Annotated in this window: 46 protein-coding genes (2 of these 46 only partly in view); 11 read left to right on the plus strand and 35 right to left on the minus strand. The window is 74.4% G+C overall.

What is annotated here, in order from left to right:
* Positions 1-387 carry the 3' portion of a GNAT family N-acetyltransferase gene (locus ACI78Q_RS13150; RefSeq protein ID WP_456923834.1) on the plus strand. Its footprint begins 165 nt before the window's first position, so only the last 387 of its 552 coding nucleotides appear in the window; its start codon lies off the left edge, out of view; the stop codon is at positions 385-387.
* 42 nt (positions 388-429) lie between these two features.
* Here the strand turns inward: ACI78Q_RS13150 and hpf are convergent, their stop codons facing one another.
* The 19 genes from hpf to ACI78Q_RS13245 form a co-directional block, all read right to left on the minus strand.
* On the minus strand, positions 430-1,107 hold the full coding sequence (gene hpf, locus ACI78Q_RS13155; protein WP_456923835.1) for a ribosome hibernation-promoting factor, HPF/YfiA family: 678 nt from the start codon (positions 1,105-1,107) through the stop codon (positions 430-432).
* Between the two features lie 38 nt (positions 1,108-1,145).
* On the minus strand, positions 1,146-1,925 hold the full coding sequence (locus tag ACI78Q_RS13160) for a ComF family protein (protein WP_456923836.1): 780 nt from the start codon (positions 1,923-1,925) through the stop codon (positions 1,146-1,148).
* An 81-nt stretch (positions 1,926-2,006) separates the two neighbouring features.
* Positions 2,007-3,725: an LpqB family beta-propeller domain-containing protein gene (locus ACI78Q_RS13165; RefSeq protein ID WP_456923837.1), complete on the minus strand. Its 1,719-nt coding sequence runs from the start codon at positions 3,723-3,725 to the stop codon at positions 2,007-2,009.
* Positions 3,722-5,467, minus strand: coding sequence for an MtrAB system histidine kinase MtrB (mtrB, locus tag ACI78Q_RS13170; protein WP_456923838.1), 1,746 nt, complete (start codon positions 5,465-5,467; stop codon positions 3,722-3,724). The genes ACI78Q_RS13165 and mtrB overlap by 4 nt, the downstream gene beginning before the upstream one ends.
* Positions 5,468-5,591: 124 nt before the next feature.
* Positions 5,592-6,308, minus strand: a complete 717-nt coding sequence (gene mtrA, locus ACI78Q_RS13175) for an MtrAB system response regulator MtrA (RefSeq protein WP_456851630.1) — start codon at positions 6,306-6,308, stop codon at positions 5,592-5,594.
* A 197-nt stretch (positions 6,309-6,505) separates the two neighbouring features.
* Positions 6,506-7,990: an adenosylhomocysteinase gene (ahcY, locus tag ACI78Q_RS13180; RefSeq protein ID WP_456923839.1), complete on the minus strand. Its 1,485-nt coding sequence runs from the start codon at positions 7,988-7,990 to the stop codon at positions 6,506-6,508.
* Between the two features lie 142 nt (positions 7,991-8,132).
* A complete protein-coding gene (locus tag ACI78Q_RS13185) occupies positions 8,133-9,020 on the minus strand; it encodes a GmrSD restriction endonuclease domain-containing protein (protein WP_456923840.1) in 888 nt (295 codons plus the stop codon).
* Positions 9,021-9,095: 75 nt separating this feature from the next.
* Positions 9,096-9,842 carry a class I SAM-dependent methyltransferase gene (locus ACI78Q_RS13190; RefSeq protein ID WP_456923841.1) on the minus strand — a complete coding sequence of 249 codons (747 nt, stop codon included), beginning with the start codon at positions 9,840-9,842 and terminating at the stop codon, positions 9,096-9,098.
* A gap of 170 nt (positions 9,843-10,012) precedes the next feature.
* Entirely contained in the window at positions 10,013-11,884 is a 1,872-nt protein-coding gene (locus tag ACI78Q_RS13195; RefSeq protein WP_456923842.1) for a glycosyltransferase, read from the minus strand.
* A gap of 153 nt (positions 11,885-12,037) precedes the next feature.
* On the minus strand, positions 12,038-14,287 hold the full coding sequence (locus ACI78Q_RS13200; RefSeq protein WP_456923843.1) for a hypothetical protein: 2,250 nt from the start codon (positions 14,285-14,287) through the stop codon (positions 12,038-12,040).
* Positions 14,284-14,706: a GtrA family protein gene (locus tag ACI78Q_RS13205; RefSeq protein WP_456923844.1), complete on the minus strand. Its 423-nt coding sequence runs from the start codon at positions 14,704-14,706 to the stop codon at positions 14,284-14,286. Before ACI78Q_RS13205 ends, ACI78Q_RS13200 begins: the two co-directional genes overlap by 4 nt.
* A complete protein-coding gene (locus tag ACI78Q_RS13210; protein WP_456923845.1) occupies positions 14,697-15,896 on the minus strand; it encodes a glycosyltransferase family 2 protein in 1,200 nt (399 codons plus the stop codon). Before ACI78Q_RS13210 ends, ACI78Q_RS13205 begins: the two co-directional genes overlap by 10 nt.
* A 71-nt stretch (positions 15,897-15,967) precedes the next feature.
* Entirely contained in the window at positions 15,968-17,143 is a 1,176-nt protein-coding gene (gene manA, locus ACI78Q_RS13215) for a mannose-6-phosphate isomerase, class I (RefSeq protein WP_456923846.1), read from the minus strand.
* A 189-nt stretch (positions 17,144-17,332) separates the two neighbouring features.
* Positions 17,333-19,075: a glycerol-3-phosphate dehydrogenase/oxidase gene (locus ACI78Q_RS13220; protein WP_456923847.1), complete on the minus strand. Its 1,743-nt coding sequence runs from the start codon at positions 19,073-19,075 to the stop codon at positions 17,333-17,335.
* A 63-nt stretch (positions 19,076-19,138) separates the two neighbouring features.
* On the minus strand, positions 19,139-20,077 hold the full coding sequence (locus ACI78Q_RS13225) for a DUF808 domain-containing protein (protein WP_456923848.1): 939 nt from the start codon (positions 20,075-20,077) through the stop codon (positions 19,139-19,141).
* Positions 20,078-20,183: 106 nt separating this feature from the next.
* Entirely contained in the window at positions 20,184-21,329 is a 1,146-nt protein-coding gene (locus ACI78Q_RS13230; RefSeq protein WP_456923849.1) for an SIS domain-containing protein, read from the minus strand.
* Positions 21,326-21,532: a Trm112 family protein gene (locus ACI78Q_RS13235; protein ID WP_456923850.1), complete on the minus strand. Its 207-nt coding sequence runs from the start codon at positions 21,530-21,532 to the stop codon at positions 21,326-21,328. Before ACI78Q_RS13235 ends, ACI78Q_RS13230 begins: the two co-directional genes overlap by 4 nt.
* A 55-nt stretch (positions 21,533-21,587) precedes the next feature.
* On the minus strand, positions 21,588-22,952 hold the full coding sequence (locus ACI78Q_RS13240; protein WP_456923851.1) for a phosphomannomutase/phosphoglucomutase: 1,365 nt from the start codon (positions 22,950-22,952) through the stop codon (positions 21,588-21,590).
* 80 nt (positions 22,953-23,032) lie between these two features.
* Positions 23,033-23,434, minus strand: coding sequence for a DUF3499 domain-containing protein (locus ACI78Q_RS13245; protein WP_280173874.1), 402 nt, complete (start codon positions 23,432-23,434; stop codon positions 23,033-23,035).
* Between the two features lie 145 nt (positions 23,435-23,579).
* Here ACI78Q_RS13245 and ACI78Q_RS13250 point away from each other — a divergent pair, with 145 nt between their 5' ends.
* Positions 23,580-24,035 carry a metallopeptidase family protein gene (locus ACI78Q_RS13250; protein WP_456923852.1) on the plus strand — a complete coding sequence of 152 codons (456 nt, stop codon included), beginning with the start codon at positions 23,580-23,582 and terminating at the stop codon, positions 24,033-24,035.
* 88 nt (positions 24,036-24,123) lie between these two features.
* Here the strand turns inward: ACI78Q_RS13250 and ACI78Q_RS13255 are convergent, their stop codons facing one another.
* Positions 24,124-25,005, minus strand: coding sequence for a phosphotransferase (locus ACI78Q_RS13255; protein WP_456923853.1), 882 nt, complete (start codon positions 25,003-25,005; stop codon positions 24,124-24,126).
* A gap of 80 nt (positions 25,006-25,085) precedes the next feature.
* On the opposite strand from ACI78Q_RS13255, the gene ACI78Q_RS13260 reads away from it, so the two are divergent.
* Positions 25,086-26,105: a hypothetical protein gene (locus tag ACI78Q_RS13260; RefSeq protein ID WP_456923854.1), complete on the plus strand. Its 1,020-nt coding sequence runs from the start codon at positions 25,086-25,088 to the stop codon at positions 26,103-26,105.
* On the opposite strand, the gene ACI78Q_RS13265 is transcribed toward ACI78Q_RS13260, so the two are convergent.
* Together ACI78Q_RS13265 and ACI78Q_RS13270 are read right to left on the minus strand one after the other, a co-directional pair.
* Positions 26,080-26,928 carry a hypothetical protein gene (locus ACI78Q_RS13265; RefSeq protein ID WP_456923855.1) on the minus strand — a complete coding sequence of 283 codons (849 nt, stop codon included), beginning with the start codon at positions 26,926-26,928 and terminating at the stop codon, positions 26,080-26,082. The two genes, ACI78Q_RS13260 and ACI78Q_RS13265, sit on opposite strands and share 26 nt — an antisense overlap.
* A gap of 99 nt (positions 26,929-27,027) precedes the next feature.
* A complete protein-coding gene (locus ACI78Q_RS13270; RefSeq protein ID WP_456923856.1) occupies positions 27,028-27,366 on the minus strand; it encodes a WhiB family transcriptional regulator in 339 nt (112 codons plus the stop codon).
* A 229-nt stretch (positions 27,367-27,595) separates the two neighbouring features.
* On the opposite strand from ACI78Q_RS13270, the gene cofD reads away from it, so the two are divergent.
* From cofD to rfbA, 3 genes are all read left to right on the plus strand, one after another.
* Positions 27,596-28,555, plus strand: coding sequence for a 2-phospho-L-lactate transferase (cofD, locus tag ACI78Q_RS13275; protein ID WP_456923857.1), 960 nt, complete (start codon positions 27,596-27,598; stop codon positions 28,553-28,555).
* Between the two features lie 73 nt (positions 28,556-28,628).
* A complete protein-coding gene (locus ACI78Q_RS13280) occupies positions 28,629-29,678 on the plus strand; it encodes a coenzyme F420-0:L-glutamate ligase (protein WP_456923858.1) in 1,050 nt (349 codons plus the stop codon).
* Positions 29,679-29,706: 28 nt separating this feature from the next.
* Positions 29,707-30,579, plus strand: a complete 873-nt coding sequence (rfbA, locus tag ACI78Q_RS13285) for a glucose-1-phosphate thymidylyltransferase RfbA (RefSeq protein ID WP_456923859.1) — start codon at positions 29,707-29,709, stop codon at positions 30,577-30,579.
* A gap of 70 nt (positions 30,580-30,649) precedes the next feature.
* On the opposite strand, the gene ACI78Q_RS13290 is transcribed toward rfbA, so the two are convergent.
* From ACI78Q_RS13290 to ACI78Q_RS13305, 4 genes are all read right to left on the minus strand, one after another.
* Positions 30,650-31,438, minus strand: coding sequence for a DNA-3-methyladenine glycosylase family protein (locus ACI78Q_RS13290; protein WP_456923860.1), 789 nt, complete (start codon positions 31,436-31,438; stop codon positions 30,650-30,652).
* Between the two features lie 193 nt (positions 31,439-31,631).
* Entirely contained in the window at positions 31,632-32,402 is a 771-nt protein-coding gene (locus ACI78Q_RS13295; protein WP_456923861.1) for an SDR family NAD(P)-dependent oxidoreductase, read from the minus strand.
* A gap of 44 nt (positions 32,403-32,446) precedes the next feature.
* Positions 32,447-33,544 (minus strand): mannose-1-phosphate guanylyltransferase, encoded by a 1,098-nt coding sequence (locus ACI78Q_RS13300; protein ID WP_456923862.1) that lies wholly within the window; start codon positions 33,542-33,544, stop codon positions 32,447-32,449.
* Between the two features lie 2 nt (positions 33,545-33,546).
* Entirely contained in the window at positions 33,547-34,500 is a 954-nt protein-coding gene (locus ACI78Q_RS13305) for a glycosyltransferase family 2 protein (protein WP_456923863.1), read from the minus strand.
* A 172-nt stretch (positions 34,501-34,672) separates the two neighbouring features.
* Between ACI78Q_RS13305 and glf the strand changes: the two genes are divergently transcribed.
* From glf to ACI78Q_RS13320, 3 genes are read left to right on the plus strand one after another with little or no spacing between them, the layout of a single operon-like run.
* Positions 34,673-35,860 carry a UDP-galactopyranose mutase gene (glf, locus tag ACI78Q_RS13310; RefSeq protein ID WP_456923864.1) on the plus strand — a complete coding sequence of 396 codons (1,188 nt, stop codon included), beginning with the start codon at positions 34,673-34,675 and terminating at the stop codon, positions 35,858-35,860.
* A gap of 57 nt (positions 35,861-35,917) precedes the next feature.
* The gene (locus ACI78Q_RS13315; protein ID WP_456923865.1) at positions 35,918-37,540 is read left to right on the plus strand and encodes a glycosyltransferase; all 1,623 of its coding nucleotides are present in this window, start codon (positions 35,918-35,920) and stop codon (positions 37,538-37,540) included.
* A complete protein-coding gene (locus ACI78Q_RS13320; protein ID WP_456923866.1) occupies positions 37,537-38,442 on the plus strand; it encodes a glycosyltransferase family 2 protein in 906 nt (301 codons plus the stop codon). The genes ACI78Q_RS13315 and ACI78Q_RS13320 overlap by 4 nt, the downstream gene beginning before the upstream one ends.
* 84 nt (positions 38,443-38,526) lie before the next feature.
* On the opposite strand, the gene glfT1 is transcribed toward ACI78Q_RS13320, so the two are convergent.
* The 8 genes from glfT1 to rfbB form a co-directional block, all read right to left on the minus strand.
* Positions 38,527-39,447: a galactofuranosyltransferase GlfT1 gene (gene glfT1, locus ACI78Q_RS13325; protein WP_456923867.1), complete on the minus strand. Its 921-nt coding sequence runs from the start codon at positions 39,445-39,447 to the stop codon at positions 38,527-38,529.
* Positions 39,444-40,214: a galactan export ABC transporter ATP-binding subunit Wzt/RfbE gene (gene wzt, locus ACI78Q_RS13330; RefSeq protein ID WP_456923868.1), complete on the minus strand. Its 771-nt coding sequence runs from the start codon at positions 40,212-40,214 to the stop codon at positions 39,444-39,446. The genes glfT1 and wzt overlap by 4 nt, the downstream gene beginning before the upstream one ends.
* 38 nt (positions 40,215-40,252) lie before the next feature.
* Entirely contained in the window at positions 40,253-41,056 is an 804-nt protein-coding gene (gene wzm / locus ACI78Q_RS13335) for a galactan export ABC transporter permease subunit Wzm/RfbD (protein WP_456923869.1), read from the minus strand.
* A gap of 176 nt (positions 41,057-41,232) precedes the next feature.
* Positions 41,233-44,301 carry a hypothetical protein gene (locus tag ACI78Q_RS13340; protein WP_456923870.1) on the minus strand — a complete coding sequence of 1,023 codons (3,069 nt, stop codon included), beginning with the start codon at positions 44,299-44,301 and terminating at the stop codon, positions 41,233-41,235.
* Positions 44,298-44,831: a hypothetical protein gene (locus tag ACI78Q_RS13345; protein WP_456923871.1), complete on the minus strand. Its 534-nt coding sequence runs from the start codon at positions 44,829-44,831 to the stop codon at positions 44,298-44,300. The genes ACI78Q_RS13340 and ACI78Q_RS13345 overlap by 4 nt, the downstream gene beginning before the upstream one ends.
* A 67-nt stretch (positions 44,832-44,898) precedes the next feature.
* Positions 44,899-48,321 carry an N-acetylmuramoyl-L-alanine amidase gene (locus tag ACI78Q_RS13350; protein ID WP_456923872.1) on the minus strand — a complete coding sequence of 1,141 codons (3,423 nt, stop codon included), beginning with the start codon at positions 48,319-48,321 and terminating at the stop codon, positions 44,899-44,901.
* A 179-nt stretch (positions 48,322-48,500) separates the two neighbouring features.
* A complete protein-coding gene (gene rfbD / locus ACI78Q_RS13355) occupies positions 48,501-49,400 on the minus strand; it encodes a dTDP-4-dehydrorhamnose reductase (RefSeq protein ID WP_456923873.1) in 900 nt (299 codons plus the stop codon).
* On the minus strand, positions 49,397-50,392 hold the full coding sequence (rfbB, locus tag ACI78Q_RS13360) for a dTDP-glucose 4,6-dehydratase (protein ID WP_456923874.1): 996 nt from the start codon (positions 50,390-50,392) through the stop codon (positions 49,397-49,399). Before rfbB ends, rfbD begins: the two co-directional genes overlap by 4 nt.
* Before the next feature lie 325 nt (positions 50,393-50,717).
* Here rfbB and ACI78Q_RS13365 point away from each other — a divergent pair, with 325 nt between their 5' ends.
* Positions 50,718-52,289 (plus strand): LCP family protein, encoded by a 1,572-nt coding sequence (locus ACI78Q_RS13365; protein WP_456923875.1) that lies wholly within the window; start codon positions 50,718-50,720, stop codon positions 52,287-52,289.
* A 414-nt stretch (positions 52,290-52,703) separates the two neighbouring features.
* Here ACI78Q_RS13365 and ACI78Q_RS13370 read toward each other — a convergent pair whose 3' ends face one another.
* Entirely contained in the window at positions 52,704-54,998 is a 2,295-nt protein-coding gene (locus ACI78Q_RS13370) for a hypothetical protein (protein ID WP_456923876.1), read from the minus strand.
* A gap of 532 nt (positions 54,999-55,530) precedes the next feature.
* Here ACI78Q_RS13370 and ACI78Q_RS13375 point away from each other — a divergent pair.
* On the plus strand, positions 55,531-57,671 hold the 5' portion of the coding sequence (locus ACI78Q_RS13375) for an acyltransferase family protein (protein ID WP_456923877.1). It continues 76 nt past the right edge of the window; the window shows 2,141 of its 2,217 coding nt (coding positions 1-2,141); its start codon is at positions 55,531-55,533; the stop codon falls past the right edge of the window.

Genomic DNA, 57,671 nt, shown 5'->3' on the forward strand with positions numbered 1-57,671 from the left:
GCCCGTGCCTGGGTGGCCGACGTGGCGCCACGGGAGCGGGCGGAGGGCCGCGGCCTGCCGGTGGCGGTCGAGGCCGACGGGGAGTTCGTGGGGTCGGGCGGCGTGCACCTGCGCGAGGGCCGGTTCGGGCCGGAGGTCGGCTACTGGATCGCGCCGTGGGCCCGTGGCCGCGGGTACGCCGCGGAGACGGCGCACGCGCTGGCGGAGTGGGCGCTGGGGCTGGGGGCACCCCGGGTGCACCTGGTCGCCGACGTGGACAACACCGCGTCGCAGATCGTCGCCGAGCGGGCCGGCTTCACCCGTGAGGGGCTGGTGCGCTCGTGCCTGGACCGGCGGGACGGCACCCGCGCGGACGCGGTGCTGTTCGGCCGGGTCGCCGGGGACTGAGACGGCGGGCGGGGCGCCTCCCGCGCTCCGCCCGCCGCGCGATCAGAGAGGGGCCGCCGCGGGCTGGGCGGGCTGCTGCTCGAGCTTGCCGTCGAGCGGGGCGTCGACGAGCCGGATGAGGCCGTAGTCGTAGGCGTGCCGCCGGTAGACCACCGTCGGCTGGCCGGTGTCGGCGCACTGGAACAGGAAGAAGTCGTGGCCGACCAGTTCCATCTCGTGGAGGGCCTGGTCGACGGTCATCGGGGTGGCGGGGTGGTGCTTCTCCCGGACGATCCGCCCGGGCAGGTGCTCGTCGAGGTCCGTGACGTGCGGCCCCTCGGCGGCGAGCTGACGTTCGCGGTCCAGTGCCTCGAGGACGCCGGGGTCGGCTCCACCGCCGACGCGGACGGTGGCGGGGGTGCGCCGACCGTGGTGCACGCGGCGGCGGTCGGCCGCCTTGCGCAACCGGTGCTCGAGCTTTCCGGCCGCCAGGTCGAGGCCGGAGTAGAAGTCCGGGGCGCTGGCCTCGGCTCGGATGACGGGGCCCTTGCCCCGGAGGGTGATCTCCACGCGCTGGCACTGCGAGGACTGGCGCGGGTTCTTCTCGTGGAAGAGCTCCACGTCGACGCGGAGGATCTTCAACTTGCCGTCGAAACGTTCGAGCTGGCCGACCTTGTCCTCGACGTGCTGTCGGTAGTGCTCGGGGACTTCGACGTTGCGGCCACGGACCACGATCTCCATGAGACCTCCCGGTAGGACGGGCTGTGATCGGTTCCACGCTAGTCGCCGTTCCCGGGTCCCGACAGTCGACCTTGACGGCCGCTTCGGCCGGGTCCGGGACCCCCCACCGGAGCCCCCGCGGAGGCCCGCCGGGGGGTGGCGGCGACCACCGCGGCGAGCACCGGCGGGCCCGGTTCCGGTACCACGGAGGCCAGCTGGGCGGCGGCCTCGGTGAGGGTCGCGCCGCTGGTCACGACGTCGTCGACCACCACGAGGGCCACGCCCGGTGGACGCGGTGGCGGCTCGCCGCGCAGGGCGAAGGTGCCGGCCAGGTTGGCCCGCCGCTGCGCCGCCGACAGCCCGGCGGAGTCACGGGCCCGCCCGGAGCGTCGCAGCAGCCGGACCTCCGCCGCCGGCAGCCCCGCGGCCCGCAGTTCGGCGACGGCGCGGCCGGTCAGCTCCCGCACGTGGTCGCGGCCGCGGGTGCGCAGCGCGGCCCGCCCGCTCGGCACCGGGACCAGCCACACCGGCCCGGGCACGGTCGGCAGCCCGGCGAGCACCCCGGCGACGGCGAGCGCCAGGGCCGCTCCCAGTGGACGGGCCAGCTCGGCGCGGCCACGCTCCTTGAACGCGTTGACCGCCGGGCGCACGGGGCCGGCGTAGGCGCCCGCGGCCACCGTGGGCGGGAACCCGGCCGGGAAGCGCCGCGGCTGGGCCAGGCGCGGCACGGTGAGCAGCGCCGCGCAGCGCCGGCACAGCACCGCGCCGGGCAGCTCGCACCCGGCGCACAGCCGCGGCAGGAGCAGGTCGGTCAGCGCCGCGAGCAGGCCGCCGTCCACTCCCCCAGCGTCGCCGTCGGGACGCCGTCGGCCCAGGGGCGGCCGGCATCTGTGGACACCGGCCGGCAGGTGGACACCGGCTCACACCGGGTAGAAGGGCTCCTCCCCCGGCAGCGGCTGCTCGCCGCGGACCAGCGTCACCCAGGTGCCGCCGGCCACCTGCCACTGCCAGATGGTGCCGCCGGCGCTCACCAGCGGCGGCCGGCCGGGGGCGGCCGCCACCCGGGTGGGCTGGCTGGGCAGCCCGGCCGTCGGCACGGCGGTCAGGCCCCAGCCGTCCACCCCGACCGTGTAGGGGACGACGCGGTCCTCACCGGCGTCCCCGGCCAGCACCAGAAGGCTGCCCGCCGTCCGCCAGGCCACGTCGGCGACCGAGGACAGCGTCGGCGCCACCTCCCGCAGGTCGCGCAGCGCGACGGGCCCCTCGTCGGAGCGCACCACGGTGCCGACGTAGAGAGCCTCGCGCTGCCCGTCGTCCACCACCACGGCGGCGCGGACGCCGTCGGGTGAGAGCTGCAGCTCCGAGGCGCGCCCGAGGCCGGGCAGCGTCGGCGCGCTGACCGACTGCGGGGTGCCGCCGGCCGGCACCCGGACGACCGCGCCGCCGTCCCGGATCAGCCAGAACTCCCCGCGCGTCGCGGCGACGGTCGGCTCGCTGAGGGTCGTGCCCGACAGCACCGCGGTCAGGTCACCGCCGTAGGCGCCGGCCAGCAGCGTCGCCTGGCCGTCGTCCCCGGTGGTGCCGACCATCGCCGTGGGCTCGCCGGTGCGCCGGTCGATCGAGACCGCGGCGCTGGTCAGCACGTAGGCGCCGGTGCCGGCCGGGCCGGGCGCCGCGGCGTTCTCGACCGTGCGCAGCGCCCCGGCCTGGACGTAGTGGCCGACCGCGCCGACCGGGACGGTGTCGGGGTCGAAGGCCGACCAGGTGTCGGTCGACTGCACCGGCGTGACGCCCTCGATGCGCAGCGGCTGACCGTCGACCAGGATGTCGACCGAGCTGACCGGCAACTGCTCGAGGGTCCACACCAGCTGGGCGGAGAGCTCGGCCAGCCGCGACGGCGGCGCGTCGCCCAGCCCGGTCAGGTCGACGGTGACCGACTCCGCCGAGACCGTCACCGTGCTGCGCAGCGAGACGCCGGCCAGCTCGTTGTGCACCCCCGCCGCCAGCGACGCGGACGGCCCGTCGAGCATCCGCTCGACGAGCACCGTCGGCTGCGCCTCCCCGCTGATCAGATACCGCGGGTCGGGCACCACCCGCTGCCCGGTGGGGTCGACGAAGTAGAGGTCCCGCCGCTCGTAGAGCCGCTCGAAGTCCGGTTCGAGGACCAGCAGCCCGTCCGGCGGGTTGGTGATCCGCGACTCCCCGTCGACCTCGGTGAGGGTGAACTCCCGGGTGTAGACCTCCTGCGCGCCCACGGTGAACACCCCGCGCTGGTCCACCGTGCCGACCAGCGTGGCGGTCACCACGACCGAGCCGGCGTCGGTGGTGACCGTCGCGTAGTCCTGGCCGAGGACGGTGATCCCGGCCTCGTCCGACCACGCGCCTGCCGCCTCCGGGGCCATGTGCTCCCGGGCCACGGGGTGGCCGCGGACCCGGCTGGCCCCGGCGTCGAGGAAGCCGCGCACGACCTCCTCCGGGGTCGCGCCCTGCTCCGGCGACAACGGCTCGATCCCGACGGCGCGGTCCTGCCGGGTGGGGGCCTGGGTGATCTGCACCGTCGGCGAGCTCGTCGGCACCGTCGAGCAGGCGGGCAGCAGCGCCGGTAGGAGAAGGGCCAGGACGGCGACGCGGCGCCTCACGATCGTGGTCCGGGACGGCGGGCGATCGCCGGGCGCAGCGGCAGCGGCGAGCTGGTGAGGTCCGCTCCGGCCGACAGCGGGAGCGTGAGGCGGAACTGCGCACCGACGCCGGGCTGGCCCCACACCTGCAGCCAGCCGCCGTGCAGGCGGGCGTCCTCCAGGCTGATCGACAGGCCCAGCCCGCTGCCGCCGACGGTGCGCACCCGCGACGGGTCGGCCCGCCAGAACCGGTCGAACACGTGCTGGGCCTCGGCCGAGGACAGGCCGACGCCGTGGTCGCGGACGGTCACCGCCGCCGCCGTCCGGTTGGCCGCCCAGGTGATCTCCACGGGGTGGCCGGCGCCGTGCTCGATGGCGTTGCCGACCAGGTTGCGCAGGATCCGCTCCACCCGCCGCGCGTCGACCTCGGCGATGACGTCGGAGCCGGGGCCGGTGACGGTCAGCTCGCAGCCGTGCCGCCGGGCCAGCGCCGACATGCCCCCCGCCACCCGGCCCACGAGGGCGCCGAGGTCGGTGGGCTCCCAGTCCAGGACGGCGGCCCCCGCGTCGTAGCGGCTGATCTCCAGCAGGTCGGTGAGCAGCGCCTCGAAGCGGTCCAGCTCGGTGTGCAGCAGCTCGGCGGAGCGGGCCACGTGCGCGGGGAAGTCGCCCCGGGACTCGTAGAGGATCTCGGCGGCCATCTGCACCGTGGTCAGCGGCGTCCGCAGCTCGTGGGAGACGTCGGAGGTGAACCGCTGCTGCAGCTGGGACAGCCCCTCCAGCTGCGTGATCTGGCGCTGGAGACTGTCGGCCATCGCGTTGAAGCTGGTGGCCAGCCGGGCGAGGTCGTCCTCTCCGCGCACGGTCATCCGCTCCTCCAGCTGCCCCTCGGCCAGCCGCTGGGCGATGCCGGCGGCGCGGCGGACCGGGTCCACGACCAGCCGGGTGACCAGCACCCCGATGCCGACGACGAAGAGCGTGAGCGCGATGCCGCTGATCACCACGGTGCTGCGGATCAGCGACAGGCTCTCCTCCTCCTGGTCGAGGGGGAAGGCGTAGTACAGCTCGATCCGCTCCGGCGCCGCGGCGTCGGTGGGCACGGGGGCGCCGATGAGCAGGGTCGGGCGGGGCTCGTCGGTCGCGTCCGGGATCATCGCGTACTGCGAGAACTGGCCGCCCGAGGCGACGTCGGCGCGCAGCTCGGCCGGGATCGCCGGGTAGACGAAGCGGCGGCTCGGGGCCGGCCGCTCGGTGTCGCCGCTCCGGTAGACCATGACGACGTCGAAGTCGCCGGCCGGGCCGCCGCGCTCCTTGAGCTGCTTGACGGTGCGGTCCAGGGTCGACCGGACGCTCGCGGCGTCGCCGGTCGCGATGCCGGCCACCTCGCTCTGCGCGTACAGCACCCCGGCCTGCGCCTGGTCCACCGCGGCCTGCCGTTTCACCGACAGCAGTTGGTCCCGGATCTGGGTGAACAGCACCATGCTCACGATCACGACGACGGTGCCGGCGACCACCATCGTGATGGCCCCGACCCGTACGTGCAGCGAGGAGCGCCACGCGTGCAGGGCGCGGGCGCCCGTCCGGCGCGCCAGCACCCGCGCCCGCACGACGCGGCGGCGCAGCCGGCGGCGGACCGACGCCAGGTCGGCCGGGCGCGCCTGCCGCGGCCCGGCCGGGGTCACCACCCCGGCGGAGGACGACGACGGCGCGTCGTCCTCCGCCGGCGCCGGGGTGGCCTCGGTCGCGGGCCGGGTCGTGCTCACGGTCCGGCGGGCCGGGTCACCGTCGCGATGCCCGCCGGCTCGATCACGGTGCCATGCGGTTCGCTCCCGCGGCCCGCTCCGCTCCTCGCTGGTTCCTCGCTGCGATGCTCACGGGCCTGTCCGCTCACGGCGGGCCGGCCTTGTAGCCCACGCCGCGCACGGTCAGCACGATCTCCGGCTTCTCCGGGTCGCGCTCGATCTTGGCCCGCAGCCGCTGCACGTGGACGTTCACCAGCCGGGTGTCGGCCGCGTGCCGGTAGCCCCACACCTGCTCGAGCAGCAGCTCGCGGGTGAACACCTGGCGCGGCTTGCGGGCCAGGGCCACCAGCAGGTCGAACTCCAGCGGGGTCAGCGCGATCGGGACGCCGTCCCGCGTGACCTGGTGGGCCGGGACGTCGATCTGGACGTCGCCGATGCTGAGGCTCTCCGCCTGGCCGGTCTCGCCGCGGCGCAGCTGGGCGCGCACCCGGGCGACCAGCTCGACGGGCTTGAACGGCTTGGTGACGTAGTCGTCGGCGCCGGCCTCGAGCCCCTGGACGACGTCGATCGTGTCGCCCTTCGCGGTGAGCATGACGATCGGCACCGTCGACTGTGTGCGGATGTCCTGGCAGATCTGCAGGCCGTTGCGGCCCGGCAGCATGAGGTCGAGCAGCACGATGTCGGGCCGGGTCTGCTGGAACACGCCCACCGCGCGGTTGCCGTCGGACACGAAGGCCGGTTCGTAGCCCTCGCGTCGCAGCACGATGCCGAGCATCTCGGCGAGAGCGGCGTCGTCGTCGACGACGAGGACACGGCCGCGGCTGGAGCCGTTCTGGGGAGCGGTGGGTGGCACGGCGCCCATTCTGCGCTGAAAGACGACGGAACGAGGGCACCCGCCCGGTCATCGACCGGACGGGTGCCCCACTGGTGTCACCCAGTCGCAGTAGTCCAGCTCCGGTGAGGTGCTGGAACGGCCCCTTCCAGAGCCTGGTGACGTCCTGGCACGGCCCCCTGCACGGCCCCGCCGCGAGCCGGCGAGGGGCGGGGGCAGGGGTCCTCTCAGTACCGGTAGTGGTCCGACTTGAAGGGGCCCTCCACCGACACGCCGATGTAGTCGGCCTGCACCTTGGTCAGCTCGGTCAGCTTCACCCCGAGCGCGTCGAGGTGCAGGCGCGCCACGTGCTCGTCGAGCTTCTTGGGCAGCACGGTCACGCCGGGCGCCTGGCCCTCGTAGGCGGCCCGGTTGGTCCACAGCTCGATCTGGGCCAGCACCTGGTTGGAGAAGGAGGCGCTCATGACGAAGCTGGGGTGGCCGGTGGCGTTCCCCAGGTTCAGCAGGCGCCCCTCGGAGAGCACGATGATCGTGTGGCCGTCGGCGAACCGCCACTCGTCGACCTGCGGCTTGATCGTCGTCCGGGTGATGCCGGGCGTGCGGGCCAGGCCGGCCATGTCGATCTCGTTGTCGAAGTGGCCGATGTTGCCGACGATCGCCTGGTGCTTGGTCTGCCCGAGCAGCTCGGCGGTGATGATGTCCTTGTTGCCGGTGGCGGTGATGATGATGTCGGCCTTGCCGATGACCTCCTCGAGGGTGGTCACCTCGTAGCCGTGCATCGCCGCCTGCAGCGCGCAGATCGGGTCGATCTCGGTGACGATCACCCGCGCGCCCTGGCCGCGCAGCGACTCCGCGCAGCCCTTGCCGACGTCCCCGTAGCCGCAGACGACGGCGACCTTGCCGCCGATCATCACGTCGGTGGCGCGATTGATGCCGTCGATCAGGGAGTGCCGGCAGCCGTAGAGGTTGTCGAACTTGCTCTTGGTGACCGAGTCGTTGACGTTGATCGCCGGGAACAGCAGCCGGCCGTCGCGGGCCAGCTCGTACAGGCGCATGACGCCGGTGGTGGTCTCCTCGGTGACGCCGGCGATGCCCTGGCCGATGCGGGTCCAGTACTGCCCGTCGGCGGCGAGGGTGCCGCGCAGGACGTCGAGGATGACGCCGTACTCCTCGGAGTCGGCCTCGGTCGTGTCCGGGACGGCCCCGTCGGCCTCGAAGCGGGTGCCCAGGTGCACGAGCAGGGTCGCGTCGCCGCCGTCGTCCAGGAGCATGTTCGGGCCGACGACGTCCCCGGCCTCGTTCCGGAACTCGAACAGCCGCTGCGTGCACCACCAGTACTCCTCCAGCGTCTCGCCCTTCCAGGCGAACACCGGGACGCCGGCAGGCTCCTCGGGGGTGCCGTCGCCGACGACGATCGCGGCGGCCGCGTGGTCCTGGGTGGAGAAGATGTTGCAGCTGACCCAGCGGACGTCCGCGCCCAGCGCGGTGAGCGTCTCGATGAGGACGGCGGTCTGCACGGTCATGTGCAGCGAGCCGGCGATGCGGGCGCCGGCCAGGGGCTGGGCCTCGCCGTACTCGGCGCGCAGCGCCATCAGGCCGGGCATCTCGTGCTCGGCGAGGGTGATCTCCTTGCGGCCGAAGCCGGCGAGGGAGAGGTCGGCGACCTTGAAGTCGCCGTCGTTCAGGACGCGGGTGCCGGTCGAGGCAGTCATGTCGCTCCAGGTTCCGGCCCGGCCACCCGGCCAGGCCATGCGTGTTCGCTGCGATCCCCGCGCACGGCGGGGAGAGCGAGCATGCCGAGGCTTCGGCGGGGCTCGTGCCGTCGTCCAGCGTACGCGGACGACGCCGCGGAGCTCACTCGCAGCCGACGCCGTCCCCGTCCCCGTCGAAGGCGTCCCGCCAGCCCGGCTCGCCCCGGCGGATGGGCGCGGCGCCGGCGGCCCGGACGGCGCCGCAGTCGGCGTAGCCGACCTCGGCCGGGGACGTCGCCGCCGGATCGCCACCGGGCAGTGGCTCCGCGGGGCAGTCCGACAGCACGGTGGCCGCGGCGTTGCGCTCGGCGCGGGTCACCCACAGCCCGTACCCGGACTTCACCGCGACCTGCCGGGCCACGTAGGCGCAGCGGTAGGACCGGTCGGGCGGCAGCCAGGTCGCGGCGTCGCCGTCCCCCTTCTGCATGTTCAGCGGGCCGTCGACGGCGAGCAGGTTCAGCGGGTCGTTGGCGAAGGCGGTGCGGCGGGCGGGATCCCAGCCCTGGGCGCCCTTCTGCCAGGCGTCGGACAGGGCGACGACGTGGTCGATCTGCACGTCGTCGCTGGTGTCCTGGCCGCGCCGGAACTCGATGGTGCGCCCGGAGTAGGGGTCGGCGAGGGTGCCGGTGAGGACGACGCAGTTGCGCGTCGTCTCGCCGGTCAGGTCGCGGGCCAGCACGTCGTTGCGGGTGTCGCAGCCGTTGCGGTCGACGTCGACCCAGCCGTCGCCGAAGCGGTCGCGCTCGTACCCGGTGCTCGGCGCGCGCCCCTTCACCGCCAGGTCCCCGAGGACCGCCAGCGCCGAGCCGGGCGGTGCGGTGTCGATCGCCTCCTGCGCGGCGGCGTCGGAGAGGACGCCGGTGGGCGGCCCGCTGGCGTCCTCGGCGAGCGGCTCGCAAGCGCTGAGGGCCCCGGCGAGCGCGAGCGCGGCCAGGGTCGACCGCACGCCGGCGCGGCGCCGGCGCGGGAGAGCGGTGGTGCGGGCGGTCACGGGCCTCCCCGGTGCGGAAGCGACGGGACGACGCTAGGCCGCCGTCCCGCCGCTCCCGGGGCGCCACGCCCCGGCTCACCCCGGCGTCGGCTGGCCCGGGTCGGTGATGCGGACGACGACCTGCTCGTTGTTGGACGTGTAGGCCACGTACTGGACCTGCGCGCCGGTGCGGTCCAGCCACTCCTCCCAGGCCCGGAACTCGTGCTGCTCCCAGCCGGGGAAGTTGAAGAACTCGTCGAAGACCAGCACCGATCCGGCGGCCAGCCGGGGCCCGACCTGGTCCAGCACCGTCACCGCCGAGGAGTAGAGGTCCCCGTCGACGTGCACGAAGTCGACCGTGCCGGGGTGGTCGGCCAGGAAGCCGGGGAGGGTGTCGTCGAACCAGCCCACCACCAGCTCGGCGCCGTCGACGTCCGGCAGCCCGCCCACGGCGAAGGCGCCCGCCCGGACGTGCGGCCGGTAGTCCTCGGGCAGGCCCTTGAAGGAGTCGAACCCGAAGACGTCGCGGCGCCCGCGTTCACGGGCGATGACCTCCAGGGACCGCCCCTCGAAGACGCCGAACTCCAGGGCCAGCCCGCCCCGCGGCGCGATCTGCACCCCGTACTCGAGGGTGCTCTCCCGGTCGTGGAAGGCGCGGGCCGTCGGCATCGCCCGCGCGGCGAACCGCGCCGAGCCCACGGCCGCGTCCCGCTCCCCCGCCGCCAGCAGGTCGCGGCGGGAGCGGAACTCCACCTCGTGGACCGCGCCGATCGCGCGGTCGACCTCGGCGGCGACGACGTCGCGGACCACCCGCGCCAGCCGCGCCTCGGCTGGTGCGACCACCGTCCGCACCAGCCACCGTCGGGCCGCCGCTGCGACCCTGCCCCGCCCCTGCCCTCGTCGTCCTCGCGCCATGCGACCGCCTCGTCCTCCCGGCGGCCGCCCCGGGCCGGCGCCGGACCTCCGGGGAACCTAGCGGTTCCCCGGCCCGCGCCGCCCCGGCTCGGTCGCGGCTACGGGCTGTCGAACAGCCGGCCCCACGTCGCGCGGGAGGTCAGCTCCGGGACGCCGGCCCGCCACCGGTCCCGGGCCTGGTCGCCCTCCCGGGACAGCCGCCACAGCACGGCCGCCCCGCGCCGGCTTAGGTCGCGCATCAGCTGCCGGTCGTAGCGGCGCACCCGGACGCCCTCCTGCGAGGGGTCGGTCACCACGGCGGTCTCGAACAGCGACACGTGCCACCAGTGGGCGTCGGCGTCGCTGATCGCGGCCTTGCCCTTCGCCTTGCCCAGCAGCTGCCAGAGGACGCGCTTGGCCAGCACGGACTTCGGCATCGACGGGGTCCCCCCGGCCACGGTGCGCTCGATCGCGTCGGCGTCCACGCCGGGCACTGCCGAGGCGGGGTGGTTCTTCGTCTCGGGGTGGGCCGACCACAGCGCGCGGATCTCGCGGGACACCCCCGCGCCGCCGTCGGCGAGCACCTCCGGGCCGCGCAGGAAGTCCTCGACCGCCTTGAGCATGAGCACCGCCAGGCCGTAGCGCATCGAGACCAGGTAGTTGGCCAGCTGGCGGGCCAGGTGCTCGACGATGCGCCCACGGTCGAACTCCCCGTGCAGGGCGCTGGTGATCAGCGAGTTGCGGAAGCTGAAGTACCGCGACCAGTCGTCCCAGTTCTTCCAGGCGAAGTCGGCGTGCCACACGCCGGCCCCCGGCAGCGTCACGGTCGGGAAGCCGGCGGCCCGGGCCCGCAGGCCGAACTCGATGTCGTCCCACTGGAAGAAGACCGGCAGCGGGTAACCGACCGCCGAGACCACCTCGGAGGGGATCAGGCAGGTCCACCAGGCGTTGTACGCCGCGTCGACCCGGACCTCCTGCTTCTCCTTGGTGACGTCGGCGTTGGTCAGCGCGTCGGGCACGGGCAGGCCCGCCCGCAGGATGTCCAGGTCGGCGGACTCGGCGCCGACGTGCAGCCGCTCGGGGTGGAACAGGTTGAGCATCTGGCCGCCGACGAGGATCGGCTTGGTGGCGGCGTCGGCGAGGCCGGTGAGGCGCACGGCGGTGTCCGGCTCCAGCCGGATGTCGTCGTCCATCAGCAGCAGGTTGACCCGGTCGACGGTCTCGTTGCGGACCGCCTCGTAGATGCCCCGGGTGAAGCCGCCCGCGCCGCCGAGGTTGGGCTGGCGCACGTAGCGCAGGACCGGCCCGAAGGCCTCCTGCAGCTGCGGGAACGCCGCCCGCGAGTCGACGGTGTCGGTGCCCTGGTCGATGACGTAGACCGCGCTCAGCCCCGAGGCGACCTCGACGTCCGAGGCGAGGGTCTGCAGGGTGGCGATGCAGTCGTCGGCCCGGTTGTAGGTGCAGATGACCACGGCCGTGGCACGGCGGCGCCGGACCGCGGGCACCGTCCAGCGCACCTGGGTGACGGTGAGCGGGGCGGCGGCGGTCTCGAACTCCAGCCACAGGGCGCCGCCGTCGACGAACCGGTCGATCGCCGCGGTGAGGCGCAGGTGCTCGGCGTCCGCGTCGCTCACCCGGGCGGTGGCCACCGTGCGCGCGACCCCCCGGCTGTCGGAGGCCATGACGCGGACCACCCCGGTGCCGCTGGCGACCAGGGTGACCCGGACCTGGTCGGCGGAGGTCCAGCGCTGCCAGTAGGAGGCGGGGAACCGGCCGAAGTAGGTGTTGGTCGAGACGACGGCGTGCGGGTCGAGGACGACGCGGTCACGCTCGCGCACCGCCGCACCCTCGGCCGCGATGCTGTAGAGGTCCGCGGGCGCCTCGGGGAAGAGCCCGGCGAAGAGGGTGCGCTGCACCAGCAGCCGTTCGCCCACCGGGGTCGCGGCGGGTGCACGCGTCTGGGGCGCGGTGGTCGGGGTCGAAAGGACCATGAGAAGCGGGTACTCCCGTCGAGCCGGTGATGAGCTGCGCCCGACCGTAACCGGGGTGGTCGGTACTCGGCCTGGGATCGGCCGTCTACCCAGGCAGTTCGCAGCGCGGCACGCTGCCGTGCCGGTCGGGTGTGGCGCTGCGTCTCCGATCGGTCACGCAGCGGTTCGACGGCGGCGACGCCGGCCCCACCACCAGGCGCCGGACTGCACGAGCACCACCAGGGCGGCGGCCGCGGCGGCGAGGGCGCCGGCGCGCAGCCCGGGTGCCCGGTACTCCAGCACGAGGGAGTGCTCCCCCGCCGGCACCTCGACCGCCAGCAGGCCGGCCGGGCCGTCGACCACCTCGACCGGTCGGCCGTCGACGGTCGCGGTGTACCCGGGCCAGGTCAGGCGCGCGAACAGCAGGCGGCCCGGCTCCGTGGCGCGGTAGCGGACCTCCTCGCGCCGGGCGGTGGCGGAGTCGGCGAGGACGGCGGTGCCGGGCGACGCCCAGGACACCCTGCCCTCGTCGTCCACGGGCCGGTCGCGCACCCAGACGACCCGCACCGGCGTCTCGAGGGCCACCCGCCAGCCCGGCGGCGGCTCGAGCGCGGCGACGTCCGGCCGCAGCGACCGCTGCACGACCAGGGTCGACACCTGCATCGCGTCGACCAGCGGGACGTCGTAGCCCGGGCCGGCCGGCTGCCAGACGCGGTCGAACGCCTCCGGGCAGGTCGCCCCGCGGTAGTCCATGCACAGCTCGGCGGTGAACTCGCGGAACCCGATGCCGCTGTAGCTGGTCACGGTCGACGCGCCGGTCGCCCGCGGCAGGTTGCCGAAGAGGATCTCGCCGTCGCGCATGTGCTCGGTGCCGACGCCGGCGAGGGCGGCCAGCTGCAGCACGGTGCCCTCGTAGGTCGACGTGCCCTCGGCCACCGACGGCAGGTCGTAGGCCGGCTGGGCCGGCGGCGGGGCGCCCTCCGGGCGGGCCGGGAACACGCTGGTCTGGAGGGTGAGGACGCACGCGGTGCCGGCGACCACCACCGCGCCGAGGGCCGGCAGGCCGCGACGGCGACCGGCCAGGACGGCCAGCGCGGTCAGCCCGGCGACGAGCAGCAGCCCCCCGAGGTGGACGCTGCCGAGGTCGGCCGGCTGCACCGCCCAGGCCAGGTAGTACCCGGCGGCGACGACGGCCGCGCTGACCACCGCCCGGGTGCGCACCGCGGTCGTGGCCAGGCCGGCGGAGAGGACGACGGCGAACAGCACCGCCACCGGCAGCCACAGGTACTCGACCAGGCGGACCGGCCACCGGAACAGCCAGAGGTTGGAGGGGCCCAGCGTGGCCAGCAGGTACCAGCCGCCCACGACGAACACGCTGACCAGCGAGCGCGCCCGGCGGCGCAGCCGGTCCCAGCGCAGCCACGGCAGCAGGGGCAGGACGAACCAGGCGAGGTAGGTGGAGGGCAGGCTCTCCAGCAGGGCGCCGTTCCAGTTGGTGATCGACGGCAGGTAGGTCGGCGAGCTGGCCGCCAGCAGGTCGCCGAGGTCGGGCACGAGGAACGTGTCGTTGACGACCTCGGCCAGCTGCTCCCGCGAGGACACCGCGTTGGCCCCCAGCAGCGGCAGGAAGACCAGGAGGGCGACCACCCCGACACAGGCGCCGAGCACGGCCAGGTGGACCAGCCGGGCCCACCGCCGGCGCAGCAGCAGCTCGACGCCGAGCGCCGCCACCACGACCGCCAGCCCGAGCGGCCCGTAGGGGTTGCCCGTGGTGACCGCCAGGAAGCCGAAGACGAAGGGGACCAGCGGGGTGAGCCGGCCGCGGGTGACCCGGTGCGCGGACCACCAGAAGTGCGTGACCCAGGTGAAGGCGAAGAGCCCGGCCGGCCAGCCGGACGCCTCGTACCAGAGGGTGAAGCCGGCCACCGGGAGTGCGGTCGCGACGACGGCGGCCGGCCAGCGGGCCGCACCGTAGCCGCGGGCCAGCAGGAACACGCCCATGGCCAGCAGCCCGAGGAACTCCACCATGACGACGAACGCGGCGAGCGACAGGTTGTCGAACGTGGAGACCAGCACGAAGTTCGCCAGGTTGACCGGGTTCCAGATGCCGGTCAGCGCCTCGGCGGCGTAGTTGCCGCCCACCCACCCGGCCGGGTCCATGGCCGGCCACTGCCCGGCGCGCAGCTGCCGGCCGAACAGGTGCCACAGCGGCGCGAACTGCTCGTGCTGGTCGCCCACGTAGTAGAAGAAGTCGCCCCGCCACTGGGGGATGACGCCCAGGGCCCACACCAGCGCCCCGATGCCGAGGGTGACCAGCCACTCGGGCAGCCGGCGGCGCCGCCGCGGCGCGGGGTGGTCGCCGGCGTCGGCGGCCACCTCGGGTGCCGCGGCGGGGGCGGGGTGCTCGTGGGTGCGCGCCGTCACCTGCGCACCTCTCGCGGCGCCGCGCCGACGGGCACCTCCGGCCGGCCGGACAGCACCCTGCGGGACAGCAGGTAGGTGACCGGGATCGCGGCGGCCGCGGCCACCAGGGGGGCGATGCGCTCGCCCATCCCGAACCACTCGACCAGGACCACGACGCCCACCGTCGTCATCACGTAGTTCGTCGCGTTGGTCAGCGGGAACAGCGCGAACTTCCGCCAGGTCGGCCGGGTGTGGAAGGTCCAGTAGCAGTTGAGGAAGAACGACACGACCATCGCCACCGCGATCGCGCACAGGTGCGCCGCCAGGTAGTGCACGACGGTGCGCAGCAGGAGGTAGCTGCCGTAGTAGACCCCGGTGTTGACGACGCCGACGACGGCGAACCGGGCGACGGGACGCAGCCGGGCCGGGATCACGGCCACGGTGCGGCGTCGCCCGGGACGGGGCTCGTCCCCGCGTCGCCGGCCGGACGCGACGCCGCGGCCCGCGTGCCGCTCCCCCGCGGGATCCGCCGCGTGACGTGCGCGGATCCGGTCTCCGCCGTCTGCGGGGCCTGCGCGCCGGGGGCTCGCACGGGGCCGGGGTGGACGGGGACGGCCTCGTTGACGCCGTCCGTGGCGACGTAGTTCCCGACCACGACCGTGCTGCGCGCCGGTGCCCGGGTCCGCCGCGGGGTGACCGTCGGCGCGTGGTCGTCGCTGGACTCGGCGACGAGGAAGTGCGGCCGCTGCTTGGACTCGTAGTAGATGCGGCCGACGTACTCCCCGATCACCCCGAGGAAGAGCAGTTGCAGCCCACCGAGGCCGATGACCGCGGCCACCAGGGTGATGTACCCGGGCACGGTGACGCCGTCGACGATGGCCGCGACCACGAGGAACGCGGTGTAGCCGAACGCCAGCGCGGTGACGACGAGACCCACGTAGATCGCCAGCCGCAGCGGGGCGTTGTTGAACGACATCACCCCGTCGATGCCGTAGTTGAGCAGCCGGCGCAGCGTCCAGCGGCTGGCGTCGCCGCCGTACCGGGACTCGTTGCGGTAGTCGATCGTGGCGGTCGGGAACCCGATCCAGGCGAACAGGCCCTTGGAGAAGCGGTTGTACTCGCCCAGTTGCAGCAGCGCGTCCACCGCGCGGCGGCTGAGCAGCCGGAAGTCCCCGACGCCGTCCTCGATGCGCACCTCGACGAGGGCGTTCACCAGCCGGTAGTACGTCCGCGAGAGCAGGGTGCGGCCGAGCGCGTCGCCGTCCCGGGTCCGGCGGGCCACCACCTGGTCGTGGCCCTGGTGGTGCAGCTCGAGCATGTCCACGATCAGTCGCGGGGGGTGCTGCAGGTCGGCGTCCATGATCACGACCGCGTCGCCGCGGGCGTAGGCCAGGCCGGCGAGCATCGCCGACTCCTTGCCGAAGTTCCGGCTCAGCGAGACGTACCGCACCCGGGGGTCCGCGACGCTGAGCTGCCGGAGCACCTCGACGGTGCGGTCCCGGCTGCCGTCGTCCACGAGCACGATCTCCAGCTCGACGCCGGTCGGCTGCACCGCCGCGCGGACCTGGTCCACCAGTTCCGGGAGCACGCGCTCCTCGTTGTGGCACGGCACGACGACGGACAGCAACATGCCCGCCATCCTCCCGGAACGGGAGCCGGTGCGCAGGCGACTGCTGCGCGGCGGTCTCCGGCGCCGCGGGGTCAGCGCAGCTGGGTGGTGGTGCGGTACAGGACGGCCGGCCCGCGGGCGGTGACCGGCTCACCGGCGGGGACGAACGCCGACTGCCCCTTACCCAGCACCAGCTCGCCGTCGGCCGCGGCCAGGACGGCGCGCCCGTCGGTGCACAGCAGCACCTGCGGCCCGCGGGTGGTGAGGACGCCGGCCTGCTCGTCGAGCTGGACGTGGGTGAGGTCGAAGTCCTGCACGGGCACCGGGTAGCGCAGTCCTCCCGGGCCGAGGACGGGGTGGATGACCGGCACGCGCCCGTCGCTGAAGTCGAGCACCTCGATGAGCGCCGCCAGGTCCACGTGCTTGGCGGTCAGGCCGCCGCGCAGGACGTTGTCGGAGCTGGCCATGACCTCCACGCCGGCCCCGCTGAGGTAGGCGTGCAGGTTGCCGGCAGGCAGGAAGACCGCCTCCCCCGGCGCCAGCTTGAGGTGGTTGCACATCAGCGAGATGACGACGCCCGGGTCACCCGGGTAGGTCTCGGCCAGCGTCGCTGCCCAGCGGTAGGTGTTGATGAACTCCGGGTCGTGCGCGGCCACGAAGCGGGCCGCGGCCTCGGCGACGGCCTGGACCAGCGAGGTCCGGCGCCGGCCGGACAGTGCCAGCAGCTGCGGGATGGCCGCGCGCAGCCCGCCGCGGGCCAGCGCGGCGATCGTCGGCTTGAGCTCCGGCAGCTGGAGCTTGGCCAGGCAGTGCAGCGACTCCTCGACCGGCCGGAAGCCGCACAGGGCCTCGAAGGTGGTCAGGGCCAGCAGCAGCTCGGGCTTGTGCCACGGGTCCTTGAACGTCCGCGTGGGGTCGTCGTGCGGCACCCCGGCGGCTTCCTCGGCGGCGAACCCCGCCGCGGCCTGCTCCATGGTGGGGTGCGCCTGCAGTGACAGCGGCGCGTCGGCGGCGAGCACCTTCATGAGGAAGGGCAGGCGCGGCCCGAACCGCTCGACCACCGGCGCACCGAGCAGCCGCTCCGGCTCCTCGGCGATGGCCCGGTCCAGCGGCCGGCCGTCGGCCAGCACGCTCGGCTGGTCGGGGTGCGCGCCCATCCAGAGCTCGGCGTGCGGCAGCTGCGCGGGGGTGGGCTCCCCGAGGAGCTCCGGGATGACGGTCCGGCTGCCCCAGGGGTAGAAGCGGACCGCACTGGTGAGCTGCCACATCACGGAGGAGGCTACTGGCGACTCGAGCACAGCAGGGATGTCGGAACGCCCACGTACCGGATGGAGTGCACCCCCATCAGCCTGCCCCATCGGGGTGAGTCGGTCGGCCGCCACCGGTCCGTCCCCCGCAGGCCCCGGTCCGCCCTCGCTCGGAGCGCTCCCTGCGGTGCCCCTCGGGGAACGGCTGTCTCAGACGGCGGACCGCACGTCCGGTGCGCCCAGCCGCGCGGCGTCCGCGGTGCGGTCGTCGGGCATCCGCTGCGACTCCCGCTCGGCCTCCACCCGCGCTGCGTAGTGCGCGACCTCGCGCGCTACGCGCTCGGCGTCCCACCCCAGCGGCCCGGCCATCAGCTCCGCCACCGCCGGCGCGGACTCGGTGCCGCGGTGCGGCGTGGTGATCGACACCCGCGTGCGCCGGGTGAGGACGTCGTCCAGGTGCAGCGCCCCCTCGGCGGTGACCGCGTGCACGACCTCGGCGGCCAGGTGCGCGGGCGCCCCGGGCAGTGGAAGGCCCAGCGCCGGGTCGGCGCGGACCAGGTCCAGCACCTCGGTCACCTGGTCGCCGTGGCGGTGCAGCAGCCGGTCGACGGCGTCCTCGGGCAGGCCGGAGGCGGCGGCCAGCTCGGCGGCGCGCTGCCGGACGGCGTCCCAGCCGTGCGCGCCCACCAGTGGCAGGTGCGCGGTCCGCGACGGGGGGACGCCGGGCAGCCCGGCGGTGGCGGCGTCGACGGCGTCGGCCGCCATCACCCGGTAGGTCGTGTACTTGCCACCGGCGACCAGCACCAGCCCGGGGACGGGGGTGACGACGGCGTGCTCGCGGGACAGCCGGCTGGTCTGGTCGGCCTCCCCCGCCAGGAGCGGCCGCAGCCCGGCGTAGACCCCGACGACCTGGTCGCCGGTGACCGGCTTGGCCAGCACCCGGTTGACCTGGTCGAGCAGGTAGGCGATGTCGGCGCTGCTGGCCGCCGGGTGGTCGCGGTCGAGCTTCCACGGGGTGTCGGTGGTGCCGATGATCCACTGCTCGCCCCACGGGATCACGAACAGCACGCTGGTCGGCGTCCGCAGGATCAGCCCGGTCCGCTCCCCGTCCGGGACGTCCCCGACGTCGATCGCCGACCGGGGCACGACCAGGTGCACGCCCTTGGAGGCGCGGACCCGCAGGCTGGGCGCGGTCGTGCCGAGCATCGCGCCGACGTCGTCGCTCCAGACGCCGGTGGCGGCCACGACGCTGCGCGCCCGCACCGGGAACGACGACCCGTCGGTCAGGTCGGACACCCGCACGCCGACCACCGGGGCACTGCTGCCCTCGCCGTCCCGCAGCAGCCCGGTCACGCGGGCACTGGAGAGCACGCGGGCGCCGTAGCCGGCCGCCGTCCGCACGACGGCGAGGGTGTGCCGGGCGTCGTCCACCTGGGCGTCCCAGTAGCGGATGGCGCCGACCACCGCGTCGGGGCGCAGCGCCGGGAAGGCGGCCAGGGTCGCCCGGCGGGACAGGTGCCGGTGGACCGGGACGACACGCTCGGCGTCCAGTGCGCTGCTGAGGACGTCGTACAGCGCCACGCCCGCCCCGTAGTAGGCGCGCTGCCAGGCCGGAGCGGTGAGCGGGAGCAGGAACGGCAGCGGCCGGACCAGGTGCGGGGCGATCGTCTGCACCAGGCGGGTGCGCTCGTGCAGCGCCTCGCGCACCAGCGGGAAGGCCAGCTGCTCGAGGTAGCGCAGGCCGCCGTGGACGAGCTTGCTGGAGCGGCTGGAGGTGCCCGCCGCCCAGTCCCGCGCCTCCAGCAGCCCGACCGACAGCCCCCGGCTGGCGGCGTCCAGGGCGGCGCCGGCCCCGGTCACGCCCCCACCGACGACGAGCACGTCCACCACCTCGTCGGCCAGCAGCGCCCGGTCGGCGCGCCGCCGCTCCGGCGAGAGGTGCGTGCGGCTCATGCCCCCACTCTGCTCCGGCTGCCACCCGGGCGGGGTGCGACCTGGATCACTCCCCTGGCGGGCTCAGTGGGCCGCCCCGGCCTTGCGCCGGTGGAACAGGCTCATGACCGCCACGATCAGACCACCGACGAGGAGGCCGAAGAGGGCGCTGGCGAGCGTGTTGACCAGCCAGCCGAGGACGCCCCCGACAGCGCCGGCGGCCTCGTGGACCGCCTCCTCCCAGTGGTGCACCGTCCCGTAGAGGAGGTGCAGCCCCAGCTCGTCGGTGCCGACCAGCAGGATGTGCCCGCCGACCCACAGCATCGCGGCCGTGCCGACCACGGTGATGACAGCGAGCAGCTTCGGCATCGCCTTCACCATGCCGTGGCCCAGCCGGGACACCGCCTTCGAGGAGCGCTGCGACAGGTTCAGGCCGACGTCGTCCATCTTCACGATGAGGCCGACGACGCCGTACACGAGGAGCGTGATGCCGATCGCGACGACCGCGAGGATGACCGCCCGGGCCCAGAAGCCCTCGTCGACCACCTCGTTCAGCGAGATCACCATGATCTCCGCGGACAGGATGAAGTCGGTCCGCACGGCCCCGGACACGATGGTGTCCTCGTCCGGCGGCCCCGCCTCCTCCGCACCGTGGGCGTCGCCGTGGCCGCGCAGCTTGTGCCAGACCTTCTCCGCGCCCTCGTAGGACAGGTAGGCGCCGCCGACCATGAGGATCGGCGTGAGCAGCCACGGGAGGAACTGGCTGAGCAGCAGCACCGCGGGCAGCAGGATGAGCAGCTTGTTGCGCAGCGACCCCATGGCGATGCGCTTGATGATCGGGATCTCGCGCTCGGCGGCCAGGCCGTGCACGTACTGGGGGGTGACCGCGGTGTCGTCGACCACGACGCCGGCGGCCTTCGCGCTGGCCTTGCCGGCAGCGGCACCGATGTCGTCGACGGATGCCGCGGCGGCGCGCGCCAGCGTCGCGACGTCGTCGAACAGGGCTACGAGTCCACCCGCCACGGGAGGTCCTTCCGGTCGGTCAGCACCGGCGTGCTGTCTCGGTCATGGGGATCTCACGCCCGGGTGGGGGCGCGCTCGTCGACGGGGACGCCGGGAACCGGGGAGTTCACGAGGCCGCTCCCCTCTCGGTGTCCAGTGCCAGCGCCAGGTAGACGGCGGTGAAGTCGGCCACGGCCAGCTGCCGCGCCAGCCGGGGTAGCCGGCCGTACCGCTCCGGTTCCCCGTGCTCGGCCAGTCCACTCACGGGCACGTTGGACGTCGCCGCGGTGCGCAGCGCCTCCTGCAGCGCCTCCCGCGCCGACCGGGGCTCACGCTCACCCGCGCCGTCGTGCTCCCCGGCGTCGGTGTCGCGGATGGTCAGCAGCCGCAGCCGGCGGCCGGTGTCCTCGGCGCGGTCGCGGAAGAAGTCGTCGGCGCCGGCCTCCGGTGCCAGCGGGCCGCGGAGCACCGAGCACGCGGCCACCCGCTGGTCGGGCATGCGGAAGGTGGTCGCCGGCAGGCCGGCGAGGGTGGCCAGCTGGTCGGCGATCCGGATGGCGGCGGTGCCGGCCAGCGGCCCCTCGGCGGCGATCACCGGGAGCGCGTCGAGCAGCTCCAGGGCCAGGGTCTTCGCCGGGTTGACGAAGGACTCCTGCGCCGGCCCGCACTCGCCGGCCACCTCGTCGAGGGTCGCCGCGATCGACTCGAGGTCGGCCAACCCGGGCGACAGCAGCTCCAGGTCGACCGCCAGCTTGAGCAGCGGCGTGAGCAGCGACCACAGCGTGGTGTGCCGCACCCGGGACCGCGGGAGCGGCACGTAGGGCGCGCGGGCGGTCGAGCAGGCCGCGCGCAGCGGGGCGTCGTCGGCGCCGATGCCCAGCAGGGTCACCCCGCGGCGCGCGGCCTCGTAGGCCGGGGTCACCGCGTACCGGCCGGCTCCGGTGCGGGTGGCGACGACGGCGATGTCGCTGGGGCCGGTCCACACCGGCAGGTCCGGCCCGGGGACGACGTCCACGGTGACCGGGCTGGCCGGACCGAGGAGTGCGCGCAGCACCGACGCGGCGACCGCGCCCTCGCGCCGGGCGACGATCACCAGGCCGCGGGGGCGCCCCCCGGCGGTGACCCGCTCCAGGCCGGCCTCCTCGGTCAGCCGGGCGGTCTCCCGGACCTGCGCCCCGGCCCCCGCCACGGCCGGCAGCAGGCCCCGCGGGTCGCGGGCGCGCAGCACGTCGAGGTCGTCGAAGACCTCCTCGGCGAGCTCCGGCGAGATCACGCCGGGCGCTCCCCGCGGTGCCGGGCCTCGTCGAGCAGCAGCACCGGGATGCCGTCGCGGACGGGGAAGGCCCGGTCGCACGTCGTGCACAGCAGCTCACCGGCCGCCTCGTCCACCGTCAGCGGGCTGTGGTGGGTGTCGGGGCAGGCGAGGATCTCCAGCAGGGCGGGGTCGAGACCCAGCGGGCCGGTCGGGGACGTCACGCCGGGCCCTCCGCGTCGACGTGGAGCGCCAGCGGAACGTCGTCGTGGGGTGTGGTCATGCGCGCACCATCTCCAGCACTCGATCTCGGAGCTCGGTCATCCGCGCCGCGTCGGGCGCCTCGACGTTGAGCCGCAGCAGGGGTTCGGTGTTGCTCGCCCGCAGGTTGAACCACGAGCCGTCGGCCAGGGTGACGGTCAGCCCGTCGAGGTCGTCGACGGTCGCGCCGTCCTCGCCCTCGAAGGCCTCGCGGACCGCCCTCGCGCTGCCCGCCGCGTCGGCGACGGTGGAGTTGACCTCGCCCGACGCGGCGTAGCGGCTGTAGCCCGCGGTCAGCTCCGACAGCGGCCGGCTCTGCTCCCCCAGCGCGGCCAGCACGTGCATGGCCGCGAGCATGCCCGTGTCGGCCCGCCAGAAATCACGGAAGTAGTAGTGCGCGGAGTGCTCGCCACCGAAGACGGCGTCCGTGCGGGCCATCTCGGCCTTGATGAACGAGTGCCCGACGCGGGTGCGCACCGGCTCGCCACCGTGCTCGCGCACGATCTCCGGCACCGCCCGCGAGGTGATCAGGTTGTGGATGATCGTCGTCCCGTGGCCCTTGGCCAGCTCGCGCACCGCGACCAGCGCCGTGATCGCCGAGGGGCTCACCGGCTCGCCGCGCTCGTCGATCACGAACACCCGGTCGGCGTCGCCGTCGAAGGCGAGCCCGAGGTCGGCGCCGGTGCGGCGCACCTCGGCCTGCAGGTCGACGAGGTTGGCCGGGTCCAGCGGGTTGGCCTCGTGGTTGGGGAAGCTGCCGTCGAGCTCGAAGTACATCGGCAGCACGGTCAGCGGCAGGTCGGCCAGGACGACGGGCACCGTGTGGCCGCCCATGCCGTTGCCGGCGTCGACGACGACGCGCAGCGGCCGGATCTGCGTGAGGTCGACCAGCGTGCGCAGGTGTGCGGCGTACCCGGCGAGCAGGTCGCGCTGGGCGATGGCGGCGGTCCGCTCCGGAACGCGGTCGTAGGCGTCCCGCTCGGCCCACTCGCGGATCGTGGCCAGCCCCGAGTCCTGCCCCACGGGCGCGGCGCCGGCCCGGCAGAGCTTGATGCCGTTGTACTGCGCCGGGTTGTGGCTGGCGGTGAACATCGCACCCGGGACGCCGAGGGAGCCGGAGGCGAAGTACAGCAGGTCGGTGGAGCCCAACCCGGCCTCGACGACGTCGACACCGCGGCTGAGCACGCCCTCGGCGAAGGCCCGCGACAGGGGCACCGAGGAGTCGCGCATGTCGTGGGCGGTGACGACAGCGGTCGCGCCGCTCTCCTGCGCCATGAGCTCGGCGAACGCGGCGCCGATGCGGCGGGCGACGGTCTCGTCCCACTCCCCGGGGACCAGGCCCCGGACGTCGTAGGCCTTGATGATCGAGGAGAGGTCGCGCACGACCGGAACACTATAAGGACCCCGTCCTCCTCACGCCTCGCAGGCTCGGCGTGAGCCTCTGGACGGGGCCGGGGAGGGCTTCAGGTGATGTCGGGGAGGACCCGCAGGTGGCCGCGGCGGGTGCCGCTGCCGTCGTCGGCGGGGTTGCGCGGGGGCTCGGGCCGGGCCGCCTCGCGGACGGCGTCGGCCAGGGCGAGCAGGTCGTCGCCGGTCGGGCCGGAGTCCTCGACGTCGATCTCGTGCCGGACGACCTCCCAGCCGCGCGGGACGGTCAGCCGCTCAGCGTGGAACTCGCAGAGGTCGTAGCTGTGTGGCTCCGAGAACGTCGCCAACGGGCCGACGACAGCGGTCGACTCCGCGTACACGTAGGTCAGAGTCGCTGCCGCCGGTTGCGCGCAGCCGCTGCGCGAGCAGCGACGTGACTGCCTCACCACCGGTTCCTCACGCACCGCACAGTAGACGCGTACCCGGGTCGTTGGCATCAGGCACACCGCGAATTGCGCCCGTGACGACAGCAGCAGTCCCATCCTCCACGACGGTCCCGTGGACCCCTCCAGGACGCCGCGGCGGGTCCGCACGGGCGCGATCGGCGGCGCGGGGCACCCCGGCCGTACGCTCGCACTCGCCATGAGCCGACCCGCCCGTTCCCGCCGCGACCGGCACGGCCGCGGGCTGCGCGGGCGGCTGGTCCCCGACGGGGTCCCGTTGGCCCGCAGCCGCGGCGAGCAGTTCGACGACCTCGTGCTCGACGCGGTCGAGGACCTCGAGCGGCGGTGGGAGAAGGAACTGGCCGGCGTCGAGTTCGCCGTCGAGGACGTCCCGTGGGTGGAGCACACCAGCCCCGACGAGGTCGTGCTCGACGCCGACGTCCTGGAGGACGGCAGCGTCCCGCTGGCCCGCGTGCTGCCGGCCCACCGGGAGGGCGGCCGCGAGGTGCCGCCACGGATCGTCGTCTACCGGCGGCCGCTGGAGCTGCGCGCGCACGACCGCGACGACCTCGCCGACCTCGTGCGCGACGTCGTCGTGGACCAGGTGGCGGTGCTGCTGGGGCGCGACCCGGAGGAGATCGACCCCACGAGCTGAAGAAGGACCCCGTCCTCCTCACCCCTCGCGGGCTCGGGGCGAGCCTCGGGACGGGGCCGGCGACGGGCCCCTGCAGGGGGCCGTTCCCTCACGTCACCACGGGACTGCCCAGCTCCGCCGCGATGCCGCGCGCGTCGGCCAGCCGCGCCCGGCAGAAGGCGAGGTCCAGGCCGTCGCCGCGGTCGGCGCGGGTGAGCCGGTCGGCGAGCTGCTCGAGGGCGACGGCGTGCCAGAGCAGGCCGACGTCGGGCTCCTCCCAGCCGGCCGTGCGGTCGAGCACGACCCGGGCGATCCCGGCGCGGTCCTCCTCGTCCGGCGTGCTGGCCCACAGGGTCAGCAGGTCGCGGTGCCGCGGCCCCGAGCGGACGCCGGTCCACTCCAGCACCACCATGCGGCCGGTGTCGTCGAGGACGGCGTTGGCGGCGCGGAGGTCCCCGTGGGTCACCTCCGACAGGGGCAGCTGGGCGGCCGCCGCCCGGACCGCCCGGAGCTCGCCCAGCCGGACGCCCCCGCGCACCAGCCGCCCGGTGGAGCCGACCGAGGCGCGGGCCCGGCGCAGGGTCGGCGGGGCAGGCGGGTGCCAGGGACTGCCCGGGGGCGCGGGCAGCGGCGCGATGCGCATGGCGGCATCCACGGCGGCCTCCGTCCAGCGGGGCCCGCCGCCGGGCACGGGGTGCACGCGGCGGGACAGCAGCCACCGCCCGTCGTCGGCGGCGGCCAGCACCTCCGGGACGCCGATCTGCCGCTCCTCCGCCCAGCGCCGGCCCCGCAGCTCCGCCCGCAACCGCCGTCGTCCGCTCTCGGTGACCGCGAGGTCGACCACCCGGTCGGCGAGGACGCCCTGGACCACGCCCAGCGACGCGGACAGGTCGGTGACCCCGGTGAGCGGCTGCTCGACGCCGAGCTCGGTCAGCAGCGCGCCCACCCGTTCCCGCGCCGCACCCTCTGCCACTCCCCCGTTGCTGGTCACCCCAGGAGCCTCCCAGCCCGCCACCGACCCCGCACGCAGTCCGGCCGGACGTCGCCGGCGTCCCTGGGATGCTTGCCGGGATGGACTCCTCCGCGCCGGCCGCCGTGCCCTGGATCGTGCTGGGCGCGGCGCTGCTCGCGCTGGCGGTGGTCGCCGTGGTCCTGCTGACCGGCCGCCGGGGTGGTGCCGGCGCCGTCCGGCGGGAGCCCGCCGCGCCCCCGCCGGCGGCGCGCTTCCCGCACGACGACCTGCCCGGGTTCCTCGACGCGCCGCCCGGCACGCCGGCGGCGCCCGCTCCCGAACCGCCCGCCCACCCCGCGCCCCCCAGGGAGGAGGCCGGGGACGCGGACGCCGGGCCGGGTGCCGGCCGCGCGGTGGCCGGGATGGCCGCGGTCGCCCTCCTGCTCGTCGGCGCCCTGGCCGTCGTCGCCGCCGGCACGCGGGACGACGACCTCCCGGCCGCGGCGGAGCAGCCGGCTCCGCCTCCGGCCGCGACGCCGACCACCGGGACGCCCACGGCCGCCCCGGTCCCGGAGCTGCCCGGCGTGCCGGCCGACCCGCTGCCGGGTGAGAGCGGCGCCGGCGCGCTGGCCGACCGCTCGGTGCCGCTCGGCGAGGACGGCGTCACCGCCACGCTCGGCTTCGGGGGGATCGTCGTCGAGCGGCACGCGGTGGGCATCACCGTCGCCGAGCCCGTGGTCAGCGTGACCGCGACCGGCGACCCGGCCGGGGAGGACGGCGCGGCGCTGGCGCACCTGTCCCTGCCGACCTGGAACTGCGTGGCCGACGAGCCGCCGGCCGACCCGGAGGCGGCCGGCTGCGTGCGGTCGACGACCGAGTACGCCGACCTGCCCTCCCCCGCTCTGGAGGTCACGCGGGACGGCGACGACGTCCGGCTGACCGGCCGCTTCCCCACCTACACCCGGCCGATCGCCACCGCCCCCGCCTACACCGGGCGGGTGTACGAGCTCACGGTCACCATCTCGCCGGCCGGTCCGGTGCACGACGGCGGCGCGGTGGCCGAGGCGACGCTGTTCCTCGGCACCGACCGGACGTCGACGACGCGCGGGGGGTTCAACGTGATCCGGTACGCCGGCTGAGCGGCCCGCCGGACAGCGTCAGGGAGACGACCGGCGCACCCATCTCGCGGCGCAGGCCACCCACGTCGGAGGAACCCCACCAGGGCCGGCGGTCGGCGCCGTCGACGAGGGTCAGCAGACCGGCCCGCAGCCGCTCCCCGTCGGCCAGCACGGCCAGCTCCACCTGGTCGATCGCGGCGTGCAGGCGGGTGGCGGCCCGCAGCAGCAGGCGGGTCCGGGGGTCGGGCTCGCGGGCCAGCAGCTGCGGCAGCCACCGGTCCAGCTCGCGGGGGTCGCGGGTGCGGTGCACCGGCCCGGTCTCGTCGAGCGCGTCGACCAGGCGGGCGCTGCGCGCGGTGGAGAAGGCCGCCTCCGGCCGCAGCCGGCCGAGCTCGCGCAGCGTGGGGTCCCCCAGCGGCAGCCCGGTCAGGCGCAGCGTCCACGGCCGGCGCACCCGGGCGAGGAGGTCCAGCACGCCGGCGGCCAGCCGCGCGGCCGCGGCGTCGTCCCGCACCGGCAGGCGGGCGGATGCCGCACCCGGGGGCACCGGGGCGTCGTCCCCGAGGAGGGTGACGCCGACCGTCGGGCCGCGGCCGTCGACGACGAGCGCGGCCAGCGCGGCGAGGCCGCCCACCCGGTCGGGGTCGCGGTCGACGACGACCGCGACCGGCCGGGTGCCCGACCGGCGGCGGGTGGCGGCGACGTTGAGCACGGTGGTGAGCCAGGGGCTCCGGGCGGTGACCGGGGCGCGGACGGCCGCCTGGAGGGGGACGGCGGCGCGGAGCTCACGGACCACCTCGGCCCGGCCGGTCGCCAGCCGGGTCAGCGGCCCCCGCGTCGTCACACCCCGAATAGCACCACAGCCGCCGACGGCGCTGCGTCGGCGGCTGTGGGACAGCTGACGGGTGGTGTCACACGGCGGTGTGTGCGGGGCGGGCAGTCCTCAGACGGCGCGGCGACGCAGGCGGCGCCGCTCCCGCTCGGAGAGCCCGCCCCAGATGCCGAAGCGCTCGTCGTTGGCCAGCGCGTACTCGAGGCACTCGGCCTTGACCTCGCAGCCGGTGCAGATCTTCTTGGCCTCGCGGGTGGAGCCGCCCTTCTCGGGGAAGAACGCCTCGGGGTCGGTCTCGGCGCACAGCGCCCGCTCCTGCCACGACTGGGCGTCGGCCTCCAGGCCCGCGCTCCAGATGCCGGCGAAGAGCTGCCCGGCACCCTCGACGCCGCGGTCGGCGTTCCGCTCCGACGCGCTGACGTAGTCGCTCAGCCACGAGACCTCTGCCATGACGATGCGTCCCCTCTCGCTCCCCCGGTGCGCGCCCTCCGGGACGATCCCGGGCCGCTCGGCACTTGCTGACACCGCGGGAATTACACGCGTGTCGTTGCGTAGGCGTCAACTTCGCGCGGTGTAAGCGACTCGCCACACCAGCCCCGCCTGTCACACCCTGTTCGTCACTTCTCGTCCCACCCCCCGACACGCCCGCCGAACAGTCGACAACTGCCCATGGGGCACGATGACTTTCGTGCAGATCGTCGTGCTCGCCGGAGGTGTCGGCGGAGCCCGATTCCTGGCCGGTCTCCGCGCCGCCGTCCCCGAGGCCCGGCTGACCGCCGTCGTCAACACCGGGGACGACGTCACGATGCACGGCCTGCGGATCTGCCCGGACCTCGACACGGTCATGTACACCCTCGGCGGCGGCATCGACCCCGACCGCGGCTGGGGGCGGCTCGGCGAGAGCTGGACGGTCAAGGAGGAACTGGCCGGTTACGGGGCCGAGCCGACCTGGTTCGGCCTCGGCGACCGCGACCTCGCCACCCACCTCGTGCGCACCCGGATGCTCGACGCCGGCTACCCGCTGTCCCAGGTGACCGCCGCGCTGTGCGACCGCTGGCAGCCCGGCGTCGACCTGCTGCCGATGAGCGACCAGCGGGTCGAGACCCACGTCGTCGTGGCCGACCCCGACAGCGGGCGGCAGCAGGCGATCCACTTCCAGGAGTGGTGGGTCCGCCACCGCGCGGCGCTGCCGGCGTCGGCCTTCGTCCAGGTCGGCGTGGACACCGCCCGCCCCGCCCCCGGTGTCGCCGAGGCGTTCGCCGCCGCCGACGCCGTCCTGCTGGCGCCGTCCAACCCGGTGGTGTCCATCGGGACCGTGCTGGGCGTGCCGGGGATGCGCGAGGCGCTGCTGGCCACGCCGGGCCGGGTCGTCGGGGTCTCCCCCATCGTCTCCGGTGCCGTGGTCCGCGGGATGGCCGACCGCTGCCTGCCGGTGGTCGGCGTGGAGGTCAGCGCGGAGGGCGTCGGCCGGCACTACGGCGCCCGCACGGCCGGCGGTCTGCTGGACGCCTGGCTGGTGCACACCGGCGATCCCGCCGACGTCCCCGGTGTCGACGTCCGCGCCGTCCCGCTGCTCATGAGCGACCCGGCCGCCACGGCCGCGATGGCGCGTGCCGCCCTGGACGCCGCCGGTGTCTGAAGAAGGACCCCGTCCTCCCCACCGCTCGCACGCTCGCGGCGGTGCCCTGGACGGGGCCGCCCGAGAGGGATCTGTGCCTCTTGCCGGGATCTCCGTCCACCCGGTCTCCGGGCTGCCGGAGTTCTCCCCCGGCGACGACCTGGCCGCAGCCATCGCCGGCGCCGCTCCGTGGCTGGCCGACGGCGACGTCGTCGTCGTCACCTCCAAGGTGGTCTCCAAGGTCGAGGGCCGGCTGGTGCGCGTCGAGCCGGGCGCCGACCGGGAGGCGGCCCGCCAGCGGGCCATCGACGCCGAGACGGTGCGGGTGGTGGCCCGCCGCGGGCCGCTGCGGATCGTGGAGACCCGCCAGGGCTGGGTGGTGGCCGCGGCCGGCATCGACGCCTCCAACGTCCCCGGCGACGCGCTCGTACTGCTGCCGGAGGACGCGGACGCCTCCGCGCGGGCGCTGCGGGCGCGACTGGCGGAGCTGCTCGGCGTCACCGTCGCCGTGGTCGTCAGCGACACGTTCGGCCGCACCTGGCGGGAGGGGCTCACCGACGTCGCGGTGGGGTCGGCCGGGATCGCCGCGCTGGTCGACCACCGCGGCGACGTCGACGCCCACGGCAACCGGCTGGAGACCACCCAGGTCGCCGTCGTCGACGAGCTCGCCGCCGCCGCGGACCTGGTGAAGGGCAAGCTGGCCGGGATCCCGGTGGCCGTCGTCCGCGGTGTGGCCGTCGACCCGCCGGCCGACGACGCCGGCACCCGGCCGCTGGTGCGCCTGGGCCCCGGCGACCTCTTCCCCTACGGGAGCCGCGACCTGGTGGGCTCCCGCGCACCCGGGGCCGACCTCGTGCCCCGGCCCGGCGAGCTGGACGCCGTCGCCGGGGCCTTCCGCGTCGCGGTCGCCGCGCTGCCGGAGTTCCCGGTCGTGCTGCGCTACGGCGGCGAGGAGGACGGGGTGGTCGACGTCCACCTGCCCGACCGGGCGACGACGACGCACGCGCTCAACCTGGGCGCGCTGGTGGGCGCGGTGATCGTGCAGCTGCACGCGGAGGGCTGGACGACGCGCTGGGAGCCGGCGGCGACGGCCGGGGGCACCTCACTCGTCGGGAGGTTGTGGCTCGGTTCGCCGGCGCCCTGACCTCCCCGGCTGGGTAGCGTCGGCGATCATGCGCGGGATCATCCTGGCCGGGGGCACCGGCAGCCGCCTCTTCCCCATCACGCAGGCGGTCAGCAAGCAGCTGATGCCGGTCTACGACAAGCCGATGGTCTACTACCCGCTCTCCACGCTGATGATGGCCGGCGTCCGCGAGGTGCTGGTCATCACCACCCCGGGCGACCAGGCGGCGTTCCGCGCGCTGCTGGGTGACGGCAACCGGCTGGGGATGCGGATCGAGTACGCCGTCCAGCCGCGCCCGGAAGGGCTGGCGCAGGCCTTCCTCATCGGCGCGGACTTCATCGGCGACGCGGCCGTGGCGCTGGTCCTGGGCGACAACATCTTCTACGGCGCGGGCCTCGGCACGGCGCTGGGGCGGCTGCCCGAGCCCGACGGCGGGCACGTCTTCGCCTACCACGTGGCCAACCCGCAGGACTACGGCGTGGTGGAGTTCGACGGCGGCGGCCGGGTGCTCTCCATCGAGGAGAAGCCGGCCCGGCCGCGGAGCTCCTACGCGGTGCCGGGGCTGTACTTCTACGAGAACTCGGTGGTCGACGTCGCGCGCGGGATCACGCCCAGCGCCCGGGGTGAGCTCGAGATCACCGCGGTCAACGACCACTACCTGCGCCAGGACCGGCTGACCGTGACCGTGCTCGACCGCGGCACCGCGTGGCTGGACACCGGCACCTTCACCTCCCTGCGCCAGGCCACCGAGTTCGTGTCGGTGGTCGAGGAGCGGCAGGGGCTCAAGATCGGGTGCATCGAGGAGGTCGCCTGGCGGCAGGGCTGGTTGGACGACGACGGCCTGCGCCGCGCTGCCGAGCCGCTGGGCAAGAGCGGCTACGGGGACTACCTGCTCCGCCTGCTGGACGAGCCCCGCGTCTGAAGAAGGACCCCCTGCCGCCACCACTCGCGAGCTCGTGGCGGGACCCTGCAGGGGGCCGGAACCCGGACGGTCAGATGCGGCGGTGGTCGGTCGCGGCGTTGCGCGGGCCGAACCGCGGCGCCCGCGCGACGCCCCCGGCCAGCAGCAGCCGCACCACCCGCTGGCGCTGGCCGCGCCAGGGCTCGAGCAGGGCCATCATCGCGTCGTCGTCGGTGCGCGCGGCCCCGGTCAGCGCGAAGCCCACCTGGTTCTTGAGGTGGTAGTCGCCGTAGCTGACCGTGTCGGGGCAGCCGAACACCCGCTGCACCACCTCGGCCGCCGTCCAGACGCCGATGCCCGGCACCGACCTCAGGCGGCGCTGCAGGTCGCCGCAGTCGACCGCCGCTCCGGGCTCCAGCCGGGCGGCGACGCTCGCGACCGCCCGCAGGGCGCGCCGGCGGGCCCCGTCGAGGCCGCAGCGGTGCCACTCCCAGTCGGTCACGTCCAGCACCCGCCGCGGGGAGGGGATGACCCGCATCCCCTCCGGCGCCGGACCGGGGGCCGGCTCGCCGGCCAGCCGCAGCAGCGCCCGCCACACCCGGTGTGCCTCGACGACGGTGACCTTCTGCTCCAGGACGGCGGGCACCAGGGCGTCCCAGGTGCGGCCGGTGCTGCCCAGCCGCAGCCAGGGGGTGCTGCGGTGCAGCCGGGTCAGCAGCGCGTGCCCGGCGGGGTCGAACTCCTCGGGCCGGTCCTCGGCGCCCAGCCAGCCGGGCACCGCCGCCCCGGCGCGCTCGGCGCCGGGACCCCACGCGGTCACCCGCACCTCCCCGGCGGCGACCACGATGCGGACCGTGGCCGGCCCGTCCGGCGTGCTCACCGTGCGCCAGGTGGCGCCGTCGGTGTGCCGCAGCGTCGGGTCGCCGCTGCTGCGCTGGTGCGGGAAGAGCGTCCGGCGGAGGTCCAGCGGCCAGTCCGGTCGCCAGACGTCGGAGAAGACCGGCGCCGCGAGGGTGGTGCTCAGGTGGTGCTCCCGGGGAAGAGGACCCGCCGCCCGCGGGCGGCGGGGCGGGTCAGCGCGGCGCCATCCGGAGCGCGCCGTCCATCCGGATGACCTCGCCGTTCAGGTAGCCGTGCTCGACGATGTCCAGGGCCAGCTCGGCGAAGTCCGACGGGCGGCCCAGGCGCTTGGGGAAGGGTATGCCCGCCGAGAGGCTCTGGCGGGCCTCCTCCGGCAGGCTCCCGAGCAGCGGGGTGTCGACCAGGCCCGGGGCGATGGTGCAGACCCGGACGCCGACGCCGGAGAGGTCGCGCGCCGCCGGCAGCGTCATGCCGACGATGCCGCCCTTGGACGCCGAGTAGGCGATCTGGCCGATCTGCCCGTCGTAGGCGGCGATCGAGGCGGTGTTCACCACGACCCCGCGCTCCCCGTCCTCCCCCGGCTCGGTGGCGGCCATCGCGGCGGCGGCCAGGCGCAGCACGTTGAACGTGCCGACCAGGTTGACCATCACGGTGCGCACGAAGGGGTCGAAGTCGTGCGGCACGTTGCCCTTGCCGACGGTGCGCTGCGCCACCCCGATGCCGGCGCAGTTGACCGCGATCCGCAGCGGCCGGTCCTTCCCCGTGGCCTCGGCGACCGCCGCCTCCACCGACGCCGGGTCGGTCACGTCGGTGCGGACGAAGGTGGTGTGCCCGCCGAGCTCGGCGGCCAGCTCCTTCCCGCGGTCCTCCTGGATGTCGAGGATGGTCACGGCCGCGCCCCGGGCGGCGAGGGCCCGGGTGGTGGCCTCCCCCAGCCCGGAGGCGCCCCCGGAGACGACTGCGGCGACGTCGAAGTCCTTCACGGAGGCGAGGCTAGCGACTTCGGTGGGCAGGCTGGCGGGGGCACTCAGCTGAACTGTGACCCGTGTCGCTCCTCGACCGCGGCCAGCAGCTGCTTGACCCGCTCGGCGTCGCCGACCGGGCAGACCATCGTCACGTCCCGGGTGGCGACGACGACGCTGTCGCGCACCCCCACCAGGGCCACCAGGTGCGCCGGGTCGTCGCTGAAGACGATGTTGCCCGCGCTGTCGAGGGTCACCGCCAGCCCGCGGACGGCGTTGCTGCCGGCCGTCTCCAGGGTGGCGGCCAGCGCCGGCCACGAGCCGACGTCGAGCCAGTCGACGTCGAGGTCGGCGACCAGCACCCGCCCCGGCTCGGTCGCCGCCGGCTCGAGGACGGCGTAGTCGACGCTGATCTTCGGCAGTGTCGGGAACACCTCGGCCAGGACGGCCTCCCGCGCCGGCCCGGCCGGGACGGCGACCACCCGGGCCAGCCCCTCGGCGCTCGCGGGGAGGTGGTCGGCGAGCGCGTCGAGCACCGTCCGCGCGCGCCAGACGAACATGCCGGAGTTCCACAGGTACTCGCCCGACGCGAGGTAGGCCTCGGCGGTGGCGCGGTCAGGCTTCTCGCGGAAGGACGCCGCCTCCGCCACGCCCGCCACCTCCGTCGCCGGGCCGCGCTGCACGTAGCCGAACCCGGTGGCCGGCGCAGTGGGGCGGATGCCCAGGGTGACCAGCGCGCGCGGCCGCGCGGCGAGGGCGCCGTAGGCGGTGGTCAGCGCGGCGGCGAACCGCTCGACCGGCCGGATGACGTGGTCGGCGCTGACCACGGCGAGCTCCGCGTCGGGGTCGACGTCGGCGACCAGCGCCGCGGCCAGGCCGACGGCGTTGGCGGTGTCGCGGGCCACCGGCTCGAGCACCAGCCGGTCGGGGCGCAGCCGGGGCAGCGCCGCCTGCACCTGGTCGCCGTACCGCGCGGCCGTGCACACCCAGATGCGCTCGGCGGGCAGCACCGCCTCGAGCCGGGCGAACGCCTCGGCCAGCAGGCTGTGCGCGGCGCCGTCCCCGTCGGCCACGACGTCCAGCAGCTGCTTGGGCCGGCCGGCCCGGGACAGCGGCCACAGCCGCGTGCCGGAGCCCCCGGCCATGATGACGGCGTGGCGCACCGTCAGCTCCTGCCCCGCCGGCGCGGCAGCGCCCGGCTCCCCCGCGCCTGGGTGCCCACGCCCTCGGCGCGCCGCTGGAAACGGGCGCCGGCGGCGACCTTGCCGCTGACGTGGGAGACGAGCATCCGGCCGCCGAGCCCGGCCCGCAGCGCCAGCCGCAGCGGCGCGTGCCGCCGCAGCGGGTACTGGCCGGACAGGTAGCGCAGCGCACTCGTGTGGTGCACCCGCTGCATGCGGTGCGGCTCGCGGCGGGTGGCGTGCCCGCCCTCGTGCGTCACGACCGCGGAGGGGGCGTAGACGTGCAGCCAGCCGCGCCGGGTCAGCCGCTCGGCGAGGTCGACGTCCTCGAAGTACATGAAGTAGCCGGGGTCGAAGCCGCCGACCGACCAGAACGCGGCGACGTCGACCAGCAGGCACGACCCAGACAGCCAGCCGGCCGCCCGCTCGCGCGGCGCCTCGCGCTCGCGCCGGTAGCGGGCGGTCCAGGGGTTGGCCGGCCAGACCCACCCCAGCAGCGCGTGCCCGGCGCCGGTGGACAGCCGCGGCAGGTCGCGGGCCGACGGGTACAGCTCCCCCTCGGGGGTGCGGATCGCGGGGCCGAGCGTGGCGGCCCGCGGCCACCGCGCGGCCACGGCCAGCAGCTCGTCGACCGAGCCCGGCTCGAACCGGACGTCGGGGTTGGCCACCACCGCGTGGCCCTCGGTCAGCCCGGCCAGGCCGGCGTTGACCGCGGCGCCGTAGCCGATGTTGCCGCCGGTGCGCAGCAGGCGGACGTGCGGGTGCGCCGCCGCGGCCCGCTCGGGTGCACCGTCGGTGGAGCCGTTGTCGGCGAGGACGACCTCGACGGGGCGGGTGGTGGCCTGGGCCAGCGAGTCGATGAAACCCTCGAGGGCCTCGCCCGGGGAGTAGGTCACCGCCACCACGCGGAGGGGCGCGGCAGGGAAGGCAGCGGTCACGGGCAAACCCTACGAGGACCACCCGAGGTGCCCTCGGACGCACTACGAGCAGGGTGCCGGACGGGCCTCCCGGAGGGGCCGCCTGTGGCCCGTGTGACGAGGGGGACGGGCCCGTCACGTCACCCCTGCTCCTCCCGGAGGGGGACGCGCCGCGCCGGTACAGTCGCGAGGCGTGACTCAAGCCAGTCCCGATCTCGTCGTCGTCGGCTCCGGGTTCTTCGGCCTCACGGTCGCCGAGCGGGTGGCCAGCCAGCTGGACAAGAAGGTCCTGGTCATCGACCGGCGCGACCACATCGGCGGCAACGCGTACTCCGCGCCCGAGCCGGAGACCGGTATCGAGGTGCACGTCTACGGCGCCCACCTGTTCCACACGTCCAACGAACGGGTCTGGCAGTACGTCAACCAGTTCACCGAGTTCACGAACTACCAGCACCGCGTCTTCAGCATCTACCAGGGCCAGACCTACAGCCTGCCGATGAACCTGGCCACGATCTGCCAGTACTTCGGCAGGAGCTTCTCCCCCGAGGAGGCGCGCGCGCTGGTCGCCGAGCAGGCCGCCGAGTTCGACACCGCCGAGGCCCGGAACCTCGAGGAGAAGGCGATCTCGCTGATCGGCCGGCCGCTCTACGAGGCGTTCATCCGCGGCTACACGAAGAAGCAGTGGCAGACCGACCCCACCGAGCTGCCCGCCGCCGTCATCGCCCGCCTGCCCGTGCGGTACACGTTCGACAACCGGTACTTCAACGACACCTACGAGGGGCTGCCGAAGGACGGGTACACCGCCTGGCTGACCCGCATGACCGACCACCCGAACATCGAGGTGCGGCTGTCGACCGACTACTTCGACGTCCGGGCCGACCTGCCCAAGGACGTCCCGACCGTCTTCACCGGCCCGATCGACAAGTACTTCGACTACCAGGCCGGTGAACTCGGCTGGCGGACGCTGGACTTCGAGACCGAGGTCCTGCCGATCGGCGACTTCCAGGGGACGTCGGTCATGAACTACGCCGACGAGGACGTGCCCTTCACCCGGATCCACGAGTTCCGGCACTTCCACCCCGAGCGCGACTACCCCGAGGACAAGACGGTCGTCGTCCGGGAGTTCTCGCGGTTCGCGCAGACCGGCGACGAGCCGTACTACCCGATCAACACCCCCGAGGACCGCGCCAAGCTGGAGCGCTACCGGGAACTGGCGACCAAGGAGGCCGCCGAGAAGCGGGTGCTCTTCGGTGGCCGTCTGGGTACGTACAAGTACCTCGACATGCACATGGCCATCGGCTCCGCGCTGACCATGTTCGACAACCGCATCCGCCCGTTCTTCGACCAGGGTCAGTCGCTCGACGGCCGCCTCGAGGACTGACGTGCTGCCGACGACCGCCTCCGCCTCCGGCGGCCGACCGCTCCAGGAGAACCACCCGTGACCGACCCGCACGACCAGACCGGCGCGCACCGCGTCTTCGAGATCCTCCACGAGCCGGACTGGTTCTCAGGGTTGTCGACCCGCGAGGCCCGCCTCCTCGACGGCGCCCTGGCGTTCCACTGCCTGGCCCGGCCGGGTGAACGCATCCGGGCGACCGTCCTGCGGACCGACGGGCCGCACCTCCCGTCGCTGACCGACACCGGCACCACGCTCATCGAGTGGCCGGACGACCGTTCCGTCGTGGGCACGATCGAGGCGCACGCGACCGGCAACCCCGTCCCGACCACGGGCGTCGTGGACGTGGTGCTCGACCTCGGCGGCCCGCCCGAGCGACTGATGCAGGTCGAGCAGCCCCCCGGCCGTGTCCACGAGGTCCGCAACGCGGTCCGCAGCCGCGCGCCGGTGGCCTTCGACGTGGTCCGCCAGCTGCGCACCGACCGGCTGGAAAACCGGCGCCTGTCCCAGCCCATCCCCCGGGTGGGCCGGCTTCACAACAGCAACACCGGCTCGTCCCGGGGTCACACGAAGGCCGTCCTCTTCGGTCTGCACTGGCTGGAGCTGGGGGGCGCCGAGAAGTGGGCCGCCGAGACGATCGGGATGGCCCGCGACGCGGGGCTGTTCCCGATCGTGCTGAGCGACCGCCCGTCGGGGCACCCGGACATCGCGCGCCCGGTCTTCGACGACGCCCTGGTCCTCCCCCTCAACCACCCCATGCAGGGCGAGCACGAGTCCCGGCTGCTCAGTCAGCTGTTCGAGCGTTTCGACGTCCGCGGGGTGCACATCCACCACTGCACGTGGCTGTACCAGCGCCTCCCGTGGATCCGCGCCCAGTACCCGGGCACGGAGCTGGTCGACTCGCTCCACGTCCTGGAGTGGCGCACCGGTGGGTTCGTCGACATCGCGCTGCGGCTGTCGAACGTGATGGACGCCCACCACGTCATCTCCCCGCAGCTGCGCGACTACCTCGTCGACCGGCAGGGCCTGCCCCGCGAGAAGGTCAGCCTCGCCACTCTCGCCGACCTCACCGTCGACACGGGAGCCCAGCGGCCGGCACCCACGAGCACCCGCAAGTCCGGTGATCCGCTCACGGTCGCCTTCGTCGGCCGCTTCACGCAGCAGAAGCGTCCGTATCTCTTCCTCCGGCTGGCCGCGCGCCTGCGCGCCCGGCTCGGGGACCGGGTCCGCTTCGTCATGCACGGAGACGGCGAGCTGGGGCAGGAGGTCCGGGCGGATCGCGCTCGGCTGGGTCTGAGCGGCGCCGTCGAGCTGCGCGGCCCCGACCGTCCGGTGGCGCAGACCCTCGACGAGGCCGACGTCCTCGTCATCACCTCCGACAACGAGGGCGTGACGCTGACGTCCTTCGAGGCCGACGCGCACGACGTCCTGGTGGTCAGCAGCAACGTCGGCTCCCAGGCCTCCGTCGTGTCACCGGAGCTGCTGCTCCCCCGCGCGACCCTGCCCTTCCTGCGTGCCGCCGAGCGCACGCTCATCTCCCTCTGCGAGGACGACGAACTCACGAGGCGCCTGCTGCGGGAGCAGCGCGCCCAGGTGGACGCCTTCGCCGCCCTCCCTCGCGCCCGGGACTGGACCCGGTCCCTCTACGAAAGGTGGGCCTCATGACCACGACGAACGTGGCCGCGGTCATCGTCACCTACAACCGCGCCGACAAACTCGGCAAGGTCATCGAGCAGGTCCTCGCCCAGGACCGCCCGGCCGAGCAGGTGATCATCGTGGACAACGCCTCCACGGACTCGACGAGCGAGGTGCTGGCCGCCTACGAGGGCCGGCCCACCGTGCAGATCGAGCGGCTGACCACCAACACCGGCGGGGCCGGAGGCTTCGCACACGGCATGTCGGTGGCCTACGAGCGCGGCGCGGACTTCGTCTGGATCATGGACGACGACTGCTACGCCGACACCGACGCCCTGCGCGAGCTGCTCGACGGGCACGGCGCGGCCGAGGAGAGCATGGGCATGCGGCTGCCCTTCGCCTGCTCGGTGGTGCGGTGGACCAACGGCGACATCTGCGAGATGAACAACCCCGAGCCCACGTGGGACTGGGGCAAGCTGCTCGTCCGCGGTGAGAAGAGCGTGCTGGTCAACTCCTGCTCGTTCGTCTCGGTCATGTTCCCGCGCTGGGCGATCACACAGTTCGGCCTGCCGTTGTCGGAGTACTTCATCTGGTTCGACGACCAGGAGTACACCCGCCGCATCACCGCCGCCGGTCCCGGCGTGCAGGTCCTGGCCAGCACCGTCACCCACGACCTCGGCGTCAACCGCGGGGTCAACTTCGGGGACGTGAACGACTCCAACATGTGGAAGTTCGAGTACGGCGTCCGCAACGAGGCGTCCTACCGCTGGCACCACGAGGACCCGTTCGCCGCCCTGCGCTTCGCCCAGCGGCTGCACACCGGCCTCAAGGGCGGGAAGGTGCCGTGGCGGCTGCGTCGCAGGCTGGCCAAGAAGTTCCTGGAGGGGGTCCGCTTCGACCCGAAGCCGGCGTTCCCGCGGACCGTCCTCTGACACCCGCCGCTCCGACGACGAGAGCCGCAAGCGCCCACGGGCGCCGGCGGCTCTCGTCGTCTCAGGGGAGGTCGACCCCGGCGGTCAGGTCCGGCCCTCGGGCATGGCGAAGCGCTCGCGCCGTCCCGCGCGGGTGAGTGCCAGCCAGTCGCGCAGTCCGCGGACGTCGCGCCGGCTGAGGAAGAACCAGCCGAAGCGGACCAGCTCCAGCGGGAACAGCCAGCGCATCCCCGGCTGGGCCATCAGGTAGCCGCGGTTGCGGTAGGTGAAGTAGCGCTTGGCGGCGTCCGGGGGGTACTGGGCCGACAGCCGCCCGCCCAGGATCGGCAGGAACTCCTCACCGCCCTGCGGGTGCACGTAGATGGCGCGCAGCGTCGTGCCGAAGCGCAGCCCGGAGCGGCGCAGCCGCCGGTGGATCTCGGTCTCGTCGCCCCGGATGAACAGCCGCAGGTCCGGGACGCCGACGGCACGGAAGGCGTCCGCGCGGAACAGCGCACCGTTGAACAGCGACGCGTAGGACGGGAGGAACTGCCCGGGACCGAAGTCGTCCACGCGGCGGCGCCAGCGCAGGCCGCGGCGCAGCGGGAAGGCCAGCCGCTCCGGGTCGGCCTCGTCGACCACGGCCGGGGAGACCTCCGCGAGGTCCCGGCGGCGGGCCTCGGCCAGCAGGGTCGCGAGGACGTCGTCCCCGCCCGGGCGGCCGTCGTCGTCGGCGCACCACACCCACTCGGCACCGAGGGAGAGAGCGCTCAGCAGGCCCAGGGCGAAGCCACCGGCGCCGCCGAGGTTCGTGTGCGACGGCACGTAGACCGTCGGGACGTCGCAGGCGCGGACGACCGCCTCGGTCTCGGCGTCGGCGCCGTTGTCGACCACCACGACCGTCGCGACCGGGGCGGTCTGCCGGGCGACGGCCGCGAGGCTCTGCCGCAGCAGCTGCGGGCGCCGGTGCGTGACGATGACGGCGACGACGGAACCGACGCCCCCCGCGGGACCCGCCCCCGTCACGCCGCGCCGGACCCCTCGTCGATCCACGCCTCCGGGCCCTTGTAGGCCAGCAGGACCTCCTTGAGCGAGCCCTGCTGCTTGATCCGGCCGTGTTCCATCCAGATCGCGCTGGTGCACAGCTGCTTGAGGAACTCGTCGGAGTGCGACGCGAACACCAGCAGGCCGGCCCGGTCGACCAGGTCACTGAGCCGGTCGCGCGCCTTCTCGAGGAAGGCGGCGTCCACGGCCCCGATGCCCTCGTCGAGCAGCAGTATCTCGGGGTCGATGCTCGTGACCACGCCCAGCGCCAAGCGCACGCGCATACCGGTCGAGTAGGTGCGCAGCGGCATCGAGAGGAAGTCCCCGAGCTCGGTGAACTCGGCGATGTCGTCGACCCGCATCTCCATCTGCTTGCGGGTCATGCCGAGGAACAGGCCGCGGATGATGATGTTCTCGTAGCCGGAGATCTCCGGGTCCATGCCGACGCCGAGGTCGAACACCGGCGCCACCTTGCCCTGCACCTCGGCCGAGCCGCGAGTCGGCTCGTAGATGCCGGCGAGCAGCCGGAGCAGCGTGGACTTGCCGGCGCCGTTGTGGCCCACCAGGCCCACACGCGCCCCGTGCTCGAGATCCACGGTGATGTCCCGCAGCGCCTGGATGACGGGGACCTTGGCGTCGCTGGCGATGTTGCCGCCCACCATGCCGAGCACGGTCTTCTTCAGGGACCTGCTCTTCGCGTCGAAGATGGGGAAGTCGACGGAGGCGTCTCGCGTCGTGATGCTGACCACGGGTCAGTGTGCCTTTCTCGTGCCTTGTCGGGTGGGCGTCAGACCCAGTACGCGACGCGCGCGCGGTACCGGCGCATCACCACGAGGGTCAGGATCCAGCCGACGACGGTGATCGCCAGGACGACCACCCAGTGGCGCACCTGCTGATCGGCCCCCAGCAGGGGCGCACGGACGATCTCCACGAAGTGGAGGAAGGGGTTGAACTCGGCGATCCGGGCGCGCTCGGCGATCGCCGGGTTGGGGCTGTTGAGCAGGTCGTCGTAGATCCACACGATCGGCGTCAGGAAGAACATCAGCTGCACGATGCTCTGCGTGATCGGGGTGAGGTCCCGGAAGCGGGTGCTCACGATCCCCGACAGCAGCGCCACCCAGGCCCCGTTGGCGACGAGCAGCGCGAAGGCCGGGATCGCCGCGATCGCCGTCCACTTCAGCGGCTGCGGGAAGATCACCAGCATGACCGCGTAGACGATCAGGTTGTGCGCGAAGAACAGCACCTGCCGCCACACCAGCCGGTAGACGTGGACGCTGATCGGTGAGGGCAGGTGCTTGATCAGCCCCTCGTTGGCGATGAACACCTCCGAGCCCTCGTTGATGCAGCCGGCGATGAAGCCCCACACGATGAAGCCGACGAGGATGTACGGGAGCTGCTCCTCCAGCGGGTTGCCGAACAGGCCCGCGTACAGGATGCCCAGGGCGACGGCCGTGACCGCCATGCTGATCGTGATCCAGATGGGGCCGAGCAGGGAGCGGCGGTAGCGCTGCCGGATGTCCTGCCAGCCGAGGTGCCCCCAGAGCTCCCGCTGCCGCCACCCGATCTGCAGATCCGAGAGGGTTCTCGCCATGGACGTGGGGGCGGTACGGGCCGAGCTCACGCGGCGACGGTACCCGCCGACAGCCGGTGGGGCCCGGAGGTGCGGGGGTCCACGGGGACTGGTCCGTCCCCGTGTGACCGACCAGTCCCACGGGTCCGCCTCGCCCCACGTGCAGCAGGGCGAGGCGGGCCGCGGCGGCCGGCCGGTCAGTTCACCTGGACCGTGACGGCACCGTTGGCAGCGACGGTGATGGAGCCGCCCTGGAAGGTCTGGCGGGTGCCGCCGGTGGTGGGTTCGGGGTCGCCGGTCGGGTAGCCCAGCCGGCCGTTCTCCCAGCCGGTGGCGCCCCAGGCGTCCCGGATGGCGGTGGGCAGGTAACGCGCCCCGGTGGCCGGGGTCCAGTAGATCGACCCGCCCTGGAAGTGCGCGAACGCCCCGCCGGCGGCCAGCGTGGTCACGTCGGTGGTCGGATAGCCCAGCGGCCCGGTCTCCCAGCCCGCCGCCGCCCACCGGTCCCGCACCGCCCCGGTCAGCAGCCGCGCCCCGGTGGCCGGGGTCCAGTAGATCGAGCCCCGCTGGAAGTGCACGAACCGCCCACCTCCGGGCAGCGACTGCACGTCGGTGGTCGGATAGCCCAGCACCCCGGCCTCCCAGCCCGCCGCCGCCCACCGGTCCCGCACCGGCCCGGAGATCACGTGCGCCCCCGAACCCGGCGACCAGTACACCGACCCGCCCTGGAAGTGCGCGAACGCCCCACCGGCGGCCAGCGTCGTCACGTCGGTGGTCGGATAGCCCAGCGGCCCGTTCTCCCAGCCCTGCGCGGCCCACCGGTCCCGCACCGCCCCGGTCAGCACCCGCGCCCCGGTGGCCGGGGTCCAGTAGATCGAGCCCCGCTGGAAGTGCGCGAACGCCCCGCCCCCGGGCAGCGCGGTCACATCAGAGGTCGGATAGCCCAGCGCCCCGCCGGCCCCACCGGCGGCCTCGTAGCGGGTCAGCACCGCCCCGGAGACCATCCGCGCCCCGGTGGCCGGGGTCCAGTACACCGATCCGCCCTGGAACCGGGCCATCCGCCCGCCGTCGGCCAGCGACGTCACGTCGGTGGTCGGATAGCCCAGCGGGCTGTTCTCCCAGCCCGCCGCCGCCCACCGGTCCCGCACCGCCCCGGTCAGCACCCGCGCCCCGGTGGCCGGGGTCCAGTAGATCGACCCGCCCTGGAAGTGCGCGAACGCCCCGCCCCCGGGCAGCGCGGTCACCCCCGTCGTCGGCCGCCCCAGCTCCCCGGCCAGCCCACCGGCCGCCCGGTACCGGTCCAGCACCGCACCGGACAACGCCTGCCCCCCGGTCGCGGTGGCGTGCACCTCCCCACCCTGGAAGGTCACCACCACACCCCGGCCATCGGCGGTGGGCACCGCGTCGGTGGTCGGATACCCCAGCGGCCCGGCCTCTCCACCGGCCGACCGCCACGCCGCCACCACCGCCGCGGGCAGCACGCGCGCCCCCAGCGTGGCGTGCACGTACACCGACCCGCCCTGGAAGTCCCCGAACCGCGCCGCGCCATCGGCGGTGGTCCCGGCATCGACCACCGGCATGCCCAGCGCGCCGCCGTCCCCACCGGCGGCCAGCCACGCCTCCCGCACCGGCCCGTCCACCCGCCACGCCCCGGCCGCCGGCGACCAGTAGATCCAGCCCCGCTCGAACCGGACGACCTGACCCTTGCCCCCCGGCGTGGCCACCGCCTCGGCCACCGGGAACCCCAGCGGGCCGGTCTCCCAGCCCCACGCCCCCCACCGATCCCGCACCGGAACGGTCAGCACCCGCGCCCCGGTGGCCGGCGACCAGTAGATCGACCCGCCCTGGAAGTGCGCGAACGCCCCCCCGGCGATCGCCGTCACATCGGTGGTCGGATACCCCAGCGCACCGGTCTCCCAGCCCTGCCCGGCCCACCGGTCCCGCACCACCCCCGACAGCACCCGCGCCCCGGTGGCCGGCGACCAGTAGATCGACCCGCCCTGGAAGTGCGCGAACGACCCCCCGGCGATCGCCGTCACATCGGTGGTCGGATACCCCAGCGCACCGGTCTCCCAGCCCTGCCCGGCCCACCGGTCGAACACCGCACCGGACACCACCCGCGCCCCCGAGCCCGCCGACCAGTAGATCGACCCACCCTGGAAGTGCTGGAAACACCCACCATCCCGCAACCCACACGTCGTGTCCGACGTCGGAAACCCCAGCTGACCGACCTCCCAGGTCAGCGCAGCCCAGCGGTCCCGGACGGCGCCGTTGGAGACGATGCGGGCCCCGCTGGCCGGCGACCAGTAGATGGCTCCGTTGGCGTAGGTCTGGAAGCAGCCCCCGTCGCGCAGGCCGCAGGCGACGTTCGCGCGGATGGCGCCCAGCGGGCCGGTCTCGCCGCCGGTCGTGGCGTAGCGACCGGTCACCTCGGCGGCGCCGGGGATCTGCGTGGAGCCGAACCACTCGGTGAAGTAGATCCAGAAGTTGCGGTTGCCGTAGGCCGAGCACCCGTCGCCGGTGCCCTTGCCGGCCGCGAGCGCGGCGCCGTTCGGCTGGTAGGGCGTGTAGTTGTACAGGCCGGCGGTCGCCAGGTTCTCGATGAACACCGGCGAGGTGCCGCAGGCGGCGTTGGGGTGGAACCGGACCTGGTTGGTGAAGCCGGCCCGGTGGTTGAAGCGGGTCGGGTTGTTCGCGTAGTAGCGGTACCGCGACGCGGCCGAGTAGACCTGGTTGAAGAACCCGTAGTACTGGGTGTCGCACGCCGCGGTGTCCGGGCAGCCGTACCCCATGGCGCTGCGGTACCGGGTCGCGTACAGCCCTCCCCCGGACGCGGTGACCAGGCCCTGCTCCTTCTGGAGGATGACCAGCAGCGCCCGCTGGCTGATCCCGCAGGCCTGCCCGACCTTGGCGATGATCGTCGCGGCCGTCTCCTGGGCGGCGCCCTGGTAGGTCCCGGCGCAGCTGGCGTCGGCCGGGCGGGTCCAGGTGTCCTGCCGGAAGTTCTTCAGGCAGGGCGTCCCGTCACCGCCCCCCACACAGTTGGGGTTCTTGCTGTTGAGGAAGGCCTGCACATCAGCGGCGGACATCGCACCGCCGTCGAAGAACAGCTGGTCGCTGATGATGTTGCCGGCCCGGAACTGCGAGGTGTCGACGGCGGCCTCGGCCAGAGAGGTCGGCTCCGGCCCGGTGTCGGTGGCGACGACGACCGCGAGGGCACAGAGCCCGGCGACCACCACGGCGAGCGCGCGACGCAGGACCGTCACGCGGGCACCTCCACGGACAGCGCCTCGGACGCACCCTCGGCGGAGGGTGAGGTGTAGCGGAGGACGAGCGTCCAGGTGCCCTCCCCGAGGCGCTCGCCGTCCACCGCGAGGTCCCCGCACACGGTGGTGGTCGCGTCGGCGAAGGCCGGCGCGCTGACCGACACCGTCCTGTCGTCCTGCGTGAGGTCCAGCGTGCAGGTGCCGCCGTCCTCGACGACCGGGCTGACGTAACCGCCCGCCTGCACCGACACCGTCGTTTCGTCCCAGCCGGCGTAGGACAGGACGACGTCGGTCGCCGTGGGACGGGGCGGATCGGTGGCGATCGGCTCCTCCTCGGGAGCCCGGGACGTCGCGGAGGCAGCGTCGCCGTCGGTGATCCCCGCCGTCCCGGACGACGCCGTCCCCGGCTGCTCGGACACCCCCTGGCCGGCTGGGTCGCCCGAGCAACCGGTCACGCCGAGCCCGAGGGCCGTGAAGGACGCGAGCAGGACGCCGGCGCGACGCGGCCCGGCGGGGAGAAGACAGGTCACGGTCTGACCTCTCGGGTCGTGGGATGGGTGGTGGCGCGGTGCGGGGACGGAGGGACCGATGACGGGGTCACCGGTAGGCGACCGTCGTGCGGCCGGTCCCCGTCGAATGGGTCACCGTCCCGCCCTGGAAGGTCTGGCGGGTGCCGCCGGTGGTGGGTTCGGGGTCGCCGGTCGGGTAGCCCAGCCGGCCGTTCTCCCAGCCGGTGGCGCCCCAGGCGTCCCGGATGGCGGTGGGCAGGTAACGCGCCCCGGTGGCCGGGGTCCAGTAGATCGACCCGCCCTGGAAGTGCGCGAACGCCCCGCCGGCGGCCAGCGTGGTCACGTCGGTGGTCGGATAGCCCAGCGGCCCGGTCTCCCAGCCCGCCGCCGCCCACCGGTCCCGCACCGCCCCGGTCAGCAGCCGCGCCCCGGTGGCCGGGGTCCAGTAGATCGAGCCCCGCTGGAAGTGCACGAACCGCCCACCTCCGGGCAGCGACTGCACGTCGGTGGTCGGATAGCCCAGCACCCCGGCCTCCCAGCCCGCCGCCGCCCACCGGTCCCGCACCGGCCCGGAGATCACGTGCGCCCCCGAACCCGGCGACCAGTACACCGACCCGCCCTGGAAGTGCGCGAACGCCCCACCGGCGGCCAGCGTCGTCACGTCGGTGGTCGGATAGCCCAGCGGCCCGTTCTCCCAGCCCTGCGCGGCCCACCGGTCCCGCACCGCCCCGGTCAGCACCCGCGCCCCGGTGGCCGGGGTCCAGTAGATCGAGCCCCGCTGGAAGTGCGCGAACGCCCCGCCCCCGGGCAGCGCGGTCACATCAGAGGTCGGATAGCCCAGCGCCCCGCCGGCCCCACCGGCGGCCTCGTAGCGGGTCAGCACCGCCCCGGAGACCATCCGCGCCCCGGTGGCCGGGGTCCAGTACACCGATCCGCCCTGGAACCGGGCCATCCGCCCGCCGTCGGCCAGCGACGTCACGTCGGTGGTCGGATAGCCCAGCGGGCTGTTCTCCCAGCCCGCCGCCGCCCACCGGTCCCGCACCGCCCCGGTCAGCACCCGCGCCCCGGTGGCCGGGGTCCAGTAGATCGACCCGCCCTGGAAGTGCGCGAACGCCCCGCCCCCGGGCAGCGCGGTCACCCCCGTCGTCGGCCGCCCCAGCTCCCCGGCCAGCCCACCGGCCGCCCGGTACCGGTCCAGCACCGCACCGGACAACGCCTGCCCCCCGGTCGCGGTGGCGTGCACCTCCCCACCCTGGAAGGTCACCACCACACCCCGGCCATCGGCGGTGGGCACCGCGTCGGTGGTCGGATACCCCAGCGGCCCGGCCTCTCCACCGGCCGACCGCCACGCCGCCACCACCGCCGCGGGCAGCACGCGCGCCCCCAGCGTGGCGTGCACGTACACCGACCCGCCCTGGAAGTCCCCGAACCGCGCCGCGCCATCGGCGGTGGTCCCGGCATCGACCACCGGCATGCCCAGCGCGCCGCCGTCCCCACCGGCGGCCAGCCACGCCTCCCGCACCGGCCCGTCCACCCGCCACGCCCCGGCCGCCGGCGACCAGTAGATCCAGCCCCGCTCGAACCGGACGACCTGACCCTTGCCCCCCGGCGTGGCCACCGCCTCGGCCACCGGGAACCCCAGCGGGCCGGTCTCCCAGCCCCACGCCCCCCACCGATCCCGCACCGGAACGGTCAGCACCCGCGCCCCGGTGGCCGGCGACCAGTAGATCGACCCGCCCTGGAAGTGCGCGAACGCCCCCCCGGCGATCGCCGTCACATCGGTGGTCGGATACCCCAGCGCACCGGTCTCCCAGCCCTGCCCGGCCCACCGGTCCCGCACCACCCCCGACAGCACCCGCGCCCCGGTGGCCGGCGACCAGTAGATCGACCCGCCCTGGAAGTGCGCGAACGACCCCCCGGCGATCGCCGTCACATCGGTGGTCGGATACCCCAGCGCACCGGTCTCCCAGCCCTGCCCGGCCCACCGGTCGAACACCGCACCGGACACCACCCGCGCCCCCGAGCCCGCCGACCAGTAGATCGACCCACCCTGGAAGTGCTGGAAACACCCACCATCCCGCAACCCACACGTCGTGTCCGACGTCGGAAACCCCAGCGAGCTGCGTTCCCAGCCGAGTGAGGCCCACCGCTCCCGGATCGGCCCGCGGATCACGTAGGCGGCTGTCGTCGCCGAGGCGTAGATGGAGCCGTTGACGTAGTGGGCGTAGGCGCCGGTGCTGTTCGGGATGTGCGTGGGCCGGGTGGTCACCGCGCCGAGCAGGCTGCGCGCGGCGGCGTCCGTGTCGTACCTCGTCTGCACGAGCGTCTCGGCCGAGCCGAGCATCGCCGTGACCTTGTCGCGGATCTCGCCGAGCTTCGCGTAGCCGTAGCGGCCCGGGCACGCGGTGCTGCCGACGTCCCGGTGGCCGAAGATCGTGGGCAGGGTGACGGCCGTGCCGGCGGAGTACCTGGCCGTGCCGCCCCCCGCGGAGACCAGGCTGGTCGTGCCCCGGGGGTTGATGCCGAACAGCGAGAACTTCCAGGCGATGATCGCCGCCACCGAGTCGATCATCGGCTGGGTCGTGTCGACGACGTCGTAGTTGCCCAGCATCGAGACGCCGAAGGTGCCGGTGTTGAAACCACCGGCGTGGGCGCCGATGACGGTGCTGGCCAGTCCGCCGGAACGGCCCTCCCACAACCGGCCGAACTTGTCGACGATGACGTTGTAGCCGATGTCGCCCCAGCCCAGGCTCTTCGAGTGGTACGTGTAGATCGACCGCATGATCCCGGGCACCTGGTCGGCGGTGTAGTTGTTCGAGTCAGCGGTGTGGTGCACCGTCGCGGCCTTGATCGTCGGCGCGTACTCCGGTCCCCACGTGCGGAGGTTCTCGTCGGCGCCCCACTGGACCCGCGAGTAGACGTCCGGCATGGCCATGGCGGCGTCAGCGGTGTCCTGGATGTCCGGGGTGCCGAGCGCGCTGTCAGCGGCACTGGTGCCCGGGTCGATGAGGTCGAGCTGGACGTCGGTGGGCGAGGCTCCCGAGCGCGTCACGACCTCGACCTCGACGCCCGTGCTGGGCCCGGTCCACAGTGGCGCGGTCCCCCCGCGCTGCTCCTGCCCGGTGGCGCCGGCGCCCGTCTCGGCGTCCTCGGTGCCGATCTCCGTCCAGCCGCCCCAGTCGCCCTCGTCGTCCTGGACGCGGACCTGGACCCGCACGTCCGTGACGGCCGGGTCGTGGGCCCACGTGACGCCGACGAGCGAGAAGGAGTCGACGTCGGTCCTGGTCACGGTCAGCGTCGGCGTGGTGGCCGGCACGTCGGCGACCGGGTCCGTCGTCCCCTCCTGCACCTCCGCCGCCGGGGCGGGCGCCTCGACCGAGCCGAGGGCGACCTTCTCGGAGGACGTCTCGACCGGCACGGCCTCGGGAGCGGGTTCCGCGTAGACGGGGAGCACGAGGATGGTGCCCGACAGGGCGGTGAAGGCGATCAGTCCCGCGAACAGGCGACGCACGAAGTGGTCCTCCGGTGGTGCGGTGGGCGGTTGCGCCCCGCACGGGGGCACATCTCTCCACCAGGAGCATCGTCACGCCGTGGCCGACTCTTGAGCCGACGCGACGAACGGATTTCAGGAACTCGTCCGTCCGCCCCCGCGCGTCGCCTCTGCCCCACTGGCCTCACGGCCGCCCCACGTCAGGACCAGGGCCACCCCTGCAGCGCCTGGTGCAGCGCCGTCCGCCAGGGGCGCGGGGCCGGCAGCCGCGCGGCCCGCCAGGCGGAGCCGTCGAGCACCGAGTACGCCGGGCGCGGAGCCGGCCGCGGGAAGGCGGCCGTCGTGGTCGGGCTCACCAGTCCGGCGTCCGCCCCGACCTCCTCGTAGACCGCGCGGGCCAGGCCGAACCAGCTGACCGCGCCCTCGTCGGTGCGGTGCAGCACCGGCGGCGCCGGCTCCGGACGGGCGCCCAGGGCCACCAGGCCTGCGGCGAGATCGGCCGACCAGGTCGGTGACCCCACCTGGTCGTCGACCACGGAGACCGGCGCGCCGGACAGGGCGCGCCCGGCCATGGTGCGGACGAAGTTGGCGCCGTGCGCGCCGTAGACCCACGACGTGCGGACGACGGTGGCCTCGCCGCCCGCGGCCGCGACCGCCCGCTCCCCCGCCGCCTTGGTGCGCCCGTAGGCCGAGCGGGGCGCGACCGGCGCGTCCACCGGGTACGGCCCGGTCGCCGTGCCGTCGAAGACGTAGTCGGTGGAGACGTGCACCAGCCGCCCGTGCCCGGCCAGCTCCTCGGCCAGCCAGCCGGGGGCCCGGCCGTTGACCAGCAGGGCGGTGGACTCGTCTGTCTCGGCGGCGTCGACGGCGGTGTAGGCGGCGGCGTTGACCACCACGGGCCGCTGCCCGCGGGCGCGGGCCCCGGCCAGCCACGTGCGGACGACGGTCCGCACCTGCGCCTCGTCGGTGAGGTCGAGTTCGGCGCGGCCCACCGCGGTCACCGCGTCCTGCGGTCGCCCGGCCAGGACCGCGAGGAGGTCCCCGCCCAGCTGACCGCGGGCGCCGGTGACCAGCCAGGCGGTGGTGACGGCGTCGGTCATGCCCGGGCGGTGGCGGCCGCCGCCTTGAGCGGCTCCCACCAGGCCCGGTTGTCGCGGTACCACTGCACGGTGAGGGCCAGGCCCTCCTCGAAGGTCATGCGCGGGGCGTAGCCCAGGGCCGCGGTCTTCGAGTGGTCGACGGAGTAGCGCAGGTCGTGACCGCCGCCCCGCGGGTCGACGATGTTCTCGACGTAGCTCCAGTCGCGGCCGGTCGCCTCGAGCAGCTTCTCGGTGAGCTCCTTGTTGGACAGCTCCCGGCCGCCGCCGATGTTGTAGAACTCGCCCGACCGGCCCTTCTCCAGCACCAGCTGGATGCCGCGGCAGTGGTCGTCGACGAACAGCCAGTCGCGGACGTTGGCGCCCTCGCCGTAGAGCGGCACCTTCTGCCCGTCGAGCAGGTTGGTGACGAACAGCGGGATGACCTTCTCCGGGAAGTGGTACGGCCCGTAGTTGTTGCTGCAGCGGGTGATCGAGATGTCGAGCCCGTAGGTCTTCGCGTAGGCGCGGGCGATGAGGTCGGCACCGGCCTTGGCGGCGGAGTACGGCGAGTTTGGCTCGAGCAGGTGGTCCTCGGTCCACGAGCCCTCGTCGATGGAGCCGTAGACCTCGTCGGTCGAGACGTGCACGACCCGGCGGACGCCGTGGCGCAGCGCGGCCTCGAAGACCTGCTGGGCGCCGAGCACGTTGGTCAGCACGAACTCCGACGCCCCGGAGATGGAGCGGTCCACGTGCGACTCGGCGGCGAAGTTCACCACGGCGTCGTGCCCCGGCAGGGCCGCGTCCAGGTCGGCGGGGCTGCAGATGTCGCCCCGGACGAACCGGAACCGGGGGCTGTCGGCCACCGGGGCGAGGTTGGCGAGGTTGCCGGCGTAGGTGAGCTTGTCGAAGACGGTCACCTCGGCGTCCTCGTGGCCGGGGTAGCCGCCCGTGAGCAGGGTCCGGACGTAGTGGGAGCCGATGAAGCCCGCTCCCCCGGTGACGAGCACGCGCATGGCCTCGATCCTCCCGTCGGGGTGCCCCCGGGTCATCATCCGCAGGGGTGAGGCGTGTCGCGCCCCGGTGGACGGTAGCCGCGCGTCAGGCGCCGGCAGGGGGACGGACCGGTCCCGCCTGGCCACCCTGCACCGTTGGTCCCACGCGCCCCGTGTCATGCCGTCGCGTCGCCCGCGGGGCCCGGCCGGCGACCTACCATCGCCGACAGCCTCCGAGTCGATGCCCGCTGCTGGACGACGGCGGCGAGCGGGGGGTCAGGCCCCCGGACGCGGCGTGTCGGCGCCGCCGCCCGCGCGGACCAGAGCAGACGGAAGGACGTCCCACGTGAGCCCGAAGAAGCCCGGAACCCCCGAGTCCGGCGACGGCCGGCAGCTGCCGGCCCGGCTGGACCCGCGCGCGGGCCGCCCCGGCTCCTCACGCACCGGCTCCTCCGCTGTCGGGTCGCGCCCGGCCGGCGGCGCCGCCGACGGGACCGCCGGGCCGCGCCGCACGCGCCGCGGGGCCATCGCCGGTCGCGCGGTGGCCGGCGTCCTCTCCGCGGCTCTGCTCGCCGGCTCCGGATGGGGCTGGTACCTGGGGCAGGTCGCCGAGGCCACCGTGAACCGGACCGACGCGATCCCGACCGAGGGCAACGAGGAGACCGGCAGCGCCCCCGAGGCCATGAACCTGCTGCTCGTGGGCAACGACAGCCGGGCCAACCTCACCGACGAGCAGCTGGCCGAGCTCAACGCCGGCAGCGACTCCGGGATCAACACCGACACGATGATCCTGGTCCACCTGCCCGCCGACGGCTCCCGCGCGTCGTTCGTCTCGTTCCCGCGTGACTCGTACGTGCAGATCCCCGGCTACGGCTGGGACAAGCTCAACGCGGCCTACGCCTACGGGTTCTCCGAGACGTCCGAGGACCAGCCGCTCGAGCAGCGCCAGGCCGGCGGCGCGCAGCTGCTGGTGCAGACCGTCAGCCAGCTGACGGGGCTGCAGATCGACCACTACGCCGAGGTCGACCTGCTCGGGTTCTTCAACCTGACCTCGGTCGTCGGCGGCGTCGAGGTGAACCTCTGCGCGCCCGTCGACGACTCCCGCTGGTCGGGTGCGGTGTTCCCGGCCGGCGTCCAGACGATCAGCGGCGCCGACGCCCTGAAGTTCGTCCGACAGCGCCACGGGCTGCCGCGTGGAGACTTCGACCGGATCGTGCGCCAGCAGGTGTTCATCGCCGGCGTGCTGCGCAAGATGCTCTCCGACGACGTGCTGCTCGACCTCGGCAAGCAGCGCCAGCTGGTCCAGGCGGCCTCGGAGTCGCTGACCGTGGACCAGACCCTGGACCTGTTCTCGCTGGCCGACCAGATGCAGTCGGTGACCGCCGGCAGCATCGAGTTCCAGACCATCCCCTACGTCGGCACCGACCGCGACGAGCAGGACCGCTCGATCATCCGGCTGGAGGACGAGGACACGCTGCACGCGTTCTTCAGCGAGCTGTCGGCCGAACCCGAGGCTCCCGCCGAGGAGGCCCCCGCGGCGCCGGCGACGGTCGCCCCGTCCGAGGTCACGGTGGACGTGTACAACGGCTCGGGCGTCTCCGGGCTGGCCGCGCAGGCCAGCACCCAGCTCGGGTCGGCCGGCTTCGCCGTCGGGAGCACGGGCAACGCCGACTCCTCCGACTACGACCGGACCGTCGTCCGGTTCGCCGCGGGTGACGAGGCCCTGGCCGCCACGCTCGCCGCCGCCATCCCCGGCGCGGTGACCGAGGCCAGCGACGACGCCACGTCCGGCACGGTGCAGCTGGTCCTCGGCTCGGACTTCAACGGCGTCGGACAGGCCGTCGACCCCGCCGCGCCGGCCGCGCCGGTGGAGGGCCAGGACGCGTTCACCGCGGCCGACACCGACTGCATCAACTGACGGCCGGTCCCCCGGCACACGACGGAGGGGCCCACCCCAGCGGCATTGCCGCTGGGGTGGGCCCCTCCGTCGTTCCCGGGTGGGAGCGCGCACCCGTCCCCGCACCGCGGGCCAGCGCACCGGGGGTCGCCCTCCGGGTGCGGGGCGCGAGCGCCGTGCGTGGACGAAGGCCCGGCGGTCGCGGACCGGCGCTGGCCCGGTGCAGGGCCGCGCTCAGCGGGAGGCCGGCTTCTCCACGAGCTGCAGGGACGGAGCGGCGACGCCACCCTGCCGCCGCTCCGAGGGGCGGGAACCGTCCCGGTTGCTCTCCAGGTGCGCTGCCGGGCCGGGGCGGTCACCGGCGGGCCCCGTCCGGCCCAGGCCCCCGCCGGCCTCGTGCAGCGGGCGAGGGGCGCGGCCCCGGCGACCCGGGCGTCAGGCTCCTGCAGCAGGCGTCCGGTCGCGGCGTGCCCACACGGCGGTGGCGGCCGAGACCACGAGGAGCAGGGCGCCCACCCCCACGGCCGCGGGCAGCAGCCGCGCGCCGACCGGCTCGAAGGAGATCTCGAGGTCCCCGTCCGTCACCCCGGCCGGCAGCTCCACCTGGAGGACCGAGCCGGCGAAGGCGGAGACCTCCACCGGCCGGCCGTCGAGGGTGGCCCGGAAGCCGTTCCAGTACGGCGTCCGGAACACCAGGCGGCCACCGTCGTCCCCGGTCGACACGGTGTACCGCTCGAAGGGCTCGCCACCGAGGGTGGCCACACCGTCGTTGGCGGCCGCGTCGGCGACCGAGACACCGCCGGCCGGCGCCATGCTCACCCGGCCCGGCAGCGGCTCGGGCCGCGCGTACTCGGTCCAGCCGTCGCGTCGGGACACCTCGGTCCAGTTCTGCGCGAAGTGGTCGGCGATGGCCTGGGGCACGGAGCCCTCGACGCCGAGCAGCACCCGGTTGGACGACAGGAGGTCGATCCACGGGACGTCCGAGCCCTCGGGGACGACGAGCAGTCCGGGCTGCTCGGCAGCGAGGCTGCTCTGGTAGTTGGCCGTCAGGTGTTCCTGCACGCCCTTCGGCCAGACAGCGAGGGAGCCGTACCCCGGTCGCAGATCGGCGAGCAGGTTGAGGTTGCCGCCGAGGACCCCGCGCGCCCACCCGCGGTCGTCACCGTCCTCGAAGGCGCCGAAGGCGTAGACCGTCAGCGACGTGTCGGTGGCGTAGGCGTTGTCCCGGAACCCGTCCACGGTGGTACCGACGTCGTAGCCGTTGGTGTGGGGACGGTAGATCGCCACACCTTCCTGCTGGGATCCGAGGACGAGCGCTTCGTACCGCTCCTGGACGGCCGCCTGGAGGCCGAGCTGGATCACGAGCGGTGACGCGCACGCCAGCACCACCACGACGGCGGCGACAGGCCGGGCCCACAGGCGTGTTCGAAGCGGATCGCGGTGAGGGGAGGAACGCACGAGGAGCACGACAGCCACGAGGGCCACCGCGGCGACGACCAGGCTCACGCCGTGCCACCGCCAGAACACCGGCGCCCGCATGACGGCGACGACGAACTGCAGGACCAGTAGTCCGGTCGCCACGGCCAACCGACGCCGCGACAGCCGCATGGCGGCGGTGAACGCGAGGACAGCCAGCAGCCCGAAGCTGATCTGGACCACCGACAGGAGCCGGAAGGGGATCCGGAAGATCAGGAAGTAGTGCGGCAACTGGGTCCACAAGACCGCGGTCACCCACAGCGCCGCCGCCGTGACGACACCGGGGCCGCGCACCGCCCGTCGCCAGTCCACGAGCGCCAGCAACGGCAGCGCGATCACGGCCGTGCTGAAGATCGGGACGTTGGGGAAGTTCAGCAGGGTGGTGCCACCGAGGAAGATGTCGAGCACGTTGGTCCCTCCCCCCGCGGCACCGATCGTCTCCTCGGCCGGCAGGCGCCACATCCACGGGGCGACGTCGAGGGCGTTGGCGAGGGTGGGGATGCTCAGCGCCGTGCCGGCGAGGAGTGCGAGGACGGTCGCCCACGTCCGTCGCTCCCGGAGCACGCGCCGCCCGGACGCGCGCCAGCGCTCGTGGGCCTGGCAGATCACGAGCACCGGCAGCAGCGGCAGGATGTAGGGGTTGCCGGCGCACACCACCGCGGCCGTTGCGAGCCCGACGCCGACCACGCCGTACCAGCGTCGCGAGCTCAGTGCGGCCCACAACCAGATCAGCGCCGCGAGGCTCCACATCGACGGGGCCCACGCGGGTCCGTACCACAGGAGGAACCCGCTGGTCGCGACCCCGATGGCAGTGGCCACGGCGAGCACGGGACGTACCTGGTGGTTCAGCAGGAGCGCGAGCGTCGCCGCCCCGAGGACCAGCACGGACGACCAGCCGTGCACCGTGGCTACGAGCAGCAGGTCCTGCTGTCCCCCGGCCCAGAGCATGAACGGCCACCGGATGACGTCCAGTGCCCCGTTCTGCATGTCCGCCGTCAGGTTGCCCGCCATGCCCTGGTCGGGGTCGAGCAGCGGGAGGGAACCCCCGGAGAGCTGTCGCCCGAGCCACCAGTACATCGGCATGAACTGGATCTGCGCGTCGTCGAACCAGAAGAAGCGGGGGACGAACGCCCTCAGTACCTCGAGCAACCCCAACTGGACGACCAGGTAGACCGGCAGCGCCCACAGCCCCGGCCGGGTGTGACGCCGGGACGCCGGAGCAGTCCACGCGTCGTGCGCAGGGTCTGCCGTCAAGCCGGAGTCTGCGTCGTCTGCCTCGTGGCCGGCAGCGGCGATCGAGGGGGACAGGCTCATCGGGACTCCGTTCGAACACGCACGTGCGGGAAGCCCGACCGACGACGCGGGGCCGAGACGGGCCTCCGGGCCCTGCCGGGAGCACGAAGCTGATCCGGAACGACGATAACCAGAGAACGCGAGCAGCCGACCGGCGCTGTGGCGGGTGGGGCGACTGACGTCGGAGGGGCGGAACGGACGCGTGCACCGCGGTCGGATGCGCGTGTGACGGACGGTGCAGGACACCGCTGCTGAGTACCGGCATCGGTCACAACCGGTCTCTCTCCGTCTCTGTTTCGTTACACTTCGACTGCACAGCAGGTCAGGTGGACGTGGTTCGACTCCACGCCGAGCACCTCCTGCGACGACGCGGCGAGGGTGACCCCAGGGCGCCTCCGAGAGCCGACCGGTGGAGCCATGGCTCCGGTGGGCCGCCGACCGAGACGACGAGCACCGGGCCCGCGGGGCCGCGCGGACGTGAGATGAGGGCAGCGTGGCGGTTCACGGAGACACGACCATGGAGCGGCCGGGAGCAGGTGAGCGCTCGTCGGACGGCGGCCTGACGCCCCCACCGCACGCGCCCCACGACACCCTGCTGCGCGAGCGGACCCCCCTCCCCCCACCGCCCCGCGACAAGGCCGCCGGCGTCCGGGTCGAGATCCAGGCCCTGCGCGCTCTCGCGGTCTCCCTGGTCGTGCTCTACCACGTCGTCCCCGTCCGCTTCCCGGGCGGCTACGTGGGCGTCGACGTCTTCTTCGTCGTCTCGGGCTTCCTCATCACCGGCCACCTGCTCCGCGAGGTGGAGCGGACCGGGCGGATCCAGCTGGCGCGCTTCTGGGCCCGGCGGGCACGCCGGCTCCTGCCCGCCTCGTTGCTGGTGCTGCTCGCCTCTGCCGCCGCCACGGTCATCTGGGTTCCGCAGACCTACTGGCAGCCCTGGCTGCGCGAGGTCGGCGCCTCGGCGCTGTACCTCGAGAACTGGCTGCTGGCCGGGGACGCGGTCGACTACCTGGCCGCGCACAACGTCGCCTCGCCGGCGCAGCACTACTGGTCGCTGGCCACCGAGGAGCAGTTCTACCTGTTGTGGCCGCTGCTCGTGATCGGGTCGGTGTGGCTCGCGCTCCGTCTGGGCGTCCACCGGCGCGCCGCGATCGGCGCGGTGTTCGGCGTGCTCACCCTCGGGTCCTTCGCGTACTCCCTCTGGACCACGCAGACCTCCCCTCCGGACGCGTACTTCACCACTCCGGCCCGCGCCTGGGAGTTCGGTCTCGGGGGCCTGCTGGCCCTGTGGGCGGCCACTCCCCCCGCGGGGCGCGACCACCTGCGGGCCGTCGTCTCGTGGGCCGGATTCGGCGCCATCGCGGTTGCCGCGTTCTCCTACACCGGCGCGACGCCGTTCCCTGGCACGGCCGCGCTGCTCCCGGTGCTGGGGACCGTCGCGGTCATCTGGGCGGGCGCGCCGCGCGGCGACTGGAGCCCGACGAAGCTCGCCGACTTCGGCCCCGTCCGGTTCCTCGGGGACATCTCCTACTCCGCCTACCTGTGGCACTGGCCGCTGGTGGTCGTCCTCCCGTTCGCGCTCGGCCACGACCTGGGGATGACGTCGAAGGCCGGCATCCTGGTCGTGACCGTCGTCGCCGCCTGGGCCACCAAGGTCTGGGTCGAGGACCCGGTCCGCACCGGCACCCCCCTGGCCCGCCGGGGCACCGGCACGACGTTCCTGGCGACCGCTGTCGTCACGGCCCTGGTGGTCGGCGTGGCGGCGGGCGGCTGGTTCTACGTCAAGGTGCAGGTCGACCAGGCTCGTGCGGCCGCCGCAGCGTTCGCGGCTGGCGGCGATCCGTGCTTCGGAGCCGGTGCCATGGACGCCGACCGCGGCTGCGGGGACCCGTTCGCCTGGACCGACACGGTGGACACCACGTTCGCCAAGTCGGACCTCTCCGCGGGCATGCCATGCCTCCAGGGCGGGACGAACACCGAGGTGAAGACCTGCCGCTACGGCGCCCCGGACGCCACCGAGACCGTCGCGCTCGTGGGCGACTCACACACCGCGAGCCTCTACGAGGCCTTCCAGGAGGTCGCTGACGAGCGCAACTGGGCGGTGGTCACCTACGTCAAGGCGGGATGCCCGGCGCTGGGCAGCGACCGCATGCTCGGGGTGAACATGCCGCTGGACGAGCCCGCCTCGTGCGCCACCTGGTCGCGGGACGCGCTGCAGCAGATCGCGGCGGACGACTCGATCACGCGGGTGTTCACCAGCTACCGCAATGACATCTACAAGTGGGTGCAGGACGACGGGACGCTCCGCGACGGCATCCCCGTCGAGGCGGCCCAGGCGCCGCTGCGGGCATTGGCCGACGCGGGCAAGCAGGTGCACGTGGTCCGTGCCGTGCCGACGACCGGCGGCGTGCACCTGGGCCCGGAGCTGCGCACCCTGGAGTTCGGGGTCCCGGACTGCATCGCCACCGCCGGCGCGACCGACGACCCCTGCGCCGGACCGCGGGACGTCCGCGTGGCCGACGACCACCTCGCCGATGCCGCCCTCGCCATGGACGACGACCGGGTGTCGGTGATCGACCTGACCGACGCGTTCTGCGACGAGCAGACCTGCCACGTGCTGATCGGCGGTGTGGT

The organism is Geodermatophilus sp. SYSU D00705 (assembly GCF_054050135.1).

Coding starts and splice junctions, on each gene's coding strand:
- wzm (WP_456923869.1), bottom strand. CDS start 41,056: ATGGCGAGAACCCTCTCGGATCTGCAGATCGGGTGGCGGCAGCGGGAG.
- ACI78Q_RS13220 (WP_456923847.1), bottom strand. CDS start 19,075: ATGAGCCGCACGCACCTCTCGCCGGAGCGGCGGCGCGCCGACCGGGCG.
- rfbD (WP_456923873.1), bottom strand. CDS start 49,400: ATGACCGACGCCGTCACCACCGCCTGGCTGGTCACCGGCGCCCGCGGT.
- ACI78Q_RS13210 (WP_456923845.1), bottom strand. CDS start 15,896: ATGTTGCTGTCCGTCGTCGTGCCGTGCCACAACGAGGAGCGCGTGCTC.
- cofD (WP_456923857.1), top strand. CDS start 27,596: ATGACTTTCGTGCAGATCGTCGTGCTCGCCGGAGGTGTCGGCGGAGCC.
- ACI78Q_RS13245 (WP_280173874.1), bottom strand. CDS start 23,434: ATGCCAACGACCCGGGTACGCGTCTACTGTGCGGTGCGTGAGGAACCG.
- ACI78Q_RS13320 (WP_456923866.1), top strand. CDS start 37,537: ATGACCACGACGAACGTGGCCGCGGTCATCGTCACCTACAACCGCGCC.
- rfbB (WP_456923874.1), bottom strand. CDS start 50,392: ATGCGCGTGCTCGTCACCGGGGGAGCGGGCTTCATCGGCTCCCACTAC.
- ahcY (WP_456923839.1), bottom strand. CDS start 7,990: ATGACTGCCTCGACCGGCACCCGCGTCCTGAACGACGGCGACTTCAAG.
- ACI78Q_RS13270 (WP_456923856.1), bottom strand. CDS start 27,366: ATGGCAGAGGTCTCGTGGCTGAGCGACTACGTCAGCGCGTCGGAGCGG.
- hpf (WP_456923835.1), bottom strand. CDS start 1,107: ATGGAGATCGTGGTCCGTGGCCGCAACGTCGAAGTCCCCGAGCACTAC.
- rfbA (WP_456923859.1), top strand. CDS start 29,707: ATGCGCGGGATCATCCTGGCCGGGGGCACCGGCAGCCGCCTCTTCCCC.
- manA (WP_456923846.1), bottom strand. CDS start 17,143: ATGTGGCAGCTCACCAGTGCGGTCCGCTTCTACCCCTGGGGCAGCCGG.
- ACI78Q_RS13195 (WP_456923842.1), bottom strand. CDS start 11,884: ATGGTCCTTTCGACCCCGACCACCGCGCCCCAGACGCGTGCACCCGCC.
- mtrA (WP_456851630.1), bottom strand. CDS start 6,308: ATGGGCGCCGTGCCACCCACCGCTCCCCAGAACGGCTCCAGCCGCGGC.
- ACI78Q_RS13260 (WP_456923854.1), top strand. CDS start 25,086: ATGGACTCCTCCGCGCCGGCCGCCGTGCCCTGGATCGTGCTGGGCGCG.
- ACI78Q_RS13250 (WP_456923852.1), top strand. CDS start 23,580: ATGAGCCGACCCGCCCGTTCCCGCCGCGACCGGCACGGCCGCGGGCTG.